This window comes from Paraburkholderia bryophila (assembly GCF_003269035.1).
In the GTDB taxonomy this organism is placed as follows: Bacteria; Pseudomonadota; Gammaproteobacteria; order Burkholderiales; family Burkholderiaceae; genus Paraburkholderia; species Paraburkholderia bryophila.
Genome location: NZ_QLTK01000044.1, coordinates 1 through 47992 on the forward strand (window position 1 = coordinate 1; position 47992 = coordinate 47992).

At 63.1% G+C, this 47992-nt stretch carries 33 protein-coding genes; 29 read left to right on the plus strand and 4 right to left on the minus strand.

Annotated features, from left to right (window positions below):
* Positions 1-763: 763 nt before the first annotated feature.
* Complete coding sequence (locus tag BX591_RS33760) at positions 764-1744, minus strand: chemotaxis protein CheV (protein ID WP_111935650.1); 981 nt, start codon at positions 1742-1744, stop codon at positions 764-766.
* Positions 1745-2164: 420 nt separating this feature from the next.
* On the opposite strand from BX591_RS33760, the gene BX591_RS33765 reads away from it, so the two are divergent.
* From BX591_RS33765 to BX591_RS33775, 3 genes are all read left to right on the plus strand, one after another.
* Positions 2165-2725: a DUF4142 domain-containing protein gene (locus tag BX591_RS33765; RefSeq protein WP_111935651.1), complete on the plus strand. Its 561-nt coding sequence runs from the start codon at positions 2165-2167 to the stop codon at positions 2723-2725.
* A gap of 184 nt (positions 2726-2909) precedes the next feature.
* Positions 2910-4619: a tetratricopeptide repeat protein gene (locus BX591_RS33770; protein ID WP_111935652.1), complete on the plus strand. Its 1710-nt coding sequence runs from the start codon at positions 2910-2912 to the stop codon at positions 4617-4619.
* A 90-nt stretch (positions 4620-4709) separates the two neighbouring features.
* Complete coding sequence (locus BX591_RS33775; protein ID WP_111935653.1) at positions 4710-5735, plus strand: aldo/keto reductase; 1026 nt, start codon at positions 4710-4712, stop codon at positions 5733-5735.
* 119 nt (positions 5736-5854) lie between these two features.
* Here the strand turns inward: BX591_RS33775 and BX591_RS33780 are convergent, their stop codons facing one another.
* Positions 5855-6598: an SDR family oxidoreductase gene (locus tag BX591_RS33780; protein WP_111935654.1), complete on the minus strand. Its 744-nt coding sequence runs from the start codon at positions 6596-6598 to the stop codon at positions 5855-5857.
* Between the two features lie 139 nt (positions 6599-6737).
* Here BX591_RS33780 and BX591_RS33785 point away from each other — a divergent pair, with 139 nt between their 5' ends.
* Together BX591_RS33785 and BX591_RS33790 are read left to right on the plus strand one after the other, a co-directional pair.
* The gene (locus BX591_RS33785; RefSeq protein ID WP_111935655.1) at positions 6738-7637 is read left to right on the plus strand and encodes a LysR family transcriptional regulator; all 900 of its coding nucleotides are present in this window, start codon (positions 6738-6740) and stop codon (positions 7635-7637) included.
* A gap of 180 nt (positions 7638-7817) precedes the next feature.
* On the plus strand, positions 7818-8135 hold the full coding sequence (locus BX591_RS33790; RefSeq protein WP_035551458.1) for a single-stranded DNA-binding protein: 318 nt from the start codon (positions 7818-7820) through the stop codon (positions 8133-8135).
* Here the strand turns inward: BX591_RS33790 and BX591_RS33795 are convergent.
* Complete coding sequence (locus tag BX591_RS33795; protein ID WP_111935656.1) at positions 8105-9031, minus strand: LysR family transcriptional regulator; 927 nt, start codon at positions 9029-9031, stop codon at positions 8105-8107. The genes BX591_RS33790 and BX591_RS33795 overlap by 31 nt on opposite strands.
* A 131-nt stretch (positions 9032-9162) precedes the next feature.
* On the opposite strand from BX591_RS33795, the gene BX591_RS33800 reads away from it, so the two are divergent.
* From BX591_RS33800 to BX591_RS33900, 21 genes are all read left to right on the plus strand, one after another.
* Positions 9163-10926 (plus strand): acyl-CoA dehydrogenase family protein, encoded by a 1764-nt coding sequence (locus tag BX591_RS33800; protein WP_111935677.1) that lies wholly within the window; start codon positions 9163-9165, stop codon positions 10924-10926.
* Entirely contained in the window at positions 10926-12197 is a 1272-nt protein-coding gene (locus tag BX591_RS33805; protein WP_244147193.1) for a CaiB/BaiF CoA transferase family protein, read from the plus strand. Before BX591_RS33800 ends, BX591_RS33805 begins: the two co-directional genes overlap by 1 nt.
* A gap of 71 nt (positions 12198-12268) precedes the next feature.
* Positions 12269-13585, plus strand: coding sequence for an MFS transporter (locus BX591_RS33810; RefSeq protein WP_111935657.1), 1317 nt, complete (start codon positions 12269-12271; stop codon positions 13583-13585).
* A 170-nt stretch (positions 13586-13755) separates the two neighbouring features.
* Positions 13756-15357, plus strand: a complete 1602-nt coding sequence (cuyB, locus tag BX591_RS33815; RefSeq protein ID WP_111935658.1) for a cysteate racemase — start codon at positions 13756-13758, stop codon at positions 15355-15357.
* A 294-nt stretch (positions 15358-15651) separates the two neighbouring features.
* On the plus strand, positions 15652-21543 hold the full coding sequence (gene uvrA, locus BX591_RS33820; protein WP_111935659.1) for an excinuclease ABC subunit UvrA: 5892 nt from the start codon (positions 15652-15654) through the stop codon (positions 21541-21543).
* Between the two features lie 1095 nt (positions 21544-22638).
* Positions 22639-23301 carry an energy transducer TonB gene (locus BX591_RS33825; protein ID WP_111935660.1) on the plus strand — a complete coding sequence of 221 codons (663 nt, stop codon included), beginning with the start codon at positions 22639-22641 and terminating at the stop codon, positions 23299-23301.
* 76 nt (positions 23302-23377) lie between these two features.
* Positions 23378-24295, plus strand: a complete 918-nt coding sequence (locus BX591_RS33830) for a MotA/TolQ/ExbB proton channel family protein (RefSeq protein ID WP_111935661.1) — start codon at positions 23378-23380, stop codon at positions 24293-24295.
* A gap of 12 nt (positions 24296-24307) precedes the next feature.
* The gene (locus tag BX591_RS33835; protein ID WP_035551443.1) at positions 24308-24730 is read left to right on the plus strand and encodes an ExbD/TolR family protein; all 423 of its coding nucleotides are present in this window, start codon (positions 24308-24310) and stop codon (positions 24728-24730) included.
* Between the two features lie 162 nt (positions 24731-24892).
* Positions 24893-25321, plus strand: a complete 429-nt coding sequence (locus BX591_RS33840; RefSeq protein ID WP_035551441.1) for an ExbD/TolR family protein — start codon at positions 24893-24895, stop codon at positions 25319-25321.
* A 9-nt stretch (positions 25322-25330) separates the two neighbouring features.
* Positions 25331-26536 (plus strand): tetratricopeptide repeat protein, encoded by a 1206-nt coding sequence (locus BX591_RS33845; protein WP_111935662.1) that lies wholly within the window; start codon positions 25331-25333, stop codon positions 26534-26536.
* A 302-nt stretch (positions 26537-26838) separates the two neighbouring features.
* Positions 26839-27414, plus strand: coding sequence for a helix-turn-helix domain-containing protein (locus BX591_RS33850; RefSeq protein WP_111935663.1), 576 nt, complete (start codon positions 26839-26841; stop codon positions 27412-27414).
* A 376-nt stretch (positions 27415-27790) separates the two neighbouring features.
* Complete coding sequence (locus BX591_RS33855) at positions 27791-30526, plus strand: TonB-dependent receptor (protein ID WP_111935664.1); 2736 nt, start codon at positions 27791-27793, stop codon at positions 30524-30526.
* 290 nt (positions 30527-30816) lie between these two features.
* Entirely contained in the window at positions 30817-32721 is a 1905-nt protein-coding gene (locus BX591_RS33860) for an extracellular solute-binding protein (RefSeq protein WP_111935678.1), read from the plus strand.
* An 8-nt stretch (positions 32722-32729) separates the two neighbouring features.
* Entirely contained in the window at positions 32730-33782 is a 1053-nt protein-coding gene (locus BX591_RS33865; protein WP_111935665.1) for a microcin C ABC transporter permease YejB, read from the plus strand.
* Positions 33736-34848, plus strand: a complete 1113-nt coding sequence (locus BX591_RS33870; protein WP_111935666.1) for an ABC transporter permease — start codon at positions 33736-33738, stop codon at positions 34846-34848. Before BX591_RS33865 ends, BX591_RS33870 begins: the two co-directional genes overlap by 47 nt.
* Positions 34845-36494 (plus strand): ABC transporter ATP-binding protein, encoded by a 1650-nt coding sequence (locus BX591_RS33875; RefSeq protein ID WP_111935667.1) that lies wholly within the window; start codon positions 34845-34847, stop codon positions 36492-36494. The genes BX591_RS33870 and BX591_RS33875 overlap by 4 nt, the downstream gene beginning before the upstream one ends.
* Positions 36495-36525: 31 nt before the next feature.
* On the plus strand, positions 36526-37962 hold the full coding sequence (locus tag BX591_RS33880; protein WP_111935668.1) for a TldD/PmbA family protein: 1437 nt from the start codon (positions 36526-36528) through the stop codon (positions 37960-37962).
* Positions 37962-39323, plus strand: coding sequence for a TldD/PmbA family protein (locus BX591_RS33885; protein ID WP_111935669.1), 1362 nt, complete (start codon positions 37962-37964; stop codon positions 39321-39323). The genes BX591_RS33880 and BX591_RS33885 overlap by 1 nt, the downstream gene beginning before the upstream one ends.
* Positions 39324-39366: 43 nt before the next feature.
* On the plus strand, positions 39367-39936 hold the full coding sequence (locus tag BX591_RS33890; RefSeq protein ID WP_244147194.1) for a GNAT family N-acetyltransferase: 570 nt from the start codon (positions 39367-39369) through the stop codon (positions 39934-39936).
* Positions 39933-40502, plus strand: a complete 570-nt coding sequence (locus BX591_RS33895; protein ID WP_111935671.1) for a GNAT family N-acetyltransferase — start codon at positions 39933-39935, stop codon at positions 40500-40502. Before BX591_RS33890 ends, BX591_RS33895 begins: the two co-directional genes overlap by 4 nt.
* 12 nt (positions 40503-40514) lie before the next feature.
* Complete coding sequence (locus BX591_RS33900) at positions 40515-43733, plus strand: multidrug efflux RND transporter permease subunit (RefSeq protein ID WP_111935672.1); 3219 nt, start codon at positions 40515-40517, stop codon at positions 43731-43733.
* A 105-nt stretch (positions 43734-43838) separates the two neighbouring features.
* Here the strand turns inward: BX591_RS33900 and BX591_RS33905 are convergent, their stop codons facing one another.
* Positions 43839-44204 (minus strand): DUF4148 domain-containing protein, encoded by a 366-nt coding sequence (locus BX591_RS33905; RefSeq protein WP_111935673.1) that lies wholly within the window; start codon positions 44202-44204, stop codon positions 43839-43841.
* Positions 44205-44586: 382 nt separating this feature from the next.
* On the opposite strand from BX591_RS33905, the gene BX591_RS33910 reads away from it, so the two are divergent.
* Genes BX591_RS33910 through BX591_RS33920 form a run of 3 tightly spaced genes read left to right on the plus strand, consistent with a single transcriptional unit; the run spans position 44587 to position 47415 of the window.
* Positions 44587-45264, plus strand: coding sequence for a response regulator transcription factor (locus tag BX591_RS33910; RefSeq protein WP_111935674.1), 678 nt, complete (start codon positions 44587-44589; stop codon positions 45262-45264).
* 13 nt (positions 45265-45277) lie between these two features.
* Entirely contained in the window at positions 45278-46675 is a 1398-nt protein-coding gene (locus BX591_RS33915) for a HAMP domain-containing sensor histidine kinase (protein WP_111935675.1), read from the plus strand.
* A gap of 35 nt (positions 46676-46710) precedes the next feature.
* Complete coding sequence (locus BX591_RS33920) at positions 46711-47415, plus strand: response regulator transcription factor (protein ID WP_111935676.1); 705 nt, start codon at positions 46711-46713, stop codon at positions 47413-47415.
* The last annotated feature ends 577 nt before the right edge of the window (positions 47416-47992 follow it).

Below are 47992 nucleotides of genomic sequence, written 5' to 3' on the forward strand. Positions count from 1 at the left end.
TGAACCAGTTTGCTATCCTGTTTGGCGAGCGCTTCACGCTCGCACGTGGCTAGAAATCTTTAAACCGCCTCGCACACAAAAATGCGGACAGGTTCGCCTCGCGATGCGCTCGCCGGAAGGGTTCGCCCTGGGGCAGCGGCTTTTTTCCGCGCTGGGGGAGCCATCGGCTTCGCCTCGGCGAGGCGTCGAAATGCTCTGGATACTGGAATCGATTGGGCGCGGAAAATGGCTTGCAACCTGGCGCGCAAAATCGGTTACACCCACAAGCCAGCAATACTTGCCGCACTGGCGCGCGCCGATCCAGCAGCGCCCAGCCAGATGCACGACGGCCGCGCGCGAGGTAACCCCTTAGCCGGGCCCGCGTGCGAACAACCGCCGCGGCGCGCGCAGCGCCGCCGGAAGAATGACTGCTGTGTCACGAGCGCGGAATGTGCGAGAACACGGATTCCAGATGAGCCACTACCGCGTCGACACGAGGAACCCACTTAGCAGGGGCCATGCTTGAACAACCGCCACGGCGCGCGCAGCGCCGCCGGAAGAATGACTGCTGTGTCACGAACGCGCAATGCGCGAGAACACAGATTCCAGATGCACCACTACCCACACTGTGCGAGGGCTCCACTTAAGAATTAGCGGTGTGAGCCGCTTTCTTTTGCCTACTTTTCTTTGCGGCAGGCAAAGAAAAGTAGGTGCCCCCCCGCACAGGGGGAACGCTAATAGACCACTAACAAACCAAGGAAACGCCAAAACCAAAAAAAACCACTCAGACCACAACCTCAACAGCCGCCTTCCCCAACGCATTCCGAATAGCATCCGCCAATTCAGCAGCAGCAAACTTAGCCACATACCCATTAGCCCCAGCATTCTTCACATGCGCCTCATTAGCCGCCCCGGTCAGAGAAGAATGAATAATGACCGGAATATCCCGAGTCCTCTCATCGGCCTTGATCTGACGGGTCAACATAAACCCATCCATCTCCGGCATCTCAAGATCGGTCAACACCAAAGCAATGGTGTCCTTAGCCCGCCCACCATTAGCCTGCGCATCCCGCGCCACCTGCTGCAACGTATTCCAGGCCTCTTCGCCAGTCTTGGTCATCACGTAGTCGGCGCCGATCGCGCTCAAAGCCTGCTCGATCAACTTACGCGCAAACCCCGAATCGTCGGCGGCAAGAATCTTGGCGCCGCGCCGAATCCCCAACGCGTCGCCCATGACCGACTCCGGATCGACAGCCGGATGCTGCGAAGGAAACACATCCCGCAACACCTGCTCCACGTCGATCACCTGCGCGAGCCGCGAATCGCCCGTATTACCGTCGATCCGCGCAATGCTCGTCACCAGATTGCCACCCGCCGCGCCCTCGGCGGACAACACCTGATTCCACTCCAGCCGCACGATATCGTCGACTTCCTCGACCGCAAACGCTTGCGTCGAGCGTGCGAACTCGGTCACCAGCAAAATATTCAGACCGCGCGTCGGCTCGCAACCCATCAAGCGCGGCAGATCGATCACCGGAATGATCTGCCCGCGAATGTCCACCGCGCCCATCACATACGGCGACGATCCGGCAATCGGCGTCACCTGCGGCATCGTCGAAATTTCGCGTACCTTGAATACGTTGATGCCGTAAAGCTCATGCTGGTCGCTGCCGGGAACCGAACCCAACCGGTACAGCAACAGTTCGAACTTGTTGGAACTCGTCAGGTTGGTGCGTTCGTCATTCGCGCGGTGATCTACGGCCATCGGCTTTCTCCAGAATTGCGGTGCGTGGGGTGACGCCATGCATCGTTATGTTCGACGCTGGCGCGCGCCCTACCATCCTGTTATCGGCGCGACCGCCGGAAAATTCAGCGTTTCCTCGCTGTTTCAGCAGCATTCTTGACCTATGTTCTGGTTAACACCCACGCACCATCGGGCGCACGAAGCGGGCCGCCGCAATACAGGCCTGTCAAGGCATTCATATGAAGGTTACCTAAGGTTACAGAAGCCACAGCGTCGTATCACATGGGGTACGACGCGCCTCCTAGAATTCACAGCGATTAAAGCGTGGCGCCGTCAGCGGCCCGCAAGCTGACTGCAAGGTCGGAACGTGGTCGCGCGTTGCAGATCGACGCGGGGCGTACACGCATCGCTGTCGTTTCGCTTCCACCTGAAGGAGAACATATGAACCGCTTGCCTCTCGCCACATTCACCGGTGCCTGCATGGCCAGTCTGCTGCTCGTCGCCAACGTTGCCCATGCGCAAACCGCCGCACCCGCGGCGGCGGATGCGGGCCGTTTGCATGCCGCCGATCAGGCGTTCATCGCCGACGGCACCCAGGTCGTCGCGACGCAACGCGACGCCGCACGCATCGCGACGTCCCGCTCCACCGATCGCGACGTGAAAGCGTTCGCCGAACGCGTTTCGACCGACAACGCAAAAATCTCCGATGCACTGCGCGCAGCCAGCCCGCGCGGTGTCGACGTGCCGAAGAACGATCCGGACGCAGCGGTGCTCGCCAGCATCAACAACCTGCGCGGCGCCGACTTCGACAAGACTTATATCGAACAGGTCGCGCTCGTCGGCGAACAGAAAGCGTTGTCGGCGTTCCAGGCGGAAATCGCGTCGGGCCGCGACGATCAGTTGAAGGCGGTCGCGAAGCAGGCGCTGCCGACCATCCAGGCGCACTACGCAATGGCGCAGGACCTCGCCAAGCGCAAGCACCTCGCCGTCAGCACGCAATAGCACGCAATAGCAGGCAAATAACGCGCGGCGCGACGCACACGGCACGCAGCCGCCCATTCGAATGCGGTCTTTTCGGCGATAATCGGCTTCGTTCTTTCGAACGCGGTGCACGCGCGATCAATGCGCTGCATCGCTCCCGAAAGCGCTTTCACGATTCCATCCGCATTCAATACAAGCTCACCGTATGGGCAAGCCCGCCAATCTGCCGCAACAGTTGGACTCGATGCTTCGGCAAGCCGTCGCGCTTCAACAGAACGGCGCCTTCGCCGAAGCCGAAGAACTCTATCGCGAGATTCTCGAACTCAAGCCTCGTCACTTCGACGCGCTGCAATTGCTGGGCGCACTCGCGCTGCAAGCGGGCCGTCTGGAGGAGGGCGTCGAGTTGCTGAAGAGAGCGCTGGCGGTCAACGCGAGACAGGCGCCGATCCACTCGAATCTCGCCTATGCGTTGAACGCCTTGCAGCGATTCGACGAAGGCCTCGCGAGCGCGGAGCGCGCGCTCGCCTTGCAGGCAAAATTCCCCGACGCGCTGAATAATCGCGGCAACGCCCAAGCCGGTCTGAACCAGCCGCTCGACGCACTCGGCAGTTTCGACCGCGCCATCGCGTTGACGCCGGCTTTCGCGCAGGCCTGGAACAATCGCGCGTGCGTGCTGCGCGATCTGGGCCGTCCCGCGGATGCGCTCGCCAGTTGCGATCACGCGCTCGAATTGCAGCCGAACTATCCCGATGCATGGAGCAATCGCGGCAATGCGCTCAGCGATCTGAACCGGCCGCACGACGCTGAGCTGAGCTACCGGCGTGCGCTCGAACTCGCGCCGGCTTTCGCCGATGCATGGAACAATCTCGGCCTCACGCAGATCGACCTCGGTCGGCACGCGGAAGCCCTGGCCAGTTACGAACGTGCGCTGGCGGTGAATCCCGCGGCGGCGGAAACGCATTGGAACGAATCGCTGTGTCTGCTGCAAATGGGGCAGCTCGAAGCCGGCTTTCGCCAATACGAATGGCGCTGGGAGCGCAACCGGATCAAGGCGGGTAAGCGCAGCTTCGCGCAGCCGCTGTGGCTCGGCGATTTTTCGATTGAAGGCAAAACGATTCTGCTGCATGCCGAACAGGGCCTGGGCGATACGCTGCAGTTTTGCCGCTATGCGGCGCTGGTGTCGGCACTCGGCGCGAAGGTCGTACTCGAAGTGCCCGCCGAGTTGACGCGGCTCATGACGACGCTCGACGGTGTGGATCAGTTGATCGAAGCCGGGCAGCCGCTGCCGCCGTTCGATTGCCACTGCCCGCTGCTGAGTTTGCCGCTCGCCTTCAAGACCGACCTCGCGAACATTCCGTCGGCCACGCCGTATCTGTTCGCGGATAACGATGCGGTCGAGCAATGGCGCAAGCGTCTCGACGAGCACGCAAACGGCCGGCTCAAAGTCGGTCTGGTTTGGGCCGGCGGCAACCGGCCGCACGTCGCGGAATTACGCAAGAACGACGCGCGCCGTTCGATCACGTTCGAGCGGCTCGCGCCGATACTCGAGGTGCCGAACGTGCAGTTCTTCAGCCTGCAAAAAGGCGCGGCGGCAATGCAGCTTGCGGATAGCGATGCGGGCCGTCACACGGTCGTCGACTACACCGAAGCGCTGCACGATTTCGCCGACACCGCCGCGCTCGTCGCCAACCTCGATCTGGTGATTTCCGTCGATACGTCCACGGCGCATCTGGCCGGCGCAATGGACCGGCCAGTGTGGATCCTGAACCGCTTCGACACCTGCTGGCGCTGGATGCTGGAGCGTAGCGACACGCCCTGGTATCCGAGTGCGCGTCTGTTCCGGCAGCCGGCTTTGGGCGACTGGGACAGCGTGATCCACGCCGTGCGCGAAGCGCTCGCCACGCTCACAACCTAGCGTAAAACTGCCGTCCTGGCCGACGCGTTTTTGCCGACGCGCGTAGACTGAACGTCCGTTTATCGACGGCTAGGCCACGGAGATTCATCAATGGAATACAGACATCTGGGTGCATCCGGTTTCAAGGTGCCGGTACTGAGTTTCGGCACGGGCACATTCGGCGGCAAGGGCGAGTTCTTCGAAGCGTGGGGCGGCAGCGACGTCGCCGAGGCGCGTCGTTTGATCGACATCTGTTTCGATGCGGGCGTCACCATGTTCGATAGCGCCGACATCTATTCGAACGGCGCGTCGGAGTCGGTGCTCGGCGAAGCGCTCAAGGGCAAGCGCGACAAGGCGATCATTTCGACCAAGGCGACCTTCCGTTTCGACGATAGTCCGAACAACGTCGGTTCGTCGCGTTTTCATCTGATTCAGGCGGTCGACGCCGCGCTCAAGCGTCTGCAAACCGACTACATCGATCTGTTCCAGTTACATGGATTCGACGCCAGAACGCCGATCGCCGAAGTGATGTCCACGCTCGACGATCTGGTGCGCGCCGGCAAGATCCGCTACACCGGTGTGTCGAATTTTTCGGGCTGGCATCTGATGAAATCGCAGGATGTCGCGGACCGTTACGGCTATCCGCGCTATGTCGCGAATCAGGCGTACTACTCGCTGGTGGGTCGCGATTACGAGTGGGAATTGATGCCGCTCGGCATCGACCAGGGCGTCGGCGCGGTGGTGTGGAGTCCGCTTGGCTGGGGGCGTTTGACCGGCAAGATCAAGCGCGGCCAGGCGCTGCCCGAAACCAGCCGCCTGCATAAAACCGCCGACATGGGGCCGCCGGTGCCGGACGAGTATCTGTTCCGCGTGCTCGACGCGATCGACGAGGTGGCGGCCGAAACCGGCAAGACCGTGCCGCAGATTGCGCTGAACTGGCTGTTGCAGCGGCCGACAGTGTCGACGGTGCTGATCGGCGCGCGCAACGAGGAACAGCTGCGGCAGAACCTCGGCGCGGTGGGTTGGAATCTGACGCCCGAACAGATGGCGAAGCTCGACGCGGCGAGCGCCGTGCGTCCCGCTTATCCGTACTGGCATCAGGAAGGGTTCACGGAGCGCAATCCGAAGGTCGTTTAAGCGTCTCTTTCTAAGCAACACCATGGCCACGCGCCGCGATCGAACGTGTTCTCACACGTCCAGCCGCGGCGCGTGGCGATTTCATTTCCGCACTACGTCATGCGTCATTTCAGCCTCAATCAGGCCAACCCGCCGTTCGCGCGCAACGTCTGGCCATTGACCCAACCTGAGTCCGGGCCTGCGAGGAACGACACCACGGCGGCGATATCGTCCGGCTCGCCGAGGCGTTCCAGCGGCGGCATTTTCGCGTAGGTCTGGATCTGCTCGTCGCTTTTGCCTTCGAAGAACAGCGCCGTCGCAACCGGTCCCGGCGCTACCGCGTTGACGGTGATGTGACGGCCGCGCAGTTCCTTCGCGAAGATCTGCGTGAACGCTTCGACCGCCGCCTTGGTCGCGGTGTAGATCGCGTAGCCCGGCAGATTCAGCGCGAGCACCGTGCTCGAAAAATTGACGATACGGCCGCCGTCGTTCATTCGTTTGGCGGCTTCGCGCAAGGTGTTGAAGGTGCCGCGTACGTTGATGTCGAAGGTCTGGTCGTAGACAGCGTCGCTGGTATCGGCGAGTGGCATGGGCTTGAATACGCCGGCGTTGTTGACCAGCAGATCCACTTTGCCCAATTGCTGTTCGGTGGTCTCGAACAGGCGGCGCACGTCGTCGGGATTCGACACGTCGGCTTTCACCGCAATGGCTTTGGCGCCTTCCGCCGCAAGTTTCGCGACGAGCGCGTCGGCTTCGGTGGAACGCAACGCATAGTTGACGACGATCGCGAAACCATCGCTGGCGAGGCGTTGCGCAACCGCCGCGCCAATGCCGCGCGAGGCGCCGGTGACGATAGCGACGCGAGCGTTTTTCGTGCTGTTCATGATTCGTTCCCTTGGGATGGAGAGTGGATGAGACGCATCATGAGCGCTTTTCCCGTCGAGATAATCCAGCTAGACTGGGTATCATCATTCCATTTGCTTTAATAATGGGCGGCAAACTGGCTGCAAAAGGGCGTCCAGCATGGATCGTTTCGAGGAAATGCGCGTGTTCGTGCGGATCGCCGAGCGGCAAAGCTTCACGCGCGCGGCGGACGATCTGCAGATTCCGCGCGCCACCGTCACCACGCTGATGAAGCGTATGGAGCAGCGGCTCGGCGCGCGGCTGCTGGAGCGCAACACGCGCACGGTGCGGCTCACGCCCGACGGCGAAGCGTATTACGGCCGCTGCGTGCGCCTGATCGCTGATATGGAGGAGGCGGAGGGCTCGTTTTCGAATCTCGCGCCGAAAGGGCTGCTGCGGGTGAATCTGCAAGGTACGCTGGCGCGCTATTTCATCGTGCCGGCGCTGCCGGCGTTTCTGGCGCGCTTTCCCGACATCGAGTTGATGATCGGCGAAGACGACCGCTACGTCGATCTGGTGCGCGAAGGGATTGATTGCGTGCTGCGGGCCGGCAATCTGCAGGATTCGTCGATGGTCGGGCGGCGCGTCGCGCTGCTGCCGCAGGTGACGGTGGCGAGTCCCGCCTATCTGGCGGTGTATGGCGAACCTGGCCATCCGGACGCGTTGACCACGCATCGGGCGGTCAATTATGTGTCGAGCGCGACCGGCAAGCCGGTGCCGCTGGAGTTCAGCGTCGACGGCCGCGAGGTGGCGATGGTCTTGCCGTCCGCCGTCTCGGTGAGTGGCGTTGAGCTCTACACGGGGTCGGCGCTTGCCGGGCTCGGCATCGTGCAGGTGCCGCAATACCGCGTGGCGGATGAGCTCGCAGCGGGGCGTCTGCGGGTCATTCTCGCGGACTTCCCGCCGCCGCCGATGACGGTGTCCGTGCTGCATCCGCAGAACCGTCAGTTGTCGTCGCGAGTGCGGGTGTTTGCGCAGTGGCTGCGCGAGATTTTCGAAGCCTCGGCCGTCGGCGTGTGAAAGCGAAAGCAGTGCTGGTGCGGTGAACGGTTCGCCTGCGGCGCGTTTTAGCGCGCGTTCTTTTATGCGAGCGTGGCGGCGTCTCGTGGGATCATACGCACCGTGCCGGGCAATCCGGCTTTTTGCACGGCACGCCCCGAAGTCAGTCGCGTTGGGGCACGCAATCACAGGAGCAGGGCAATGATCGATGGACTGGTGGGCGGACGCCTGTATGGCGAAGCGCAGATTCGCACGGGGCAAAACGGCAGACGTTTCGTGACGTGCAAGGTAAGGGCAACCACCAACGACGGCGACACGATTTTCGTCAACGTGATCGCGTTCGACGACGACGTGCAAACCGCGCTACTCGCGCTGAGCGATGCGGACAGCGTCGCGCTGAGCGGCACCTTGACGCCGAAGGTGTGGACCGACAAGAACGGGCTCGTCAAGCCGGCCGTGGACATGATCGCCCATCGGCTTCTCACCGCTTACGAAGGCCGCCGCGAAGAGGGTGCCTGAGCAAGCTTGCGCGGCTCGCCACCGCTGTCGCGCAGATAGTCGACGAAGCGCTCGGCGACCGGCTCCGCGTCGCCGCTTCTGCGCAGAAGCAGCACTTGCGACAATAGCGTCTCGCCCTTCAACGGCAGAAAACACACGCGCGGATCTTCGATTTGCCGCAACGTGTAGGGCACCAGCGCGACGCCCATGCCGAATCCGACCATCGTGACCACGGTTTGCCACAAACGCGCCTCGTGACGAATCAACGGACTGAACCCGGCGCTCACGCACTGCGCGATGATCAGATCGTGATAATGCGGCGACACGGTGCGCGGAAACAGAATGAACGGTTCCTGCGCCAGCGCCTGCAAATCCACTTTGCGCCGCTTCGCCAACGCATGACCGGCCGGCAGGCAAATCAGGAACGGCTCGGAGAAAACCGGCGTGGAGGTGACGTCGGACGGGAAATTGCCCCAATGCGCGCAGCCCATGTCGATCTGCATCCGCTGGATCGCGTGGACCTGTTCGCTCGTGTTCATCTCTTTCAGCACGATTTCGACGCCCGGATAATCCGCCTCGAATCGACGCACGGCCTGCGGCATGCCACGGTACAACATGGAATTCACGAAGCCGATTCTGAGCCGGCCCGCGAGCCCATGCGCCGAACGAACCGTGATGCGCTCCGCCTCGCTCGCTTGCAATAAGAGCCGCCGCGCTTCGCCGAGCAGCACCTGACCGGCGTTGGTCAACGCGACCGTCTTGTTGGTGCGCGCAAGCAGTTGCACGCCAAGCCGCTCTTCGAACTTGCGAATGTCGAAACTGAGCGCGGGCTGCGAAATGAACAGCCGCTTGGCCGCGCGGCCGAAATGCAGCTCTTCGGCGACCGCCACGAAATAGCGTAATTGTTTCAGGTCCACGGCGGTCTCCGGTTTTTTGATCGATAAGCTACGTCTATCGTACCGGATATAAGTTGTATTAGACGATTATCGAAGCCGCTTCTATGCTGTTTCCACAAGGCGCCAATCAGGGCCAACCGGAGACGAGACACATGAGCGACACCACCCCGCAGCCGGCACCCGGCGCGTCCAATATCCCCGATAGCCGGGGCATCAATTTCTTTACCAGCGACCCCGATTTTGCGGGCCTGCTCAAACTGCATCTCGGCGATGCGTTATATGAAGAACTCAATGGCCAGTTCGTCGAACTTGGTCAACGCGCCTCCGGTGAACTCGACGTCTGGGCACTGTCCGCCGATAAAAACCCGCCGCAATTACGGCATCGCACGCGGCGCGGCGAAGCGTTGCAAAGCATCGACAAACATCCCGACTACGTCGCGCTGGAACGCGTGGCGTACGCCGAGCTGGGACTCGCGTCGCTGAGCCACGCGACTCGCTCAGGCGAGAAAACGCCGCCGCCGCTCGTGAAATACGCGCTGACCTTCCTGTTCGTACAGGCCGAATTCGGACTGTGCTGTCCGGTGAGCATGACCGATTCGCTCACGCGCACGCTGCGCAAATTCGGCGCGCCCGAACTGGTTGCGCGGTTCCTGCCGCGGCTCGCGTCGCGCGATTTCGACGCGCTATTTCAAGGCGCGATGTTCATGACGGAGCAGGCGGCCGGCTCCGACGTGGCGCGCATCGCCACGCGCGCCACGCTGGCAACGGATGCGCAAGGCGAACCAACATGGCGCCTGTTTGGCGACAAGTGGTTCTGCTCGAACGCCGACGCCGATCTGGCGATGGTGCTCGCGCGTCCCGATACCGCGCCGGCGGGCATCAACGGTCTCGCGCTGTTTCTACTGCCGAAGACGCTGCCGGACGGCTCGCGCAACGCCTACCGGATCGTGCGGTTGAAGGACAAGCTCGGCAGTCGCTCGATGGCGAGCGGCGAGATCGTGCTGGACGGCGCGACCGCATATCTGATCGGCGAAGTGGGGCGCGGCTTTCATCAGATGGCCGACATGATCAACATGTCGCGTCTGTCGAACGGCGTGCGCGCGGCCGGGTTGATGCGGCGTGCCGTGACGGAAGCGCTGCATATCGCGCGTCATCGCGAAGCGTTCGGCCGCAAGCTGATCGATATGCCGCTGATGCAGCGGCAACTGCTCAAGCTGATGCTGCCCGCCGAACAGGCGCGCTCCATGTTCATGCAGATCGCGCTGCTGCTCGACCAGGCCGACGCCGGCGACCAGCAGGCGGCGAAATGCGTGCGCATCCTCACGCCGTTGATCAAGTTCCGCGCCTGCCGCGACGCGCGCCGCGTGACCGGCGACGCCATGGAGGTGCGCGGCGGCACCGGTTACATCGAGGAATGGAGCGACGCGCGGCTCGTGCGCGACGCGCATCTCGGCTCGATCTGGGAAGGCACCAGCAATATCGTGGCACTCGATATCGCGCGCGCGGTGAAACGCGACGGCGCGCTGGAGCCCTTGCGCGCCTATCTGCTGGACCGGCTCGACGCGGCGGGTTTGCCGGCGGCGAGTCTCGCGGTGCTGCGCGCCGCGCTGACGCGCGCTTGCGATGCGTTGGCGAGCGTCGCGGAAGCCGGCCGCGACGAATGGGTCCGCCAAGCGGGCACGGCTTTGTATCACGTGAGCACCGCCGTGCTGATGGCGTGCGAAGGCGTGCGGCTCGCGCCGGATTACCGGCGGCTCGCGCTCGCTCATCTGGTGGTGCGGCATAAGTTGTTGCCCACCGATCCGTTGAATCCACGGAGTTCGGCCGATGAACCTGGTGTGATCGACGCGTTGGTGAACGGCCGTAGCGTGACACTCGAACAGGCGCTGCAGGTATTGCCGGCAGGGAGCGCGTGATGACGGCGTCCAGTAGCGTAAAAAGCGCACCAGGCACCCAGGGCGCCTTGCAAGGCATCAAGGTCATCGACTTGAGCCGCGTGCTCGGCGGCCCGTACTGCACGCAGGCGCTAGCCGATCACGGCGCCCAGGTGATCAAACTCGAACCGCCCGACGGCGACGAAACACGCGGCTGGGGTCCGCCGTTTTACGGCGACACCGCGTGGTATTTCGCGGGCGTCAATCGCAACAAGCAGGGCATCGCCGTCGACCTGTCTCGCGACGAGGGCCGCGCGATCCTGTGGAAGCTGCTGGAAGACGCCGACGTACTGGTCGAAAACTTCAAACCCGGCACACTCGCGCGCTGGGGCATGGACTACGAACGCGATCTGCGCGAGCGTTTCCCCAAGCTGATTCACTGCGCGGTGTCGGGCTTCGGCCCCGACGGCCCACTCGGCGGCTTACCCGGCTACGACGCCGCGATCCAGGCGATGACCGGCCTGATGAGCGTAAACGGCGAACTCGACGGACCGGCCATGCGCGTCGGCCTGCCGGTCGTCGACATGGTTACGGGGCTGAATGCGCTCGCCGGCATTCTGCTCGCGCTCGCCGAACGCGCGACCAGCGGACGCGGCCAGTCGATCGATATCGCGTTGTACGACTGCGGCGTGTCGCTGCTGCATCCGCATCTGCCGAATTATTTCGGCTCCGGCCGTACGCCGCAGCGCAGCGGCAACGCGCATCCCAACATCACGCCGTACGACAGCTATCGCACCGCGAGCGCGCCGATCTTTCTCGCGGTCGGCAACGACCGGCAGTTCGCGCGGCTGTGCGCGCATCTCGGCGCGCCCGAACTCGCCGACGATCCGCGCTATGCCGACAACCGCAGCCGCTGCGCGCATCGCGAGCCGTTGAAGGCGGCGCTCGAAAGCCTGCTCGCCGCGCACGATTGCGAGCCGCTCGCGCAGGCACTGATCGTCGCGGGCGTGCCTTGCGGGCCGGTGCAAACCGTCGACGTGGTCGCGCGCCATCCGCATACGCTGCATCGCCAGATGGTGGTGGAACTCGGCGCGTATCGCGGCACGGCCTCGCCGATCAAACTGTCGCGCACGCCGGCCACCTATCGCAGCGCGCCACCGGCGCTCGGCGCCAACACGCGCGCGGTGCTGGACGGGCTGGGGATCGACGCGGCTACGCAGCAAAGATTGTTCGAGGCTGGCGTGTTGCGCGGCGAAATGCCAACGAGCCACGAGCCCGAACCCGCTGCGCTCGACGTGAGCCCACCCGATTAATCACCGCAGTCCCCCCGACGACGGCTCATAGAAGCCGCGCCACCCAGAAGAACGACCTTGGAGACACACCCATGAATCGCGAGCCAGACGACCACGCCGCAGCCCGGCAACCCACGCGCGCCGCAGCGGCGGCTTTCGTGGGCACCACCATCGAGTGGTACGACTTTTACATCTACGCCACGGCCTCCGCGCTGATCTTCGGCAAGCTGTTCTTTCCTGGCGGCGATCCGTTCTTCGCGACGCTAGCCTCGTTCGGCACCTTCGCGGTCGGCTTTTTCGCGCGACCGTTCGGCGGCCTGGTGTTCGGCCATCTCGGCGACCGCATTGGGCGCAAGAAGGCGCTGGTGGCGACGCTCGCGATCATGGGCGTCGGCACGGTCGGCATCGGCTTCCTGCCGACCTACGCGAGCGCCGGTGTGTGGGCGCCGGTGTTGCTGGTGCTGCTGCGCGTCGCGCAGGGCATCGCGATCGGCGGCGAGTGGGGCGGCGCGGTATTGATGGCGAGCGAACATGCGCCGCAGGGTAAGCGGACCTTCTTCGCGTCGTTCGCGCAACTCGGCAGTCCGGCGGGTTTGATTCTGTCGCTGATCGCGTTTCGCGCGGTGGCGTCGATGGATAAGGACGCGTTTCTCGGCTGGGGATGGCGCCTGCCGTTTCTCGCCAGCGCGCTGCTGCTGGTGGTCGGTCTGCTGATTCGCGCGGGTGTCGACGAATCGCCGGAATTCAAGGCGCTCAAGGCACAGCGCCGGGTCGCCGCGTTGCCGGTCGCCGAAGTGGTTCGCGACGCCTGGCGCACGCTGCTGCTGTGTCTCGGTGCGAATGTGATCGGCGTGGCCGGCGCGTGGTTCGTCAACACCTTCATGCTCAATTACACGACGCAGACGCTCGGCCTCGATCGCGGGTTGATTCTCGATTGTCTGTTCGTGGTCGCGTTCATTCAGTTGCTCACGCAACTGGGTTCGGGCTGGTTCGCGCAACGCATCGGTACCGGACGTTTCCTGCAAGGCGCGGCGGCGCTGGCGATGCTGTCGCCGTATCCGATGTTCGCGCTGGTCTCGACCGGCCGGCCGCTGGCGATCGTGATCGGCATCGCGCTGGCGGTGATGTGCATGTCGAGTTCGTATGCGGTGATGGCCGGCTTCATGTCGACCGCATTCCCCGTGCGCGTCAGGTACTCGGCGATCTCGCTGTCGTACCAGCTGTGCGCGGCGTTGGCCGGCGGCTTGACGCCGTTGATCGGCACCGTCCTCGCGCATCGCTATCCGGGCGCCTGGTGGCCGCTGGCCGTGTTTTATAGCGTGCTGGCCGGGATTTCGCTACTGTGCATCGGCACGCTGGAACGCCGCAAACGGCAGGGTACGACGCAGGCTGTCGTGGAAGCGGCGTAGACGACGCACGAGCGTCGCGGATGCGCTTCCGAATGCGTGCGGAAACGCATCGAAATTGTTCTTCGTGGTTAACCCCACGTCATACTCGCGCGACATAATGTCATCCTCAAGCGCGCAGAATTCGCCCGCCATTCAGGCGGGCGACGAAAAAATGACAGGGGAAGGTCATCATGAATCGCTATCGTTCGCTGGGCGTCGTGACCGGCGCGGCGCAACTCGCCAGCGCCGACGTCTTGTGCCGGATGAGCACGGCCTGGCAGCGGCCGGGCGCGATGAAGCCGTTCGATCTCGTGCTCGAGGACCGAAGCTGGCACGGTCCGGCCTCGCAGAGCGCGGCAAACGCCACCTTCAAGATTCATGTGCTGGATGCCATGCGCGCCTTCGAAAAACGCGGCGTCGATGGGATCGTGCTGCCGTGTTTTCTGAGCCATACCTTCATCGACGAATTGTCGGCGAACGTCGCGCTACCTGTGGCGAACATCATGAGCGCGCTGTCGGTGCACGTACGCCAGACGTTTCCATCGGTGCGCCGGATCGGCGTGCTGACGTCCGACGCGATCCGCGGCAACGGTCTCTTTGAGCGCTATTTCGAAGCGGCTCGCTTCGACGTGCTGCATCCGCTCAACGTAGCGGGCGTGGACTGCGTGACCAGCGCGGTGTACGGCGACGCGGGCATCCGCAATGGCCACTTCTACGGCCGGCCGATCGAGTTGCTGCGCGCCGCTTGCGCGGACCTGATCGCGCAAGGCGCCGAGATCATCGTGCCCGGCCTCGCGGAAATCGCACTGCTGGCGCGCGCGCTCGACACGCAACCGGTGCCGCTCGTCGACGCCAATCTGGTCTACGCGCGCTATGTCGCCGCGGCGCAATTTACGCAGCCGGAGCGGCGCTTCAAGGTCGGCGTGCTGGGCGGCGTCGGCCCGGCGGCGACCGTCGATTTCATGAGCAAGCTGGTGCGCAACACACCCGCCACGCGCGACCAGGATCACATCAAGATCATGGTCGAGCAGAATCCGCAGATTCCGGATCGCACCGACGCGCTGCTCGGCCGCGGCACCGATCCCACGCTGGCGCTCTACGCCGCCTGCAAGACACTCGAAGACGGCGGCGCGGATCTGATCGCGATTCCGTGCAATACAGCGCATGCGTTTGTCGAACAGATCCAGCCGTCGTTGAACATTCCGATCGTGAATATGCTGACCTGTACCGCCGATTATCTGCGCGACGCGTTTCCCGACGTGCGCGAGATCGGCGTGCTGGCCACCTCGGGCACGCTCGCGAGCGGCGTCTACGAAAGCGCGCTCGGAGCAGGCGGCTTCGCGCAGATCGCGCCGCGCCCGCTCGCGCAGACGCGATTGATGAACGCGATCTACGGACCGAACGGCGCGAAGGCGGGCTTCAGGTCGGGCGAGTGTTGCGACGATCTGGCCGCGGCGATCGACGATCTGGTCGCGCAGGGCGTGCAGGTCATCGTGCTCGGGTGCACCGAGTTGCCGCTGCTGATGCGTGATACGGCTTCGAGCGGCGCTGGCGCTGGCGGGCAGATGGTGCGGTTCGTCGATCCGACCGACGTGCTCGCGCGCCGCTGCGTGGCTTATGCGCGAGACGCGAGCGGAGCGCTGCGATGTGCGGTGGAAGCGATCGCGCCGGAGGTTGGCGCGGCGGCCGTCACGTCGGAAACCGTTGCGCCGCTCGCCGCCGCGCGGGACGCGAAGCGCGTGCGCGGCGCACGCACGCGGCTTCGTACCCGCGTGGAAGGCGTGCTCAGCTAGGCCGCCCGCGCCGCCGTCCTATCGCATACCGGCGGGGCGCTTCTGTTTCGCCATCCAGTCTGGTTCGACGCCGGTTCCGGCGTCTCTCGATACGTGTTTCTCGACGGCACAACGCTTGCTCACCGGTTGGTCGGCCCGCGTGCGCCGCGCCATGGAAAACTGTATAAATATACAGTATAGTATCCCGTTGCAACCCGGGCTTCGGCGTGTGTCCCCGCCGGCCCTAATGCACCGAACTTGCGCGGTCGCGAGGCGTCCGTGAGAGGTGGCCCACTCCTTCAAACGGTCGAAAAATTGGCATCTAACGGCATCATCCAGATTCGCGGCGCGCGCCAGCACAACCTCAAGAACGTCGATCTCGACGTACGAACCGGCGAAATGACGGTCGTCACGGGCCCGTCCGGGTCCGGCAAGTCGAGCCTCGTGTTCGACACGCTGTACGCGGAAGGGCAGCGGCGCTACGTCGAAACCTTCAGCGCGTACGCGCGGCAGTTCCTCGACCGCATGGACCGGCCGCAGGTCGACCGGGTGGACGGCGTGCCGCCCGCCATCGCGATCGACCAGACCAATCCGGTGCGCAGCTCACGCTCCACGGTCGGCACCATGACGGAACTCAACGACCACCTGAAGCTGCTGTACGCGCGCGCGGCCGAGCTATTCGATCGTCAGACGTCGCTGCCGGTGCGTCACGACACGCCGGAAACCATTTACGCGGAGCTGGTGGAACGCACGGCGCAACAGGGCGCCGAACCACGCCTCGTCGTTACGTTTCCTGTGGAGTTGCCCGAATCCGCCTCCGAGCAGGAAGTGGAGCAATGGCTGTCGGCGAGCGGCTATACGCGCGTCCAGGCGCAGCGCGAGGTGGATTCGCCCACCGGCAGGCGCAAGCTGCTCGACGTGGTGGCCGACCGCTTCCGGCTGAGTTCGGTCGACAAACAGCGAGTGGTCGAGGCGATTGAAGCGTCGCTCAAGCGCGGCGGCGGCCGCGCGAATATTTACGTGCTGCCGGCCTCGTCGGAAGGGCCGGAGAGTGAGGCGGCCGAGCCGCTGATCTGGCGTTTCTCCACCGGCTTGCATAGCCCGGAAAGCGATCTGCGCTATGCCGATCCGCAGCCGGCGCTGTTCTCGTTCAACTCGGCTTACGGCGCGTGCGAAGTCTGCCGCGGTTTCGGCCGCGTGATCGGCGTCGACCTCGGGCTGGTGATTCCCGACGCGCGCAAGACCTTGAGCGAAGGCGCGATCAAGCCGATGCAAACGCCCGCCTGGAAGGAATGCCAGGACGATCTGATGCGCTATGCGGCGAAAGCCGGCATCCGCCGCGGCACGCCGTGGGGCGAGCTGACGGACGCCGAACGCGACTGGGTCATCAACGGTTCGCCGGACTGGAACGGCAAGTGGCAAACCCATTGGTACGGCGTCAAACGTTTCTTCGAGTATCTCGAATCGAAGGCGTACAAGATGCATATCCGCGTGCTGCTGTCGAAGTACCGCAGCTACACGCCGTGCGAAACCTGCGGCGGCGCGCGGCTGAAAACGGAATCGCTGTTGTGGCGTCTCGGCAGCAAGGCGAATGCGGACCAGGTGCTGCCGGAAGGCAAGCGCTTCATGCCGCGCGGCGTCGAATGGACGCGTCCGCAACTCGAGGCGTTGCCCGGGCTGACCGTGCACGATCTGATGCTGATGCCGATCGAACGCATTCGCCGTTTCTTCGACGAAATCAGCCTGCCGAGCGCGCTGCTCGACGACGCGCTCAAGCTGCTGCTCGCCGAGGTGCGCACGCGCCTCAAATATCTGTGCGACGTCGGCCTCGGTTATCTGACGCTCGACCGGCAAAGCCGCACCTTGTCGGGCGGCGAGGTGCAGCGGATCAATCTGACCACGGCGCTCGGCACCTCGCTGACCAAGACGCTGTTCGTGCTCGACGAACCGAGCATCGGCCTGCATCCGCGTGACCTGAACCGTATCGTCGAGGCGATGCATCGCCTGCGCGACGCGGGCAACACGCTGGTGGTGGTCGAACACGATCCGTCGGTGATGCTCGCGGCCGACCGGCTGATCGACATGGGTCCGGGCCCGGGCGAACGCGGCGGCTCGATCATTTACGACGGCGTGCCGGAAGCGATCCGTTCGTCCGGCACGCTGACCGGCGAATACCTCGGCGGTCGCCGGCATGTGGCGGACGCGGCGCACTGGTCGCAGCGTCCGGTGGAGGCAAAAACGCCGCGCATCGTGCTCGAAGGCGCGACCGAACACAATCTGCGCGACGTCACGGTAGAAATTCCGTTGCAGCGGCTCGTCTGCGTGACGGGCGTGTCGGGCTCCGGCAAATCCACGTTGCTGCAAGACGTGCTGTATCCGGCCATGGCGCGGCATTTCGGTATCGCCACGGAATCGCCCGGCGCGTTCCGCAGTCTGACGGGCGCCGATCAGGTGACCGACGTGGTATTCGTCGACCAGTCGCCGATCGGCAAGACGGCGCGCTCGAATCCGGCCAGCTACGTCGGCGCGTTCGACGAAATCCGCAAGCTGTTCGCGAAGGCGCCGCTCGCGCAGCAACGCGGTTACGGCCCGGGCATGTTCAGCTTCAATTCCGGCGACGGCCGTTGCCCAACCTGCGGCGGCTCGGGTTTCGAGCACATCGAAATGCAGTTTTTGAGCGACGTGTACCTGCGCTGCCCGGATTGCGACGGCCGCCGTTATCGCGCTGAACTGCTCGACGTGAAGATCGAGCGCGGCGAACCGGCGCGTGCGTTGAGCATTGCCGACGTGCTCGAATTGACCGTCAGCGAAGCCACCGCCTACTTCGCGAAAGACGCCGAAGTGCTGCGCGTGCTGCAGCCTATCGTCGACGTCGGGCTCGAATACGTGAAGCTCGGCCAGCCGGTGCCCACGCTGTCGGGCGGCGAAGCGCAGCGGCTCAAACTGGCCGGCTTCCTCGCGGAATCGGCGCAGGCCAGCACCGCGCGCAGCGCGAACAAGCCGGTCGCGAAACGTCTGTTCATGTTCGACGAACCCACCACCGGTCTGCATTTCGACGACATCGCCAAGCTGATGCAGGCGTTCGGCAAGCTGCTCGCGAGCGGCCATTCGCTGATCGTCATCGAACACAATCTCGACGTGATTCGCGCGGCCGACTGGCTGATCGATCTCGGTCCTGAAGGCGGCGACGGCGGCGGCCGCGTGTTGTGCGCGGGCACGCCGGAACAGGTCAAGCAGTGCGCGGAATCGCATACCGGCGAGGCCTTGCTGCAATACGACCGCGCCATGGGCGCGGCGGCCGAACCGGCGCCGCAAGGCATTCCGTTGCAGAAGGCGTTGAGCGCGGCGCGCGCGCGGCGGGCGATCGAAGGCGAAGACGTGGTGCGGATCGTCAATGCGCGCGAGCACAACCTGAAAGCGCTGGACGTGGACATTCCGCACGGCAAGTTCAACGTGATTACCGGCGTGTCCGGGTCGGGCAAGTCCACGCTCGCGTTCGACATTCTCTTCCACGAAGGGCAGCGCCGTTATCTCGAGTCGCTCAATGCCTATGCGCGCTCTATCGTGCAACCGGCCGGGCGGCCTGAGGTCGACGCGGTGTACGGCATTCCGCCGACCGTCGCGATCGAACAGCGGCTCTCGCGCGGTGGCCGTAAGAGCACCGTCGCGACCACCTCCGAGGTGTGGCACTTCCTGCGTCTGCTGTATGTGAAGCTCGGGTTGCAGCATTGCATTCACGACGGTACGCCGGTCACGTCGCAAAGCGTCGAATCGATCGCGGCGCAGTTGCTGCGCGATCACAAGGGGCAGCATGTCGGGTTCCTCGCGCCGCTGGTGGTGAACCGCAAGGGCGTGTACACGGATCTCGCGAAATGGGCGAAGGCGCGCGGCAATACGCATCTGCGCGTGGACGGTGAGTTCGTGCCGGTGGACCCGTGGCCGAAGCTCGACCGTTTTCGTGAGCACACCATCGAACTACCCGTGACCGACCTGATCGTGTCGGCGGATCACGAAGCCGATTTGCGCCAGGCGCTCGACCAGACGCTGGAAGTCGGCAAAGGCGTGATGCATCTGCTGGCGCCGCTCGACGGTCTGCATGCCGCGATCAGCGGCGGCAAGCCGACCGCGAAGCTGGGCGCGGTGAAGGTGCTGTCCACCAAGCGTGCGTGTCCGGCGTGCGGCACCAGTTATCCGGAACTCGATCCGCGCATGTTCTCGTACAACAGCAAGCATGGCTGGTGTACCACCTGTGTGGGCACGGGCCTCGAACTTACGCGCGAACAGCGCGCCGCGTACGACGACACCATCGTCGCCGACGACAATCGCGGCCGCGAGCAGAGCTTGCCGTCGGAAGAGCAGGAACCCGAAGGCCTCGTCGACGAACCTTGTCACGATTGCCACGGCACGCGGCTGAACCCGACCGCGCGCGCGGTGACGTTCAACGCGCAGGCGATCGTCGACGTCGCGCAATGGACCGTGTCCGATACGCGCGCGTGGATCGATACGCTGGAAATGACGGGGCGCGACGCGGAAATCGCTCGCGACGTGATTAGCGAAATCGGCAGCCGTCTGCAGTTTCTCGAAGAAGTCGGGCTCGGTTATCTGAGCCTGGATCGCGCGGCGCCCAGCCTGTCCGGTGGCGAAGCGCAACGCATCCGGCTGGCCGCGCAACTGGGCAGCAATTTGCAGGGCGTGTGCTACGTGCTGGACGAGCCGACCATCGGTCTGCATCCGCGAGATAACCAGATTCTGCTGAACGCGCTGCGTAAGCTCGGCGATAAAGGCAATACGCTGGTGGTCGTCGAGCATGACGAAGATACGATCCGGCGTGCCGATCACATCATCGATATTGGACCGGGTGCGGGGAAACGCGGCGGCACGTTGATCGCGCAGGGCAGCGTGAGCGATCTGTCCGCGCAGCCGGATTCGCTGACCGGGCAGTTTCTCGCCAATCCGATCGTGCACCCGTTGCAGCCGCGTCGCGAAGTGAAGGCGGCGAGCAAGCGCGCGGCCGCGGTGCCGGAGAACTGGCTGACCGTGCACGGTGCCACGTTGCACAATTTGCGCGATGTGACGGTGGGCATTCCGCTGTCCCGGCTGGTCGCGGTGACCGGCGTCAGCGGCTCGGGCAAGTCCACGCTAGCGCGCGACGTGCTGATGACCAATCTGCTGGATGCGGTCGGGCGCTCGGTGCTGTCGTCGCCGGCCACGCGGCGGGCCCGCGCGGCAGCCGAAGAGAAGCCGGCGGCGAACCGTCGTTCGAGCGTGCTGGCGCGGTCGGCGCCACGCGCGCCGTTGGACGTGACGCACGCGTGGCAGGGCTGCGAGTCGATCAGCGGGTGGGAAAGCATCGACCGTGTGCTCGAGGTCGATCAAACGCCGATCGGCAAGACGCCGCGTTCGTGCCCGGCGACGTACATCGGCGTGTGGGACGCGATCCGCAAGCTGTTCGCGGGTACGCTCGAAGCGCGTGCGCGTGGCTACGCGGCCTCGCGTTTCTCGTTCAATACCGGCGAGGGGCGTTGTCCTGCTTGCGAAGGGCAGGGCGTACGCACCATCGGCATGAGTTTTCTGCCTGACGTGAAAGTGGGGTGCGACGTGTGCCATGGGCAGCGCTTCAATCCCGAAACGCTCGCGGTCACGTGGCGCGGCAAGAATATCGGCGACGTGCTGATCATGGAAATCGACGAGGCCGTCGAGTTCTTTGGGCCGATTTCGAACATCGCGCATCCGTTGCAATTGATGAAAGACGTCGGGCTGGGGTATCTGACGCTCGGTCAGCCGTCGCCCACTTTGTCGGGCGGGGAAGCGCAGCGGATCAAGCTCGTGACCGAACTGAGCAAGGTGCGCGACGACATCACTCGGCGCGGTCAGAAGCCGCCGCACACGCTATACGTGCTGGACGAGCCCACGGTCGGCCTGCATATGGCGGACGTCGCGAAGCTGATTCGCGTGCTGCATCGTCTTGCGGACGGCGGCCATAGCGTAGTCGTCATCGAGCACGATCTGGACGTGATCGCCGAAGCGGACTGGATCATCGACCTGGGTCCGGAAGGCGGCGTGGGCGGCGGCGGCATTGTCGCCGCCACGGACCCCGAGGGGCTGGTGCGCATTGCGGCCAGTCACACCGGCGTGGCGTTGCGGCCCGTGCTTGCCCGGACGCAGAACAACGCAGCGATGGCGGCCGGCGAAGGCACGAACGGCTGAGGTGGCAGGCGAGCGGGGCGGTGCGATGTCGTTGCGCCGCCTCTCTTTGAAGAGGTGGATCTGCGCGTCTGGTCTCGGGGTTTCTACTCGTCCGAAAACCAGTCTTGGCGTTAGTGGCGATAGTTGCAACCCGTGGGATTTTAAAAGTCGCAACCTATTGGATATTAATAGTTGCAACCTGACGGCATTAACCACTTGCCATTATTTTGTACGTTAGCTATATGTAATTTAATAGAGGTTATTTGTAATAAATAAGAAGTCGCCTGCGAGATGCTTATTTGGAGTGTCGTAAATACCGCTAAAAAGTTTTTTCAAACAAGCTTTTCCTTCTGCTATCTTCTCGCCTTCGGCTGCGGCCTCCTTCCGCCGTCGATCATCACGTCGCCCCAGTGTTCCCGATCCGCTTCGGCTGTCCCGCAGCCAACGCGGAAAGCTTGCCTGGAAAGCATTTCGCCTCGTTGCGCATGGACCCCGTGAGCCGTTCAGGCAACCGTTCATGTGCCTCGCACGAGCGGCGTGCATCTTCATCGCCGGGTCGCCCCAGGTGATTCGGCATCTGTTCGACATACGCTTATTCTTTTAAAGCGTCGCGAATACGGCATTAGTTAGAGTGTTCTCTCTAAACTAAGTATGCTCCCATCAAAAAAAGTTTGACCGCGCATTTTTTGTCCTGCTATCGTTGCCTCCCATGAAACGCATGTGACGTTTGCGCAAAAAGTTCCAGGCACTACCGCGGACCCTGCCCAATTCGTCAACAGCGTTGGATGCGAAAGAGAAATCCGCGAGACGAAATTAATCTATCAGTAGTTCTACTTAGGCTAAGCGATAAGTGTCGCGGGACTTGTTGCGGCTGCTTCTCGCAGCGGCACGTGTCGCCGAATCGGAGCTGGAAAGCATGGCAGTCGTTTTGTACTGCAAAACAAACCCCTGCCCGTTCAACGGGCTCGGCTGAAGTGGACGTTGTTTGCAGTTCCCCGCAGGTGGTTTCTTCGGGACGTCATAAGCGCACTGCAGTTACAGAAATGGACGGTTCACGCCGGAGGAGTAAAGGTGGGTACGAAAGTGGAAGGACAATTTCCGGCAGCAGCGGCCCGGATGCAGAGACCGGGGCGACCCCGCGAGTTCGGGCGCAAGCAACAAACCCCCGTACGCCGCTACGGCGGTATCGCAGTCGTTCTGCTCCTGCACGTCGTGCTGATTTATGCACTCGTCAACGGTCTTGCCACCAAGGTCGTGCAGGTCATCCAGCATCCCATTGAAACCAAGATCATCGAGCCGGTGAAACCGCCGCCGCCGCCGCCGTTGCCGACCGTGCAGTTGCCGCCGCCGAAATTCGCGCCGCCGCCGCCGCCGTTCGTGCCGCCGCCGGAAGTGCAGGTGCAGACGCCGCCACAGCAGACCATCACGCACCAGTCCGCACCGGTCGTGTCGGCACCGGCTGTGGCAGCACCGGTGGTCGCGCCGCCCGCGCCGACCAAGCCGGTCAGTACGGAAGTTGGCGTGGTGTGCCCGAATTCGGATCAGATTCGCTCGTCGATTCATTACCCGAAAGAGGCGCAGGAAAACAACGTCACGGGTGATGTGCTGATCGAGTTCGTGGTCGACCCGCAAGGCCACATCACGAATGAGCGTGTTGCCAAGTCGTCGGAAGATTCTTCACTGGATCGCGCTGCGTTCAACGCGGTCAAGCAGTTCACGTGCGTTTCCCAAGGCCAGGCTGTCCGTGTGCAAGTTCCGTTCTCGTTTAACCTGAACTGAGTGCACAGGCTGTTCGGTACCGGTAGCGATTTGTCAGTCTTGGTTTAGAAGTTGTACTAATGAACATGGAGCAGGCATGAAGAAGCGTACTCTCGCCGCATTGGCGGCAACCCTGTTGTTCGCCGTAACCACGGTGGATACCTTTGTAGCACCGCATATGGCTAATGCACAGGCTAGCGACGCCACCGCGTCGGCAGCCGCCGCACCGGCTTCGACCGCCGCCACCGCTACGCCGCAAACGGCCTCGGCCGCCGACGACGCCGTGCCGCCGCCGCAGCCCGCCGCGTCCGAAACCGTCAACAACCCGTACGGCCTCGGCGCATTGTGGAAGAACGGCGACTTCGTCGCCCGCTTCGTGCTGATCCTGCTGGTGCTGATGTCGATGGGCAGCTGGTACATCATGATCACCAAGTTCTTCGAGCAGTTCCGTGCGAACCGCCGTGCGAAGAGCGCCGACGAACAACTGTGGAGTGCACCGTCGCTGGCCGAAGGCGCGAAGCTGCTCGACGAAGCGTCGCCGTTCCGTTTCATCGCCGAAACCGCGATCGAAGCCGGCGAGCATCACGACGAAGCGCTGCTCGAAGCCGTGGACCGCAACACGTGGATCGATACCTCGGTCGAGCGTGCGATCACCAACGTGTCGAATCGTCTGCAAGACGGTCTGGCGTTCCTCGGTACGGTCGGCTCGACGGCTCCGTTCGTCGGTCTGTTCGGTACGGTGTGGGGGATTTATCACGCGCTGACGGCAATCGGTATTGCCGGCCAGGCGTCGATCGACAAGGTCGCGGGTCCGGTGGGTGAAGCACTGATCATGACCGCGATCGGTCTGGCGGTCGCCGTGCCGGCCGTGCTCGGCTACAACTTCCTGGTTCGCCGCAACAAGTCGGTGATGGAGCGTGTGCGTGGCTTCGGCGCACAACTGCACACCGTCCTGCTGGCCGGCAGCCGCCGCTCGGCGCGCGCCACGGCGCGTGAAGCCTCGCTGGCCCAATAAGCGGAGTCCGTCATGGCAATGAGCGTCGGGCAGGACGACAACGACGAGGTCATCTCCAGTATCAACACCACGCCGCTCGTCGACGTGATGCTGGTTCTGCTGATCATCTTTCTGATCACGATTCCGGTGGTCACGCACACGGTGCCGGTGCAGTTGCCGAAGGAGACGATCCAGCCGCTGCAGACCACGCCGAAGAGCATCGTCATCGCGGTCAACAAGGATGGCGACTTCTTCTGGAACGAGAAGCAGGTCGATGCGCCGACGCTGCTGGCACGACTGAAGACCGTGTCGGTGCAAACACCGCAGCCGGAAGTGCATGTTCGTGGCGATCAGTTGACGCGCTACGAATTCATCGGCCGCGTGATCACCGAGTGCGAGCGCGCCGGTATCGCCAAGGTTTCGTTTATCACGGAGCCGCCGGCGCGCGGCGGTTAGGTTTGTATGGGACCGGACCAAGCGCTGAAGCGCTAAATCCGGTCGACAGCTTTGCATGGGATTGGACTAAGCGCTGAAGCGCCAAGTCCAATCGACAGCTTTGCATGGGACCGGACCAAGCGCTAAAGCGCCAGGTCCGGTCGACAGGAGTAGGAGTCGACAATGGGAATGAACGTATCGTCGGGCGGTGGCAGCGAACCGGATGTGATGGTCGACATCAACACCACGCCGCTGATCGACGTGATGCTGGTTCTGCTGATCATGCTGATCATCACGATCCCGATCCAGACGCACGCCATCAAGATGAATCTGCCGGTCGGCAATCCGCCGCCGCCGATCACGCAGCCGGAAGTCGTGCAGATCGATATCGATTTCGACGGCACCACGACCTGGAACGGTCAACCGGTGCCGGACCGCGCCGCGCTCGAATCGCGACTCGCTCAGGTAGCGGCCGAACCGGTGCAGGCAGAAATTCATCTGCGGCCCAACAAGCTGGTGCCGTATAAGGATGTCGCGGCCGTGATGGCGTCCGCGCAACGACTGGGTGCGACGAAGATCGGCCTGATCGGCAATGAGCAGTACATGCAATAGGAAAGGGCAATGCTAACGATCCATCAACGCTTCAAGCGCGCTGTCATTACAGCCGCTGTCGGCGGACTGTCCGCGCTCGCGATGCTGCCGCTCGCCGCTCACGCAGCGGACACCTTGCGGCCGGACGTGGCGAAGCCGCTGAACGCCGCGCAGGATCTGTATCGCGCGCACAAGTACAAGGACGCGTTGACGAAGATCGACCAGGCGGCCGCGGTACCTGGCAAGACGCCGTATGAAAGCACCATGATCGAAGAGATGCGTGGCGCGGCCGCGGCGGCTGCCGGTGAAAACGGTATCGCCGCGCAATCGTACGAAACGCTCCTCAGTTCCGGCAAATTGAGCGGTGCCGACGAGCAACGTACTTCCGCGGCGCTCGCGGGCATCTATTTCCAGCAGAAGAACTACGCGCAAGCGGCCAAGGTCGCGCAGCGTTATCTGAAAGCGGGTGGCGGCGATCCCGACATGCGCACGCTGCTGGTTCAGTCCTACTACCTGTCGAACGATTGCGCGAGTGTGGTCAGTTTGCTGAAGCCGGGTATCGACGCGCAGGCGCGCGCCGGTCACGCACCGGACGAATCGCAACTGCAACTGCTCGGCACTTGTGCGCAGCGTGTGAAGGACGACGCGACCTACCGCGGCGCGCTGGAAAAGCTGGTTGCCTACCATCCGAAGCAGTCGTATTGGGATGACATGTTCGCGGCGATTCGCAATAAGCCCGGCTATTCGTCCGCGCTCGACATCGACACGTATCGTCTGCGTCGCGCAACCGGCTCGTTGACGACCGCCGACGACTACATGGAGATGACCCAACTCGCCATCGTTGCGGGCACAACCGCCGAAGGCAAGCAGGTGATCGACCAGGGCTTTACGTCCGGCGTGCTCGGACATGACGCGCAAGCCGATCGCGAGAAGCGTCTGCAGGCACTCGCGGCGAAACGCGCGCAAGCGCCCGCCGACCCGGCTAACCCGGTTTCGCCTCTGAATGCCGGTTTCAACCAGGTATTCGCGGGGCAGGTCAAGCAAGGTCTGGCCGCCATGGACGAAGCCATCGCAAAGGGCGGTCTCGACCACCCGGATCAGGCGCAACTGCATCTCGGCGTGGCGTATTACGTCGCCGGCGACAAAGCCCGGGCGTTGCAAACTTTCCGGACGGTGAAGGGCACAGACGGCTCAGCCGACCTCGCCCGCTTGTGGGTGCTGGTGGCCTCAAAGTAGGAACCTGTTTTTCTGCTGTGTTTGATCTGGCGACGCGCGTTCGAAGCAATCCTCTATCGATTCCTGTGAGGCGCGTTCGCCGAGTAGTGTCCACGCACTCGCCGCTGCCTGGACAAGGTTGAACGCGCAACCAGCGCGGGGCTTACGGAGAGCATGGGCGTCTCAGGTCGACCAACCTGGTAGAACGTTTCGTGGCGGCATCTCATCACGCTTATCCAGCGTGCTTTACGGAGAGTGTTGCAAATCATGGAACTTAATTAGCTTCTATCAAACTATTTTTGACTACGGGATTCTGTCTTGCTATGGTTTTGCCACTCGATAACAAGGCACAGGTAGCAGTCTCAATAGGAAGCAAAATCCGCGCGCTTCGCCAACGGCTCAAGCGCACGCTGGATGAAGTGGCAAAGACTGCAGGTATTTCCAAACCGTTTCTGTCGCAGGTGGAGCGTGGTCATGCAACACCTTCGATCACGTCGCTGGTAGGTATTGCACGAGCATTAGGCGTCACGGTGCAGTACTTCGTCGACACGCCGACCGAAGACCGGTCGGTGCGCAGGGGTAACGAACTGAAGTACTTCGGCTTCGACGGAAGCGCGAATCTTTTTGGACGGCTGACGAACCTGTCGGTCGGCAGCAAGCTGGAAGTCATTCTCGTCAGAATGCCGGTGGGACAACACCCGTCGGAGGTCACGACACACGCAGGGGAAGAGTTTCTGTATGTGATGAGCGGAGAGATCTCGCTCACATTGGAAGGTACGACGTTCGTGTTGCAGGCTGGTGACACTGCGCATTACGAGTCCACCGTGCCGCATGCCTGGGCCAATACCGCCGGTGAAGAAGCGGTACTCGTGTGGGTGGGCACACCGCGGTTGTTCTAGTGCTGCACCCGGAATTTCTCGCGAAATCAGTCGATTCATATCTGTAAGCATGACTTAAGGTTAAAAGGAAGTTCGGGCGGTTGGATCGCCTTTCATTCCCGCAATACGTTGTATGACATAAGAAGTGAAATCAATTAGAAAGCGCTGCGCATTTCGTTTGTAATAATTTGGTAGTCCAAACTTGACTTATTTGAAGTGCTCCGCCTTTTGGCTGAACTTGCGGTGCCGGCATGTCGTCGCCGGTTAGAGAAGCCTTAAAGAGAGTGGAGTGGCTTTAACGGAGCGCGGCGCAAGATCGCCGTATATCGAGTAGAGAGATTCATAAGATCTCTCTCACATACAGCTGTGGCCTTACTGACGAGCGAGAAGGGGAAAAATGAAACAACGGGCATTGGCGCTGGCCATCAAAAGAATAATCTGGGCTGAACTGGCATTGTCGGCCGCAATCGCCGTACCGGCGTTCGCACAAAGCCAGCCGGCCCCGACGGGTGCCGCGGCAGGCGCAACGACCACGGAAAGCACGCCGGCTACGCCCGCGGCTGCCGCGTTGGGCGCTGCTGCAACACCGTCGGCGGATAACGCCGCGCCTGCCGCGGGTAAGGGCAACGTCCAGCAACTGAAGCGGTTCGAAGTCACCGGTTCGCTGATCCGGAGTTCCGACAAGGTCGGCTTCAATCAGGTGCAGACGGTGACGCAAAAGGACATTCTGAATAGCGGCGCGACGACGGTCGCCGACTTTCTGCGCGACACCTCGGCCAACTCGGCGAATAGCTGGAGCGAAGGCCAGTCTGGCAACTTTGCCGCGGGCGCTGCAGGTATCGCACTGCGCGGCCTGAGCGAGAAATACACGCTGGTGCTGGTGGATGGACAACGTGTCGCGCCGTTCGCATTCTTCTCGAACAGCGTCGACTCGTTCTTCGACTTGAACACGCTGCCGCTGAACGACATCGACCGGATCGAAATCGTGAAGACCGGCGCCGTGTCGCAATACGGCTCGGACGCCGTCGCAGGTGTGGTCAACATCATCACGAAGCACGACTTCCAGGGTCTGCAACTCGACGGCAGCTACGGCAGCGCGATCAATGGCGGCGGCGGCGCCGGCACGACCAAGTTCGGCGTGCTGGGCGGTTTCGGCGACCTGAACTCCGATCGTTTCAACGTGACGGCCGCGGCGAGCTATTACAAGTCGAACGGCTTTACGCTGGCGGACCGTGACTCGACCCGCAACCAGGACTTCACGAATCAGCCGGGCGGCTTCTCGCTGCTGGCACCGTCGTACTGGAATACGCCCGGCGGCCCGCAGGCGCTGAGCGGTTGCGGCTTCGGCGGCTCGGTGCACCCGTCGGCCACCAACTCGCTGACGGCTGGACAGCCAGGCACGGTGTGCGGCTATAACACCGCGGAAGGCACGTCGATCGCGCCGATGATGGAGCGCTTCAACGCCAAGGTTCACGCCGACTTCAAGATCAACGATCAGACGACCGCATTCGGCGACTTCCTGATCAGCAGCAACACGACCACCACGAATGACGGTCTGTGGGGCAACGTGGTCGGCAATCCGCAGAATCCGACGCTGGTCATGAACCCGGCGACCAAGCTGCTCACGCCGTTCAACATCAACGTGCCGGCAGGCAGCCCGTACAACCCGTACGGCGTCGATACGCCGCTCACGTACGCATTCCCGAACACGGTGGCGGAAAAGACGTATGCCACTTACTGGCGCGCGTCGACCGGTCTCAAGGGCTCGTTCGGTCTGCCGAACGGCGACTGGGATTGGGCAACGTCGGTCAGCCATTCGCAAAGCACGGTTTCGAACACGTACACGAACCAGCTGAACGCGAATGCACTGACCAACATCTACCAGAACGGTACGTTCGACTTCGCGAATCCGTCGGCGACGCCTAATGGTTTGAACGGTCTGTATCAGGATGCTAACAACCTGGCGATCTCGAAGCTCGACACGGTCGACGCAACGCTGTCCACGCCGACGTTGTTCCATCTGCCGTCCGGCGATGTGGGCTTCGGTATGGGAGCGCAGTTCACGCACCAGAGCGAAGTGATGAACCCGGGCGCCGCGTTCGCGACGGGTCAGGTCATCAACCCGAATCTGCAGACGGTGAACGGTCAGCGCAACGTGGCGGCCGTGTACTACCAGGTCGACATTCCGATCATCCACAACCTGACGTTCAGCCAGTCGGGCCGTTACGACCACTACAGCGATGTGGGCGGTGCGTTCTCGCCGCGCTTCGCGTTGCGCTACCAGCCGCTGCAAGCCTTGACGATGTACACGTCGTATAGCCGCGGTTTCCGTGCGCCGACGTTCGTGGAAAACAGCAAGTCGCAAACGCTGGGCATCCAGGTGGACCAGGCGTCGGGCCAGAACTACACGTCGATTACCGAAGGCAATCCGAATCTCGCCCCGGAACGCACGCGTAACCTGAACATCGGCTTCCAGTTGGCGCCGACCCGCACGACCGACATCGGCTTCGACTGGTACAAGATTCGCGTGGATAACGTGATCGGCCAAGGCTCACCGTCGCAGACCGTGCTCGATGCCAACGGCAACCTGCTGTACAAGGTCATTCCGTACGCAAACCTGGGCTACCTCGACACGAACGGCTTTGAAGGTACGTTCCGTCAGGCATTGCCGACCACGACCGCCGGTACGTTCACCCTGTCGGGCGACTGGGCCTACGTGAACAGCTTCAAGATCGGTTCGCCGGGCAAGGCGCCGGTCAACGGTGCGGGTAACAACTACACCCTCACGCAACCGTTCGGCGGCAGCTTCCCGCGCTGGAAGGGCAACACCACGGTGGACTGGTCGTATCACAAGTTCGACGCGGCGCTCACGTGGCAGTTCACGGGTCCGTACGCACAGAACCTGTCGCCGGCCACCAGCAAGGTCGGTTCGTACAGCCAGTTCAACCTGATGGTGACGTACACGGGCTTCAAGCACTGGACGATCTTCGGCGGCATCGACAACATCTTCAATCGCACGCCTCCGTATGATCCGATCTTCGCGAACGGCACGCTGGATCAGAATGGTTACGACCAATCGATCTACTCGTACATCGGCCGCTTTGCACAGGTTGGCGCAACGTACAAGTTCTGATGTCTGAGCGATCAGGCTGAAGAATCAGAAAGGATCTGCCGCTCCGGTTTCTTGCAGTCAAGGAACCGGAGCGGTATGTTCTGGTCGAGTACTTTCTTGCGACGACGGTGCATACGGGCTGTCGTTGTAACGGATCGACTCGCACCGGCAATGGCGACCGGCTGTTGCCGCGTCGCGGGTTGAATCGCGTGCGGGCCACAAGCCGGTGCGCACTGTATGGGCTGACGAAAAGAATGATGAAAACCGGACTGCTGCGCCTGTACGACGCACTGGGCTGTTCACTCGTCGCGATGCGCCGCGCCGCGCGCGCCTCGATGACAGTTGCGCTGGCCAATGGCACAGTCGGCGCTTTTGTCGTGCTCGCCACGATCCCGCACGTGGCGCAGGCGAAACCGTCGATCGCGCAATACGATCAACCGAAATACCCCGACAATTTCACGCACTTCGACTACGCGAATCCCGACGCGCCGACCAGCGGCTCGCTCAGTTTCGAGAACTACAACGAACTGCAAACCTACGATTCACTGAATCCGTTCCTGTTGCGCGGCGCGCCGGCCCCGGACATCCAGATCCTGATGTTCGACACGCTCATGCAGCGCAGCTGGGACGAACTCGCCTCGGAATACCCGCTGATCGCGGACGACGTCGAGGTCGCCGCCGACCTGAAATCCGCGACGTTCCACATCAATCCCGCCGCGCGCTTCTCCAACGGCGATCCGATCACGGCCACCGACGTCAAATATTCGTTCGACACGTTGACGAGCTCGCACGCTTCGCCGGTTTTCAATGCGCAGTTCTCGGTGATTAAAAGCGTGACGGTGATCGATAAGAACACGGTCCGTTTCGACTTTAAACACGCCGAGCGCGACGCGCCGCTGATTGCCGGCGATCTGCCGGTTTTCTCGCCGAAGTGGGGCATGCAGCCCGACGGCAAACGTCCGCCGTTCGATCAGATCGCGACCCAGCCGCCGATCAGCAGCGGCCCGTATCTGATCGAAGACCGCAAGAACGACAAGCAGATTTCCTATCGACGCAACCCCGACTACTGGGCCGCGAACCTGCCGTCGCGGCGCGGCATGTTCCGCTTCGAGCGCATCACGTTCAAGCTGTACCGCGACCATTACACGCAACTCGAAGCGTTCAAGGCCGGCGACGCCGACGCGATCGTCGAGTACAGCGCGACCCAATGGGCGCGCAAATACGTTGGCAAGAACTTCGATAACGGCCTGTTGAAGAAGGGCGAGTTCAGCGACGGTCCCGCGCAGATGCAGGGCATGCTAATGAATCTGCGCAAGCCGATGTTCAAGGACCCGCGCGTGCGTCGGGCACTGACCATGGCGCTCGACTACGACTGGATGAACCGGATGATGTTCTACGGTCAGTACCGTCGCACCAACAGCTATTTCGAAGCGAGCCCGTTCGGTGCGACCGGTATGCCGGGCCCGAAGGAACTCGCGTTGCTCGAACCGCTGAAGGGTGAAGTCCCGCCCGAAGTATTCGGGCCGATGCTCAAGCAGCCGAACACGATTCCGCCGAACTCGCTGCGCGGCAATCTGCGCGCCGCGCGCGATCTGCTCGCGCAAGCCGGTTGGCACTATCGCGACGGCGCGTTGCGCGACGCGAATGGCACGCCGATGACGATCGAGGTGATGGACGACCAGCCGGGCATGGACCGCCTGATCCTGCCGTATATGCAGGCGCTCAGCACACTCGGCATTCAGGCACACATGCGTGAGATCGACAGCGCGTTGTACGAGAAGCGGCTGAATAACTTCGAGTACGACATGACCACGTTCATCTACCCGCCGGTGACGATTCCGGGTGCGGAACTGACGCGCCGTTTCGGCAGCGCCGCGGCCTCGGAAGTCGGCTCGGAGAACTATCCGGGCATCCGTTCGAAAGCCGTCGATTCGCTGATTCACTCCGCGCTGACCGCCGACAATCTCGAGGATCTGGAAGCCGCGACCAAGGCACTGGATCGTGTCCTGATCTATTCGTTCTATCTGGTGCCCGAGTACTACTCGCCAGGTGCGAGAATCGGTTACAAGACCACGCTCGGCTTTCCGAAGACCGTGCCGATGTCGTACCAGTACGAGGACTGGGTGATCAACTACTGGTACGTCAAGGCACCGGCCGCCCAGGCCGCTTCGAACACCGCCGCCGCCACCGCTGCATCAGCGGCCACGACCCACTGAGGACCCGCATGATTGCCTACATTCTCAGACGATTGCTACTGATGGTGCCGACGCTGCTCGGTGTCGTCACGCTGACCTTTGTCGTCACGCAGTTCGTGCCGGGTGGGCCGGTCGAACAGGTGATGACGCAACTCCGCCACGGCGCTGGCCGTGGCGGAGAGGCGGGGGCAGGGGGCGGCGGCTACCATGGCAGCCAGGGCGTGGATCCGCAACAGATCGAGCAGATCAAGAAGCAGTTCGGTTTCGACAAGCCGCCGCTCGAACGCTATCTGCTGATGCTCAAGCACTACGCCACTTTCGATCTCGGCCAGTCCTACTACGAGCACGAAAGCGTCTGGGGCGTGATCCGCTCCAAGCTGCCGGTGTCGATCACGCTCGGACTGTGGACCGTGATGCTCACTTATCTGATATCGGTGCCGTTGGGAATTTCGAAAGCGATTCGCAACGGCTCGCGCTTCGACACGGTCACGAGCGTGCTGGTACTCGCCGGTTACGCGATTCCCGGCTTCGTGCTCGGCGTGCTGCTGCTGATGCTGTTCGGTGGCGGCACCTTCTGGCAGGTATTTCCGATGCGCGGCCTCACGTCGGATAACTTCAGCGACCTCAGCACGTTCGGCAAGGTACTCGACTATCTGTGGCACATCGTGCTGCCGGTGACGGCTTCGGTGGTCGGCAACTTCGCGATCGTCACGATCCTGACCAAGAACACCTTTCTCGAAGAGATCGGCCGTCAATATGTGCTGACCGCGCGCGCGAAGGGCGCGCCGGAGCGTGACGTGTTGTGGAAACACGTGCTGCGCAACGCCGCGATTCCGCTGCTGACCGGTTTGCCGGCGGCCTTCGTCGGTGCGTTTCTGAATGGCAATCTGCTGATCGAAACGTTGTTCTCGCTCGATGGCATGGGCCAACTGTCGTACGACTCGGTGATCCGCCGGGATTATCCGGTCGTACTCGGTTCGCTGTTCCTGTTCACGCTGATCGCCCTCGTAACCAAACTTATCGCAGACGTCTGCTATGTCCTCGTCGACCCCCGCATCCAATTCAACCGCCTGGACCGCTGAGTCCAGTGCGGCGCACGCGGCGTCGCCGTCTCCGTGGCGGCGTACGTGGCAGCGCTTCAAGCGGCAGCGTCTCGGCTACTGGAGCCTGGTGATTTTCGTGACGCTGTTCGTCGTCAGCCTGTTCGGCGAGGTGCTGTCCAACGACCGGCCGCTGATGGTGCGTTACGACGGCCACTACTACTTTCCGATCGTGAAGGACTATTCGGAAACGCTATTCGGTGGCGATTTCCCGGCCAAGGCGAACTACCTCGATCCGTATATCCGCTCGCGGCTCGAATCGAACGGCAACTTCGCGATTTATCCGCCGAATCACTTCAACTACGACACGATCGACTACTTCGCGGCTAACCCGTATCCGGCGCCGCCGACGTCGTCGAACTGGCTCGGCACGGATCAGTTTGGCCGCGATGTGCTGGCGCGGCTGCTGTACGGCTTCCGTTTGTCGGTGCTGATGGCGCTGGCGCTGACGGTGTCCGGCGTGGTGATCGGTGTATTGACGGGCGCGGTGCAGGGCTTCTACGGCGGGCGCACCGATCTGATCGGCCAGCGCCTGATCGAAATCTGGAGTTCGATGCCGGACCTCTACCTGCTGATCATCTTCGCATCGATTTTCGAACCGACGCTGTGGCTGCTGTTCATTCTGCTGTCCATGTTCGGCTGGCTCGTGCTGTCCGACTATGTTCGCGCCGAATTCCTGCGCAACCGTTCGCTCGATTACGTGAGGGCGGCGCGCACCATGGGGCTGTCGAACTGGCAGATCATGTGGCGCCACGTGTTGCCGAACAGCCTGACGCCGGTCATCACGTTCCTGCCGTTCCGCATGAGCGCGGCGATTCTGTCGCTGACCAGTCTGGACTTTCTGGGCCTCGGGGTGCCGCCGCCGACGCCGAGCCTCGGCGAGTTGCTGCAGGAAGGCAAGAACAATCTCGACGCATGGTGGATCTCGGTGTCGGCGTTCGCCGCGCTGGTGATCACGTTGTTGCTGCTGACCTTCATGGGCGACGCGTTGCGCAACGCACTCGATACCCGTACGCGGGGTTCCGCTTTCGGTGGAGGTCCGCGATGAGCGCCAAACAGGGATCGGGTAAGGTGCAGAACGGCCGGCCGCTGCTGGAAATCGACCGCTTTTCCGTCAGGTTCGGCGACAAGATCGCGGTGCATGAACTGAGTCTTTCGATCGCGCGCGGCGAGCGTGTCGCGCTGGTCGGCGAATCGGGTTCCGGCAAGAGCGTCACCGCCTTGTCGATTTTGCGTCTGGTCGAACATGCCGAACTGAGCGGCCGCATGCTGCTCGACGGTGAAGACCTGTTGCAGAAAACGGAGCAGCAGATGCGTGGTCTGCGCGGCGCCGATGTCGCGATGGTGTTTCAGGAGCCGATGACCGCGCTCAATCCGCTCTTCACGATCGGCAAGCAGATTGCCGAGAGCCTGCGCTTGCACGAAGGTTTGCGGCCCAACGCGGCGCGTCAGCGCGGCATCGAACTGCTGCGGCGCACGGGCATTCCCGAGCCGGAGCGGCGGATCGACAGTTTCCCGCACCAACTGTCGGGCGGCCAGCGTCAGCGCGCGATGATCGCCATGGCGCTCGCGTGCCGCCCGCGTTTGCTGCTGGCCGACGAACCGACCACCGCGCTCGACGTCACCGTGCGTCAGCAGATCGTCGATCTGTTGATCTCGTTGCAGGAACAGGAAGCGGCGGAACGCGGCATGGCCGTGCTGCTGATCACGCACGACCTGAATCTCGTGAAGCGCTTCGCGCAGCGCGTGGCGGTCATGGAAAAGGGCGTGCTGGTCGAAACCAATACGACCGAGGCGCTGTTCTCCAATCCGCAGCATCCGTACACGCGGCGCCTGCTGGACAGCGAACCGCAACGCGCGGTCGAGCCGGTCGAGCCGGGCGCCCCCCGTCTGCTCGAAGTGCAGGGACTCGCGGTCGACTACAGCACGTCCGCGAAAGGCTGGCGTTCGCTGTTCGGTCGCTCGACGTTCCGCGCGGTGCAGGACGTCGATCTCAGCGTGCGGCGCGGCGAAACGCTCGGCATCGTGGGTGAATCCGGTTCTGGCAAGTCGACGCTCGCGGCGACCGTGCTCGGTCTGCAGCGACCGGCGGCCGGCGCGATTCATATCGACGGTTTGCCGCTTGCCACGCTGAAAACGGCGAAATCGCGCCGTGCGCTCTATGCGCGCATGCAGGTCGTGTTTCAGGACCCGTTCGGTTCGCTGTCGCCGCGTATGACGGTCGAGCAGATCATCGGCGAAGGTCTGGTCATGCATAGTCCGGAACTCGATGCGAAAGCGCGGCGCGCGCGCATCGGCGGCCTGCTCGAAGAAGTCGGCATGCCCGCGGAGGCGATGCTGCGCTATCCGCACGAGTTTTCCGGCGGCCAGCGTCAGCGGATCGCGATTGCCCGCGCGCTGGCGGTCGAGCCGGAACTGCTGGTGCTCGACGAGCCGACCAGCGCGCTCGACGTGTCGATCCAGAAACAGGTGCTGAATCTACTGACAAATCTGCAGAAAAAGTACAAGCTTAGCTATTTGTTCATTACGCACGATCTGGCGGTGATGCGCGCCATGGCGCACCGTGTGATCGTGATGAAGTCGGGCCGCATTGTCGAAGCCGGCGAGACGCTCGACGTGCTGCACGCACCGTCGCATCCCTACACGCAGTCGCTGCTGGCCTCATCCATGATCGTGCCGGAGCCGACCGCCTGATCGTTTTCCACGAGATCTACGAGACACGTGAATGATTGACGAACGTTGGGCGCAAGCCGCCCGCACGCTGACGAGCCGCGCGACGTTCTGGTCGCTGCGCATTGTGGACGAGCAGATCGACGACCACGAAATCCGCAACGACATCGCGCAGCCGTTGCGCACCGTGCGCGATCGCGGCGCCATGTTGATCGCGTGGGTCGGCGCGGGTTCGGGCTACGCGGCCACCGCGAATCTCACGGCGGCGGGCCTGCAGGCTGCGCTCGATATCGCCACCGCGCGCGCACAGGCAAGCGCGGCGTTGTCGCTGATCGATCATCGCGAGGTGGCGCGTCCCACCGCGAGCGGCCACTACGTGTCGCCGAATGCGCAACGCGCGTTGCCGGGCCGCGCCGAATGGCTCGACATGCTGGCCGCCGAATGCGCGAGCGCCAATCTCGACGCGAAGATCGTCGAGCGCGTGGCGGGCGTGCAGGTCACGCATACCGACCAGCTCTATATGACCGGCGACGGCGTGCGGATCGACCAGCAATTCCGCTTCGTGATGCCGCAACTGAGCGTGGCCGCGCATGCGAATGGCGACACCCAGGTCCGTACGCTCGGCGGCAATTACGGCACGCTCGGACAGGGCGGCATCGAAGTGCTCGCGCGCTTCGGCTTCGAAGGGTCGGGCGTACGCGTCGCCAATGAAGCGCTGCAATTGCTGGCCGCGCCGAATTGCCCATCGGGCAAACGCGATCTGCTGCTGATGCCCGATCAGATGATGCTGCAGATTCACGAGTCGATCGGCCATCCGCTCGAACTCGACCGCATTCTCGGCGACGAGCGCAATTTCGCGGGCTGGAGTTTCGTCAAGCAGGACATGTTCGGCTCGTACCGCTACGGCTCGGACCTGCTGAACGTCACCTTCGACCCGGAACTGCGCGAGGAAGCCGCCTCGTATGCCTTCGACGACGACGGCACGGTGGCCGACAAGCAGTTCCTGATTCGCAACGGCGTGCTCGAACGGCCGCTGGGCGGCGCGCTGTCGCAGCAACGCGCGCGCATGCCAGGCGTGGCGAACTCGCGGGCGTCGAACTGGAACCGTCCGCCGATCGATCGTATGGCGAACCTGAACATCGAACCCGGCGAGAGTTCGCTGGAACAGATGATCGGCAATATCGAACACGGCATTCTGATGCGCACCAACACGTCCTGGTCGATCGACGACCATCGCAACAAATTCCAGTTTGGCTGCGAATTCGGTCAGTTGATCGAGAACGGCAAGCTCACGCAAGTGGTCAAGCAGCCGAACTATCGCGGCATTTCGGCGAACTTCTGGCGCAGTCTGAGCGCGGTCGGCAATGCCGGCACGCGCGAGGTGTATGGCACGTCCATGTGCGGCAAAGGCGAACCGGCGCAGATCATTCGCGTGGGGCATGCCTCGCCGGCTTGCGTGTTTAGCGATATCGACGTGTTCGGAGGCGCCTGATGAATCAGTTCATGGCTTCGCGCGCCACCAAGTCGGTCGACTGGCAACAGCATTTCACGTCGCTGGCGGACGCGATCGAGCGCCTGCAGCAAGACGGCGAGACCACGCTCAGCTCGTTTGCCGGTGAACAGTCCGACTTTATCCGCTTCAATACGGGCAAAGTGCGGCAAACCGGCAGCGTATCGCAAGGCAAGCTGACCTTGCGTTTGATCGACGGTGCGCGCCAGGCGTATTCCACGCTGACCGTGTGCGGCGATCTGCAACAGGATCTCGACGACGTGAGCGCCGCGCTCGCCACGTTGCGCGAAGGCTTGCGCGATGCCGCGGACGATCCGCATCTGCTGTTCGACACCTCGAAATGGGCGCGTGCCACGCAGCGCTCCGGCAAATTGCCGGAGCCGGACGGCTTGCTGCGCACCGTCGCGCAAGCGGCCGAAGGCCTCGATTTCGTGGGCTTTTACGCGGGCGGCACGATCGTGCGCGGCTTCGCGTCCACGAGCGGCAGCCGCGGCTGGTACGAAGTCGACAACTTCAACTTCAGCTGGTCGCTGTACGACCCGAGCGGTCGCGCGATCAAAACGAGCTACGCCGGCGACGACTGGAGCGACGCCGTGTTCACTCGCAAGGTCGAGCAGGCTGCCGCGCGTCTCGAGGTGCTCGCGCGCACACCGCGCGCCTTGGAGCCGGGCCGTTACCGCGCGTGGATCGCCCCCGCCGCGCTTGCCGAATTACTCGGCGTCGCTTCATGGAGCGGTTTTTCCGCGCGCGCGCAGGCGAGCTCGCGCAGCGAACTGTACAAACTGCATGTGGGAGAAATCGTAGTCGACCCGCGCGTTTCGATCAGCGAAGATCTGAGTCTCGGCATTACGCCCAGCTTCAACGAAGACGGCTATCTGCGTGACAGCGTCCCACTGATCGAAGCCGGTCGTAGCGCCGAACGTTTGACCAACGCACGCAGCGCACGCGAATACGGTTTGACGCCGAACGGTGCGTTGGCGAGCGAGTCGCCGGTGGCGTTGTCCATGAAAGCGGGTGACCTGCCGGAAGAAGACGTGCTGGCGAAACTCGGCACCGGCCTTTATATCGGCAATCTCTGGTACGTGAACTTCTCCGACCGCATGAATTGCCGCCTGACCGGCATGACGCGTTTCGCCACCTTCTGGGTGGAAAACGGCGAGATCGTCGCACCGCTCGAAGCCATGCGTTTCGACGATAGTCTGTACCGGCTGCTCGGTAGCGAACTGGAACAACTCGGCGCGCAGGCCGAACTGCTATTGAGCGACTCCACATGGGGCGAGCGCGCGACGGGCGGCATGCAACTGCCCGGCATTCTGGTGAGGTCCTTCGAATTGACGTTATAGGCCTATGGATCAACACGAAAAAACAGAATCAGATTCTGGGAGCTTGCCCGAGGGACTGACGCTGCGCGCGTTGCGTCCCAGCGATGCCGAGCAATACCACGCCTTGCTGCAGTTGCCGGCGGTGGTCGACGGCAATCCGCACGTACCGTTCGAGACGCTCGCACAAACGCGCGAGTCGATCGGCAAAATCGATCCCACCACGATTGCCATGGTGGCCACGGTCGGCGACACGCTGGTCGGAATGGCGCAACTGTCGCCCATGAAAGGGCGCCGCGCGCATGCCGGTTCGTTCAGTATCAGCGTGCATGACGCGTGGCACGGGCGCGGTATCGGCCGCCGCCTGATGGTCGAACTGCTCGATCTCGCGGATAACTGGCTGGGGCTGCGCCGTCTCGAACTGAACGTGTTCGCGGATAACCGCGCGGCGCTGGCACTGTATCGCAAGTTCGGCTTCGAGATCGAAGTGCGCCAGCGTGGCGCGGTTTTGCGGCGTGGCGTGTTGATCGACAGCTTCATGATGGCGCGTTTTCACGAACCCGCGCCGCTCATGGCCGCGCCGGCTACGTCTGCCCTGAAGGCGGACGCCACGCAAAGCAACGGAACGCAGCCATGAAAAACGAACCATTGCATCGCGACGCGGCGGCGCTCGAGCATCGCATCACGATCAAAGCGCCCGAGCCTTCCGACATGGAAGCGTTCGCCGCGATCATGAGCCTGCCCGGCGTACGCCGCGGCACGTTGCAACTCGGCTATCGCACTGTCGAGCAGATCGCCGCGTGGCACGAGCGGCGCCTCGGCAAGGGCGTGACGGTCGGCGCGTGGCTGGACGGGCAACTGGTCGGCCACGCCGGGCTGAGTGTCTACCCGCGCGCGCGCTCGCACGGTGCGGAGCTCGGGATCTGCGTGCACGACGCGTATCATGGGCGGGGCGTCGGCACGGCGCTGGTGCAGGCACTGGTCGACAGCGCCGACGGCGCGCTCGGGTTGCGCCGCATCGAACTCACGGTGTTCGCCGACAACGCGCCGGCCATCGCGCTGTATCGCAAGTTCGGCTTCGTCGAAGAAGGCCGTTCGCGCGGCTACGCGCTGCGCGACGGCGTGCTGGCCGACGCGCTGCATATGGCGCGGCTCGCGGAGGCACCCGCTTTCACGCCGCTCACGCCTGTCACGTCTCTCTGAAAGGACTCACGCTTGCCGTTCTTCTTTATCGACCGCCCGGTCTTTGCGTGGATCGTCGCGCTTGCCATCGTCGTGGCAGGCGCGCTCGCGATTCCGCAACTGCCGGTGGCGCAGTATCCGCGTCTGGCGCCGCCGCGCATCGTCATTTCCGCGACCTATCCGGGCGCGTCGACCGAGGTCGTGGATGGGAACGTCGGCAGCATCATCGAGGAGAGTCTCGATGGTGCGGACAACATGCTGTACTACGAGACCACGAGCGACAACCTCGGCAACCTCGAAATCGACGCGACGTTCTCGCCCGGCACCAATCCGGACATGGCGCTGGTCGACATCCAGAACCGTCTCAAGCAGGTCGAGCCGCGCTTGCCGCAGCAGGTCGTGCAGCAGGGTATCAGCGTCTTCAAGGCCGCCAATACGTTCCTGATGCTGGTTGCGCTCACCTCCACCGACGGCACGCGCGATTCCGTGCAATTGAGCGATTACCTGAGCCGCTACGTGCTGCGCGAACTGAAGCGCGCGCCGGGCGTGGGCGCGGCCGAACTGTGGGACGCCGACGAGGCGCTGCGCGTGTGGGTCGACCCGATGAAGCTGCGCGAGTACGGCATTGGCCCGACCGAGGTGAACGCCGCGATCAGCGCGCAAAACGCTACCGTCACGGCGGGTGCGATCGGCGACGCGCCGTTCGTGCCGGGTCAGCAGCTCACTGCCTCGGTCAGCGTGAAAGGGCAACTGATCTCGCCCGAGGAGTTCGGCCAGATCGTCATCAAGGCGCGGCCCGACGGCTCGGCGGTGCGTCTGCGCGACGTCGCGCGGGTCGAACTCGGACGCGACAATTACACGTTCTATTCGCGCCTGAACGGCAGGGCGTCGGCCACCGTCGGCATTCAACTGGGACCGCGCGGTAACGCGCTCGAAACCTCCAATGCGATTCGCGCGCGCCTGGCGGAATTGTCGAAGAGCTTGCCGAGCGGCGTCGCCGTCGAAATTCCATTCGACAACGCGCATTTCGTGCAGATCGCCATTCACGAAGTGCTCGTCACGCTTGCGGAAGCCGTGGTGCTGGTGTTCTTCGTGATGTGGCTGTTTCTGCGCGATCTGCGCTACACGTTGGTGCCGACCGTGGTGATTCCGGTCACGCTGATGGGCGCGTTTCTCGCCATGTACGCCTGCGGCCTGTCGATCAACGTCTTCACGATGTTCGGCCTCGTGCTCGCGATCGGCATTCTCGTCGACGATGCGATCGTGGTGGTGGAGAGCGTGCATCGCGTGATGGAAGAAGAGGGCCTGCCGCCGCGCGAGGCGACCCGCAAGGCGATGTCGCAGATCGGCGGCGCGATTGTCGGCGTGACCGCCGTGCTGACCGCGGTGTTCGTGCCGATGGCGTTCTTTCCGGGCGGCGTCGGCGGGATTTACCGGCAGTTCGCGGTGGCGATGATCGCGTCGATGCTGGTGTCGTCGTTCATGGCGTTGTCGTTGACGCCCGCGTTGTGCGCGAATCTGCTGAAGGCCCACACGAAATCGGTGCATCAGCGCGAAGCGCGGCGTGGTCCGCTCGGCTTCGCGGCGCGCGCGGCAAGCCGTTTTACCACGGCTTTCGATCGTGCCGCGAGCGGCTATCGCGGGCTGACCGCGCGCACCTTGCGCCGGATCGGGCCGATGCTGGCCGTGTATGTCGTGCTGGTCGGCGTGTGCGGCGCGCTGTATTGGCACATGCCCGGCGGCTTTCTGCCGAGCGAGGACGAAGGCCAGTTGCAGGTCATGGTGCAATTGCCCGCGGGCGCGACGCAGGAGCGGACGCTGGCCGTGGTGAAGCGCATGGAAGCGATTCTTCACGCCGAACCGGCGATTGCGAACGTGACCAGTGTGATCGGCTGGAGCTTTGCCGGGAGTGGGCAAAACGTGGCGATGGGCTTCGTCGAACTGAAGGACTGGGACAAGCGCGATACCGACGCGCTGGTGTTGCGTGATCGTCTCAACGAGAAGTTCGACAAGATTCTGGACGGCGACGTCGAAGCGCAGTTGCCGCCCGCGGTGCCGGGCGTCGGTCATTCGGACGGCTTCGTGTTCCGGCTCGAGGATCGTGGCGGAGTGGGGCTCGACGCGCTGAAGGCCGCGCGCGAGCAACTGTTCGCGCAGGCCAAGGCGAGTCCGGTGCTGGCCTCGGTGCATTCGGAAGATCTGCCCGACGCACCGCGCGTCGAGCTGATCGTCGACCGGGCCAAGGCGTATGCGCTCGGCGTGCAGTTCGAGCGGCTTACCGACGTGCTGGGCAGCACCTTCGGCTCGACCTATATCGACGACTTTCCGGCCGGCGGCCGGATGCGCCGTGTCGTGATTTCCGCCGACGCCGCCACCCGCATGACCGAAGACGATCTGCTCGCGCTCTCCGTGCCGAACACGACGGGCGGCATGGTGCCGTTGTCGGCCATCGCGACGCGTCACTGGACCATCGGCCCGGTGATGCTGACGCGTTACAACGGCTACCCGTCGCTCGACGTGAGCGGCCACGCGGCGCCCGGCTACAGCTCCGGCGCGGCGATGGCGGAGATGGAGCGGCTGGCCGGGTCGCTGCCGGTCGGTGTCAGCTACGACTGGGTCGATGCGGCACGCGAGGAAACCGCCGCCGCCAGGCTCACGCCGATGCTGATCGGCCTGTCGCTGATGGCGGTGTTCATGGCGCTCGCCGCGCTGTACGAAAGCTGGACGATTCCGCTGGCGGTGCTGATGGTCGTACCGCTCGGCGTGATCGGCGCGGTCAGCGCGGTGCTGTTGCGCGGCATGCCCAACGATGTGTATTTCAAGGTCGGCATGATCACCGTGATCGGCCTCGCGGCGAAGAACGCGATTCTGATCGTGCAGTTTGCACGCGATCTGTATCAGAGCGGCATGCCGTTGTCGCGCGCCGTGACCGAAGCCGCGGGCGCTCGCTTCCGGCCGATCGTGATGACGTCGGCGGCGTTTCTGCTCGGTGTCGTGCCGCTGGTGGTGTCGAGCGGCGCGGGGGCCGAGAGCCGCCGCTCGATCGGTACCGGTGTGTTCGGCGGCGTGCTGGCGGCCACGTTGTTCGGGTTGATATTCGCGCCGGTCGCGTTCCATGCGATCGCGTCGCTCACGCACGGCAAGAAGCGGCTGGCAGCGCTGCATCGCAAGCGCGACGAAAGGCGTGCGGAGCGCGCGCAGCGCGAGCGTTCTAGCGAGAACGAACGCGCGCAACTCACCAACGGGCGTTGACGCAGACGTTGCGGTTGCAACCAAACCGCAGCGTCTCGCGAAGTTTCAGGCCTGCACGCAGTGCGTTCCGCACGCTGAACCACGCAGCGCCGCTTCACGCGGCGCTCAACCTGCCGGCTGATTCACCACCGCTTGCGCTGCCGCGGGCGTCGCCGTACCCGCCGGCGTCTGCGTCGCGCTGGCCGACACATGCGGCGCCGCCGGCATGCAGTCCGCGCGATATTCGGCTTGTAGTTTCTGCTGGGCGGCTTCGAGGTCGCTCGGATAGTCGTCGTCGTCATTGCTGGGGCTGTAGCCTACCGCTTCGAGTTCACCCAGCTCGTTCATCAATTGCTTGTGCGTCACTTCGCTTTTGAGCGGGGTGAACGGATAATCGTTGCATTGCTGCTGCGTGAGGCCGGGCGCGGCCATGGCCGATGCGCTGCCGATCAGCAGCAGGGAGGCGAGCAGGGTCTTCGTTGCGAGTTTCATTTTTTACCATCCACGGGAAGGATCGAGTCGGACCGCCAGAACGATCGGCGGGATGGCTGTAGGCTAGGGGAGGCGGTATACCGAAGCGGCGTCGGCAAAATGAAATATGTTTTATCGAGGCGCGTGCGGGTTTGAAAGGCTTTGAACCGCTTTCAGGCGTTCTTGCGCCCAACTTAAATATTTCTTCATGAAGCGGATATTCATCCGCCATGCAACTCCGCGTAGCCTGCGGGGATGCACTCGCGTAGAGCCCCGGCAGCCGCCGAAGCGCACGCCCGTGCACTGAACGCGCAAGCCGAATATGGCATCATGTCCTTCCACTGATAACCGGTCGCGTCCGTCGCTTGCATCGGCAGAGCTGGCTGCGGCGCATGCATTGATCATGTCGCGAGTACTCACGATCGAAGACGATGAAATTACCGCGAATGAAATTGTCGGTGAGTTGAAAAGTCGCGGCTTCACTGTGGACTGGGTGGCCAACGGCCGCGACGGCATGGCGCGCGCCATCAGCGAAGACTACGACGTGATCACGCTCGACCGCATGCTGCCCGGCGTGGACGGTCTGACGATTCTCACCACCATGCGCAGCGTCGGTATTCAAACGCCGGTGCTGATGCTGAGCGCGCTGGGCGATGTCGATGAACGGGTGCGCGGTCTGCGTGCCGGCGGCGACGATTATCTGACCAAGCCGTTCGATCCGGAGGAAATGACCGCACGCCTCGAAGTATTGTTGCGACGCAGTCAAACGCCGGCCGCGCAACTCGAAACCCATCTGCGGGTCGGTCCGCTCGAACTCGATCTGATTTCACGCAAGGTACAGCGCGACGGCGAAGAGATCGTGCTGCTGCCCACTGAGTACCGCGTGCTCGAATTCATGATGCGTCATGCCGGGCAGACCATCACGCGCACGATGCTGTTCGAGGCGGTGTGGGGCTATCACTTCGATCCGGGCACCAATCTGATCGACGTGCACATGGGCCGCCTGCGCAAGAAAATCGATCCGCCCGGCGTGACGCAAATGATCCAGACCGTGCGCGGCTCGGGCTATATCCTCGCATGAACCACTCTTCCTGATGGACACATCCTTCCCCGCTCAATCTGCGCTCGGGCGGCGCTGGCATTCCACGACCTTTCGCCTGCTCTCCATTTACGCGGTCATTTTTTCGTTCTCGGTGATGCTCCTGCTGGGTTTCATCGGCTGGGCCGTGACCGGCGATATGGAGCGCGAGACCGATGTGGTGATGGACTGGCAACTGATCTACTTCGACTCGCTGCCCGACACCGGCCTCGCCGATGCGATCCACCGACGCATCGAGCACGAACGCATGCATACGAATTACTACGGGCTGTTCGCCGCTGATGGCCGCCTGATTGCCGGCGACGTGCTGGTGTATCCGACGCAATTGCCCACCACGCGCAAAGGCAAGACACTCGATCTGGCGCTCTCGATGGGGCGCAACGATCAGGCGCCGGTCGTCCGCGCAATGGCCGAGCGGCGCAAGGACGGCTCGACGCTCGTGATCGCGCGCGATCTCACGCATATTCTGCGGATTCGCGAGGCGGTGATCGACGCGCTGGTGAGCGGCGGGATCGTCTGCCTGCTCGCGGGTGTGGCCGGCGGGCTGGCGTTGAGCGTGCGGCAAATGCGCCGGCTCAAGGCGATTCGCCGCGTCACGCAACGCATTGCCCAGGGCGATCTCGCGCAGCGTCTGCCGATTGGCGGACGCGACGAAGTGGATATGCTCGCGCATCTGGTGAACCATATGCTGGCGGAAGTCGAACGGCTGATGAACGAAGTGAAGGGCGCGTGCGACGGCATCGCGCACGATCTGCGCACGCCATTGGCGCATGTGCGAACGTTGCTTGCGCATGCGGCGGAACACACCGGCACGCTCGACGACGCCGAATTGTCGGCGCTGGTGGAGCGCGCCCGCACCGAGACCGACGCGTTGCTCGACCGTTTCCGCGCGATGTTGCGGATCTCCGAGATCGGCACCTTGCAGCGGCGCGGCGGATTTGGCGAGGTGCAACTGGAGACGTTGATCCAGGAAGTCGGCGAGCTGTACGAGCCGCTCGCCGAGAGCCGTGCGATTCGACTTTCCGTGCATGCGCAACCGGTTGAAGCGATTCATGGCGATCGCGCGCTGCTGTTCGAGGCGTTGAGCAATCTGCTGGACAACGCAATCAAGTTCACGCCCGAAGGGGGCGTTGTGCGCATGGAGCTTCGGCAGACTTCCGCCGGGCCGCAAGTGGATATTATCGATAACGGTCCCGGCATTGCCGCCGATGAACGCGATGCGGTGTTGCAGCGGTTTTATCGTGGCGAAAGTACCCGGCATCTGTCCGGATCGGGACTAGGGTTGAGCATTGTCTCCGCCGTCATGCGGGTGCACGATTTCACGATGAAGATCGGCAGTGCGCAACCGGGGGCGAAGATTTCCATCGAATGCTGGTCGCGGACGTTGGCATGAGCTTGCGTGTTTATCTTGTCATGACGGAGGGGTGAATGCGCGTCCTGTTCGTGGGGCCGTCGCATCCGGAAGCAGCATGGCTGTTCAAGGCGCTGCAGGAGAGTGCCCATAGTTTGCAGCGCGCCGACGATCTGCGGGATGGGGTTTTTCTTGCGGGGCAGGAGCCGTTCGATGCGATTGTCTTGATGGTGCTGGATGCGGGCGCGTATTCCGCGCTGCTGGAGTTTGTCGTGGAGTTTGCCGACGCGGGGAGCGGGGCGGCGATTGTGGCCGTTTTGGGGGTGGCCTCCGCGCAGGAGCGCACTCGCGTTTTGCGGGCTGGTGCGGATGCGTGTTTTTGTCAGCCTTATTCGTTTATTGAAATGCATGAGCGGATGCAGGCTTTGCAGAGGGTGGGGCGGGGTGCCGCTTCCGGGGGGGCTGTGTCTGGTGCCAAGGGGGTTGCTGTTGTCGATGTGCCTTCGCTCGATGCCGCGACTCGGGAACTTGTTTTTGCGGGGCGTCGGGTTGCGGTTACGCGGCGGGAGTTTCTTTTGCTTGAGTGCCTGCTGCGACAGGTGAATGCGCCTGTTGCCAGGGATCAGTTGATTCGCTACGCGTGGCCTGAGAAGGATGATGTCGATCCTTCTAGCGTTAATCTCGTCGTTTCACGACTTCGGAGGAAGATTCTTGGGGTGGTGCCTGAGGTTCGGATTGAGACTGTTAGTCGGTTTGGGTATCAGGTTTCTGTTGGTTTTTGATCGGGGGTTTGGGCCTGCTCGGCGGGTTGGGTGGGGTGGGGTTTTTGCGGTGTTGGCCTTTCCTTGGGTTGTTAGTGGTCTATTAGTGTTCCCCCTGTGCGGGGGGCACCTACTTTTCTTTGCCTGCCGCAAAGAAAAGTAGGCAAAAGAAAGCGGCTCACACCGCTAACCATTAAGCGGGTCCCCCGCACAGTCACGGTAGTGGTGCATCTGGAATCTGTGTTCTCGCACATTCCGCGCTCGTGACACAGCAGTCATTCCTCCGGCGGCGCTGCGCGCGCCCCCCAGTCGTTTTCCCCTACTGGTTTTAAGCGGTCCGTTCCGGCGAGCGCTTGCGCGAGGCGGGATGAATGACGGCTGTGTCACTGGCGCGGAGTGCGCGAGAGCACGGATTCCAGATGCACCACGACCCATCGCGAACCACGGAACCCACTTATGAGCTGGCGGTGTGAGCCGCTTTCTTTTGCCTACTTTTCTTTGCGGCCCTCCATGTCAGGCTAGTTGTCGCCTCAGCCGAACCGATTAGTGTAAAGATGGAGGGCGGACAGCGAATGGAAGATGAAACGCTATTCAGCGG

Excerpts from the sequence above, each read along its gene's own strand:
- BX591_RS33830 (WP_111935661.1), top strand. The coding sequence starts at position 23,378 with ATGAAGAAGCGTACTCTCGCCGCATTGGCGGCAACCCTGTTGTTCGCC.
- BX591_RS33770 (WP_111935652.1), top strand. The coding sequence starts at position 2,910 with ATGGGCAAGCCCGCCAATCTGCCGCAACAGTTGGACTCGATGCTTCGG.
- BX591_RS33835 (WP_035551443.1), top strand. The coding sequence starts at position 24,308 with ATGGCAATGAGCGTCGGGCAGGACGACAACGACGAGGTCATCTCCAGT.
- BX591_RS33790 (WP_035551458.1), top strand. The coding sequence starts at position 7,818 with ATGATCGATGGACTGGTGGGCGGACGCCTGTATGGCGAAGCGCAGATT.
- BX591_RS33825 (WP_111935660.1), top strand. The coding sequence starts at position 22,639 with ATGCAGAGACCGGGGCGACCCCGCGAGTTCGGGCGCAAGCAACAAACC.
- BX591_RS33840 (WP_035551441.1), top strand. The coding sequence starts at position 24,893 with ATGGGAATGAACGTATCGTCGGGCGGTGGCAGCGAACCGGATGTGATG.
- BX591_RS33805 (WP_244147193.1), top strand. The coding sequence starts at position 10,926 with ATGACGGCGTCCAGTAGCGTAAAAAGCGCACCAGGCACCCAGGGCGCC.
- BX591_RS33920 (WP_111935676.1), top strand. The coding sequence starts at position 46,711 with ATGCGCGTCCTGTTCGTGGGGCCGTCGCATCCGGAAGCAGCATGGCTG.
- BX591_RS33895 (WP_111935671.1), top strand. The coding sequence starts at position 39,933 with ATGAAAAACGAACCATTGCATCGCGACGCGGCGGCGCTCGAGCATCGC.
- BX591_RS33915 (WP_111935675.1), top strand. The coding sequence starts at position 45,278 with ATGGACACATCCTTCCCCGCTCAATCTGCGCTCGGGCGGCGCTGGCAT.
- BX591_RS33785 (WP_111935655.1), top strand. The coding sequence starts at position 6,738 with ATGGATCGTTTCGAGGAAATGCGCGTGTTCGTGCGGATCGCCGAGCGG.
- cuyB (WP_111935658.1), top strand. The coding sequence starts at position 13,756 with ATGAATCGCTATCGTTCGCTGGGCGTCGTGACCGGCGCGGCGCAACTC.
- BX591_RS33810 (WP_111935657.1), top strand. The coding sequence starts at position 12,269 with ATGAATCGCGAGCCAGACGACCACGCCGCAGCCCGGCAACCCACGCGC.
- BX591_RS33855 (WP_111935664.1), top strand. The coding sequence starts at position 27,791 with ATGAAACAACGGGCATTGGCGCTGGCCATCAAAAGAATAATCTGGGCT.
- BX591_RS33880 (WP_111935668.1), top strand. The coding sequence starts at position 36,526 with ATGATTGACGAACGTTGGGCGCAAGCCGCCCGCACGCTGACGAGCCGC.
- BX591_RS33765 (WP_111935651.1), top strand. The coding sequence starts at position 2,165 with ATGAACCGCTTGCCTCTCGCCACATTCACCGGTGCCTGCATGGCCAGT.
- BX591_RS33870 (WP_111935666.1), top strand. The coding sequence starts at position 33,736 with ATGTCCTCGTCGACCCCCGCATCCAATTCAACCGCCTGGACCGCTGAG.
- BX591_RS33885 (WP_111935669.1), top strand. The coding sequence starts at position 37,962 with ATGAATCAGTTCATGGCTTCGCGCGCCACCAAGTCGGTCGACTGGCAA.
- BX591_RS33845 (WP_111935662.1), top strand. The coding sequence starts at position 25,331 with ATGCTAACGATCCATCAACGCTTCAAGCGCGCTGTCATTACAGCCGCT.
- BX591_RS33875 (WP_111935667.1), top strand. The coding sequence starts at position 34,845 with ATGAGCGCCAAACAGGGATCGGGTAAGGTGCAGAACGGCCGGCCGCTG.
- BX591_RS33760 (WP_111935650.1), bottom strand. The coding sequence starts at position 1,744 with ATGGCCGTAGATCACCGCGCGAATGACGAACGCACCAACCTGACGAGT.
- BX591_RS33865 (WP_111935665.1), top strand. The coding sequence starts at position 32,730 with ATGATTGCCTACATTCTCAGACGATTGCTACTGATGGTGCCGACGCTG.
- BX591_RS33850 (WP_111935663.1), top strand. The coding sequence starts at position 26,839 with ATGGTTTTGCCACTCGATAACAAGGCACAGGTAGCAGTCTCAATAGGA.
- BX591_RS33780 (WP_111935654.1), bottom strand. The coding sequence starts at position 6,598 with ATGAACAGCACGAAAAACGCTCGCGTCGCTATCGTCACCGGCGCCTCG.
- BX591_RS33910 (WP_111935674.1), top strand. The coding sequence starts at position 44,587 with ATGTCGCGAGTACTCACGATCGAAGACGATGAAATTACCGCGAATGAA.
- BX591_RS33860 (WP_111935678.1), top strand. The coding sequence starts at position 30,817 with ATGCGCCGCGCCGCGCGCGCCTCGATGACAGTTGCGCTGGCCAATGGC.
- BX591_RS33800 (WP_111935677.1), top strand. The coding sequence starts at position 9,163 with ATGAGCGACACCACCCCGCAGCCGGCACCCGGCGCGTCCAATATCCCC.
- BX591_RS33775 (WP_111935653.1), top strand. The coding sequence starts at position 4,710 with ATGGAATACAGACATCTGGGTGCATCCGGTTTCAAGGTGCCGGTACTG.
- BX591_RS33905 (WP_111935673.1), bottom strand. The coding sequence starts at position 44,204 with ATGAAACTCGCAACGAAGACCCTGCTCGCCTCCCTGCTGCTGATCGGC.